A 57,671-nucleotide genomic window follows, 5' to 3' on the forward strand; every position below is an offset into this window, starting at 1 on the left:
CAGCAACCTGCGCGAAGACCGTTATGGCGGCAGTGCCCAAAACCGCGTGCGCTTCCCTGCCGAAGTGCTGGCAGCCATGGCCTCGGCCATCGGTTCCGGGCGTGTGGGGCTGCGCCTGTGCCCGGGCAACCCGTTCAATGACATCAGCGACGAAGACCCGCTGGTCACCGCCGAAGCCCTGTGCCGGGCGGCCGAGCCGTTGAATCTGGCGTATGTACACATCATGCGCTCGCCCCTGCCCGAGCTGGATGCCTTCGCCCTGGCGCAGCGTCATTGCAGCAGCGGGCTTATTTTGAACGACGGTTTTGACGGCGCCTCGGCCGAGGCGGCCTTGCAGGCCGGGCAGGGTGAGGCGGTATCGTTTGCCCGGCATTTTATTGCCAACCCGGACCTGGTCGAGCGTCTGCGCAAGGGGTTGCCACTGGCCCGCTTCGACCGCAAAACCCTGTATTCGCCGGGGCCTGAAGGCTACAGCGATTACCCGCAGTGCGAAACGGTGGCGCCATGAACGATATGTCGCGTTTCAGCACGCTCGGGGCAACCCGGCAACTGCCCGTGCCGCGGGAACAGACCCAGCAATTGCTGGACCTGCGCTCGGCCGCCAGCGCACAGATCAAGCCGGCAGACCTGTACACCCTGGCCGATCGTCTTGAGGCCCAGGCACAGCGTTTCCCGGATCAGCCTTTTTTGATCTACGGCACTGATGTGTATAGCTATGCCCAGGTCGACGCGCAGGCCAACCGCATGGCCCACGTGTTTTACGACAAGGGTCTGCGCCCCGGTGATGTGTGCGCGATTGCCATGGAAAACCGGCCGCAGTTTTTCTTCTGCTGGTTCGGTCTGGTCAAGCTTGGCGCCGTGGTGGCGTTTATCAACACCCAGGTCAATGGCAAGCCGCTGGTGCATGCGCTGCAGACCACTGATGCCAAGGCCGTGGTGGTGGGTGAGGAGTGTCTGGACAACCTGCTGGCTACAGACGGCTTGCCGGGTGTGCCCTGGTGGCTGATTGAAGACCTTGAGAATCCACACGATCGCGTGTTACCGGCCTGTGTCGACCAGAGCCTCAGCGAGCAGATTGCCCAAGCTGCGCCAACCCCTTTTCCCCGTGAAGTGCGCGCCGCGATTACGGCTGAAAGCACCACGTTGCTGATTTTTACCTCGGGCACCACCGGTTTGCCCAAGGCTGCGCGCTACAGCCATATGCGCTGGATGTCCTCGGGTGACGTGATGGAAGTCACCATGGGCGCCACCGCCGCCGACGTGTTCTATTGCTGCCTGCCGCTTTACCACGGTGCAGCGGCGACCTCGGTGACCTCTACCGCACTGCGCGTGGGTGCAAGCATCGTGGTCAGGCGCAAGTTCAGTGTGCGTGAGTTCTGGCAGGACGTGCGCCGCAACCACATCACGGTGTTCCAGTACATCGGCGAAATTTGCCGCTACTTGCTCAACCAGCCCGTGGTGGCCGGGGAGCGCGAACACAGTTTGCGCTACATGCTCGGTGCCGGTCTGACGGCTGAGTCATGGCAGCGCTGGCTTGAGCGCTTCGGCCCGATCCAGGTATTTGAAGGCTGGGGTGCCACTGAGGCCAACGCCAACCTGATCAACGTCGACAACTACGTGGGCTCGTGCGGCCGGGTGCCGGACTGGAGCCGGACCAATCTGCGGCTGGTGCGCTATGACGTCGAAAGCGATACCCATCCGCGGGACGAGCATGGCTTTTACCAGCTCTGCAAGCCGGGAGAAGTGGGCGAGGCGATGGGCTTTATTGTCGATCATCCGCAAATCGGCGGAGGGCGCTTCGAGGGTTATACCAGCGCCGCTGCCAGCGAAAGCAAGATCCGCCGCAATGTGTTCCAGGCCGGGGATGCCTACTGGAGTTCGGGGGATCTGTTGCGTTATGACGACGATGGTTATTTCTATTTTGTCGACCGGATTGGCGATACCTTCCGCTGGAAAAGTGAAAACGTCTCCACGCTGGAAGTCGCCGGCACCCTCAGTGACTTGCCGGGGCTTGAGTTGATCAACGTGTATGGCGTGCAAGTGCCGGAGCATGAAGGCCGGGCAGGCATGGCGGCGATCCTGATGCAGCCCGGGCATACCTTTGATCCCCAGGCGTTCTATGACCTGACCGAAGCGCGCTTGCCGCGTTACGCCGCGCCGATGTTTGTACGGGTGTCGGCAACCGCCGACATGACCAGCACCTTCAAGTTGCGCAAGGTTGATTTGCAGCGTCAGGGCTATGCGCCGGGGCTGTTTGCCGACCCGCTGTTTGTGCGTGACGAAAGTACCCGCACCTATCAGCCTTATTCGCTGCAAGTGCTGGCACGGGCTGGACTGGCACCTTTTGCTGGCCACAGCCATGAGTGATATCGACGGCCAGGGCCACGAATGGCGTGACGGCTTACGCTACCCGTGGCCGCAGGCACCGGCCAACGGGCAGGTACAGGAGGTGGCCGAGGGCGTGTTCTGGCTGCGCATGCCGCTGCCCTTTGGCCTGGACCATATCAACCTGTACCTGTTGCGCCATGGCGATGGCTGGGTGGCGGTCGATACCGGCCTGAACAGCGATCAATGCCGGGCGGTCTGGGAGCAGGTGTTTGTCGAGGTGCTCCAGGGCTTGGCGCTCAAGGCGGTGATCTGTACCCATTACCACAGCGATCACACCGGTGTGGTCGGCTGGCTGGCCGAGCGTTTTCGTTGCCCGGTACTGATGACCCATGGCGAGTTTGAAGCACTGCACCATGGCCCGCCGAGGGCGAAGACACCCGATTGGGCGTTTGTCGATTTTTATCAAAAGGCCGGTTTCAGTGCTGAGCGCACGGCTTCGTTGTTGCCGCTGATCCAGGGCGAACATTTTCGGCCGCAGTTGGTCGCCGGGTTCACCCGGTTGAGTCATGGCAGCGAGCTGACCATTGGCGGGCGGCGCTGGCAGGTAGTGGTCGGCAGTGGTCATTCGCCCGAGCACGCGTGCCTGTATGCCGCTGATGACGGCCTGCTGATTTCGGGCGATCAAGTGTTGCCGCGCATCACTTCGACCATTGCGGTGTATGTCATCGAGCCTGAGGCCAACCCGCTGCGTGACTGGCTGGAATCCATCGAACGGTTGCGGGTCATCCCCGACAGCGTGCTGGTGTTGCCGGCCCATGAACGGCCGTTTTTTAACCTGCATCTGCGCCTGGACCAACTGCGTGACCACCATCTGAACCACTTGCAGCAACTGCTCGACGCCTGTGCGCAACCGCTTACGGCGCTGGAGATGATGGGGGTGCTGTTTAAAAAGCTGTCAGGTCGTTTTGACGAGCTGATGGCAGTTGGGGAGACGTTGGCGCACGCCAATTACCTTATGGCCGAGGGGGCGCTCGTTCGTGAGGAACAGGGAGGGCTGCATCGCTATTCGCAGGCCCGGACAGGAGTCGTGAAGTTCGACCCGCTTCAGTTGTTATGAGCAGGGGCATAGGCGCCGCAAACGCAATGACGCTTGAACCCATCGACGCGACCACCGGGTCGCTAATCAGGAGAGGCAGAGTGATCAATAAAAATAACAATAAATGTCTTGGGCACAGTTTTCAGGTCACCGGCCTGGCGGTTGCCGTCGCGCTGGTCACCAGCCCGGTGTGGGCTGGGGACACTATTGAGTTTGAAGACGGCACGACCATCGACTGGTCGGTGACCACCAGTTATGGCATCGGCATGCGTCTGGGGGACCCCAGCAGCAGGTTGATGGGGATCAACGTCGATGACCCGAACCGTAACTTTGATCAGCACAGCCTCACCACCAACCGTGTGGGCGCACTGGGCGAGATGATCCTGCGCAAGGACAACTACGGTGCCGTAGTGCGCGCCAGTACGTTTTACGACGATGTGTATCACCGCTCCAACGACAACAACTCGCCGTCGACGGTCAACAAAACCGGGAGCAACGACGAATTCACCAGCGACACCAAGTATTACAGCGGTGGCCGCACGCGCTTGCTCGACGCTTATGTGTTCGGCGGCTGGCGTTTTGAAAACGACACCATGCTTGACGTCAAGGCCGGGCGGCATATCGAGTCGTGGGGCGAGAGCCTTTACTACCCGGGCGTGAACGGGGTGCAAAACCCCTCCGACGCAGTCAAGGCGGCGCAGCCAGGGGTTGAGGTCAAGGAAGTGCTGCTGCCGGTGGGGCAGTTCTCGGCGTCTTACCGGATAAACCCGAAAATCACTCTGGGCGGCTATGTGCAGTACGAGTGGAAGGGCACCGAATTGCCGCCAGTGGGCAGTTACCTGTCGACCTCTGACGTGATTGGTCCCGGACGCGAATTCATCCTCGGGGCCAACGGCTCGCGGATTAATTACCAGGGTACGGACGAGCCGCGCAACAGCGGCCAGTGGGGTGCTCAAATCCGCTTCCGTCCCACTACCGACCTTGAACTGTCGCTGTTCCATGTGGTGTATCACGACAAAAACCCGGCCACGGCTCTGGTTGGCTATCAACCCCTGGCCTTGGGCAACGGGCAGTACGCGTACACCACCAACGGCTACAAAGTTAAGTATTTTGAAGACATCAAACTGACGGGTATCAGTGCTACCACCAAGTTGGGTGAGTACCAGCTGGGTGCCGAATGGTCTTACCGTGACGGTGCCCCGGTGATGGTCAATACCGGCCTGGGGCCAGTGCCGACCCGGGGCAAGGGCCAGCAGATGCAGTTATCGGCCATGCGAATTCTGGGTGACAGGCCGTGGGCCAGCCAGACCACGCTGACCGGTGAAATCGTTACGGTGCGTGTGGATGATGTGGACGATGTATCAGGTGCCCCGAACCTGTTGGGCCTGCCAATTGCTCCAGCGTATGCAGGGGCGATTCAGCCGTCCAATGACTACACCTACAAAACCTCTTCAGCCTGGAAAACCCGTTCTTCCAGCGCTTACACCGTGGGTGCGTCGTTCAGTTATCCGGGGGTGTTCCAGGGCTGGGACCTTGAGGTGCCGTTTACCTTCTCTGACGTGTTCAGCGGTGCGGCGCCCATGTCCGGGACTATCGCCGGGGTCGCCGGTGACCGCCGCCTGAGTGCGGGTACCACCTTCAAGTACCTGAGCAACCTGGAAATGTCGTTCAAGTACATCGCGTATCTGGGCTCACCTGACCCGATTTACCGTCCGCTGGCAGACCGTGACTACGCCACGTTCTCGATGAAGTACACGTTCTAAAGGTAGTCGCTGCCGCAGGCTGCGATGGGTTGCGCAGCAGCCCCGCTAAAACGAAGGTCCTGCGGCCCTATCGCAGCCTTCGGCAGCGACTACAACGTTTGATGAACCGATAAAAGAGAGAAACCTATGGGTCTTAAAGGTCACGCGGCCATTGTCGGCAGCGCTCAGTACAAACCGGAAAAATACGCCACGGCGCCGCGCATGTTCCATCTGGAGCAAGTTGCAGATCTGGCCGCGCAAGCTTTGCGCGATGCCGGTTTGCAAGCCTCGGACCTCGACGGGCTGGTGATCAACGGCCCGCAATTTCATGAGGCCTCGGTGTTCGTGCCAGCCATGGCTGCCGAATACCTGGGTTTGCGCCTCAACTTTGCCGAAGTCGTCGACCTTGGCGGCTGCACCTCGGTGGGCATGGTCTGGCGCGCTGCAGCGGCGATCGAACTGGGGCTGTGCCAGGCGGTGCTTTGTGTCTTGCCTGCGCGCATGGCGCCAATGGGCCCGGATGAAGATCCGAGCTGGATGGCCCGGGCCATGCGCTTCGGCGGCCACAGCACGGCCTTTGGTGCGCCCGAAGCCGAGTTCGACTTGCCTTACGGGCACATGGGCCAGAACACCGGCTACGCCATGATTGCCCAGCGGTACGCCGCGCAATATGGCTACGACCCGCGAGCGCTGGCCAAAATCGCTGTCGATCAGCGCACTAACGCGCAGTACAACCCGCAAGCGATGTTTTACGGTCAACCGTTGACCATTGAGCAAGTGCTGGCAAGCAAGAAAGTGGCCGATCCGCTGCATGTACTGGAGATCGTGATGCCGGTGGCAGGCGGTGCGGCGCTGATTATCGCGTCAAAGGAAGTGGCTGCCCGCGCCCGCAAACGGCCGTCGTATATCACCGGTTTCGGTGAGCATCTGGCCTTCAAATCGCCGTCCTATGCCGCCGACATGGTGCAAACGCCAATCGGTCCTGCTTCGCGCCGGGCGTTCGACATGGCCGGGCTCAAGCCTGCGGATGTGGATGCCGTGCAAATCTACGATTGCTACACCATCACCGCCTTGCTGACGCTGGAGGACGCGGGTTTTTGCGCCAAGGGCGAAGGCATGAGTTTTGTCCGCGAGCACGACCTGACCTGGCGTGGCGATTTCCCGATGAACACCCACGGCGGCCAGCTCAGCTTTGGCCAGGCCGGTTCTGCCGGCGGTATGTCGCAAGTGATTGAAGCAGTTACCCAGATCGCCGGGGAAGCAGGCGAGCGTCAGCTTGCACAGTGCGACACGGTGTACGTGTCAGGCACCGGCGGGGTGATGAGTGAGCAGGGCGCATTGATACTTCAGGGAGCATGAATCCGATGTCGAACAACAAACCAATGCCGGTCCCGACCGAGATTTCTGCACCGTTCTGGGAAGGCCTGAAGGCCGAGCGCCTGTTGATTCAGCAATGCAATCAATGCAGCCACTGGGTGTTTTACCCGCGCAGGCATTGCCCGCAATGCCTGGCCCATGAATTGACCTGGCGTGAAGTTAACGGGGAGGCGACGTTGTACAGCTTTACCGTGACGCGCATCGCCACCCTGCCGGACTTTGCCGATGAAATGCCGCAAATGCTGGCGGTGATCGAGCTGGCTCAAGGGGTACGGATCAACAGCAATCTGGTGGGTCTGGACGAGTCTGAAGTCAAGATCGGCATGCGTCTGCAGCCGGTGTTCGCCGAGGTGGACGCCAAGGGGACGCGGCTGTTGCGCTTTACCGGGCTGGATAAAGACCCGCAGGCCCTGAAGACCTTGCCGGCGGCAGTCGAGCAGCCTGCGGTTGCAGCGCCGTCGGTACGCCACATTGCACTGGATGACGAAGCGGCGTTGCAAGCGCTGGTCAGCGATACGTTCAGCCCCTGGAGCAACCAGATTGTGGTTGATCAGGGTTTGATCGACGCCTTTGCCCTGCTGTCGGGGGATGACTACTGGATTCACACTGACCCGGAACGGGCCCGCAAGCAAAGCCCGTTTGGCGGCACCATTGCCCATGGAGCGCTGGTGCAGATATTGCAGTCGCGCATGCAATTGAAGCTGGATTATGAGATCACCGGTTTCAGCAATATGGTCAATTACGGCTCGGACCGTTTGCGCTTTCCGGCGCCGGTGCCGGCAGGCTCGATCATTCATTCACGGGCGCGGGTAAAGCGCGTGGAACGGGTTAAAAGCGGCACCCAACTGACCCTTGAACTCAACACCCACGTGCTGGGCAGCGAGCGGCCGTCAGTGATCAATGAACTGGTGATTCTGTATATGTAATCCCCGCGTTACCTGTGATGCCCTGTAGGAGCGAGCTTGCCTCGCGAGCTGTTAGCGGTAGAAAAGCTCGCGAGGCAAGCTCGCGCCTACAGATATGAGGTGTAGAGGCGTTGCGGTTATGCAGTGTCGCCAATGGCTTTAGTCTCAACGGACGATGAGCCCGGCAACCTTCCTTCCCATACTGCTCCAAGCCAACAAATACAGGCTTTGAGGAGCAGGCACATGATCGACATTCGTGGTTTGAGCTACTTCGTTGCAGAGTCCGCCGACCCGGTACAGTGGCAGCGTTATGCCGAAGATGTGCTCGGGATGATGGTCACTGCAGCACCCGCTGGCGGTTTGTACGTGAAGATGGACGAACGCCCGTTCCGGATGTTGATCGTGCCTGGCGGTGAGTCACGCTATCTGGCATCCGGCTGGGAGCTGGCCAATGAGAAGGCATTCAATGCCGCTATCGAAACCCTGGATCAGGCCGATGTCAGCTGGCGCCCGGGTACCCCCGAGCAATGCGATCAACGCGGTGTGCAAGCATTGCTGCACGTCACCGACCCTTCGGGCAACCGCCATGAACTGAGCTGGGGCCATCGCTCCGATTGCCAGACCTTTGTTTCCCCGCAAGGGGTTCCGGGGTTCATCACAGGTGATATGGGCCTGGGGCACACCGTTCTGCCTGCAACCAACTTCGATGCCACCCTGGCCTTTGCCAAGGACGTACTGGGCTTCGAGTTGTCGGACATTTTCAACTTCCGGCCCGACCCGTCGGCGCCGCCGATCCGTATCCACTTCCTGCATTGCAAAAACAGCCGTCACCACAGCCTGGCCCTGGCCGAGTACCCGGTGCCGTCCGGCTGCGTGCATGTGATGGTCGAGGTCGAGTCGATGACCGAGGTGGGCCGTGCCCATGACCGGCACCTGGCGCACAACGTGCCGCTGTCGGCCACGCTGGGCCAGCACCTGAACGACCGCATGACCTCGTTTTATATGAAAACCCCTTCAGGCTTTGACCTGGAGTACGGCTATGGCGGCTTGCTGGTGGATTGGCAAGACCACAGCGCTTTTGAATTCACCCGGGTCAGCCTGTGGGGCCACGATTTTTCAGTCGGCCAGCAGTAACAGACCGGTAAAGGAGTAACCCATGAACAAGCAAATGACAGCGGCAGACGTGGTCGGCCAAATGCGTGACGGCATGACCATCGGCTTTGGCGGCTGGGGGCCACGGCGCAAGCCGATGGCAATAGTGCGCGAGATCCTGCGCTCGGACGTCAAGGACCTGACCGTGGTCGCGTATGGCGGCCCTGAAGTGGGCATGCTCTGTGCGGCCGGCAAGGTCAAAAAGCTGGTGTTCGGTTTTGCCACCCTCGATGCAATCCCGCTGGAAGCCTACTTTCGCAAGGCGCGCGAGGCCGGTGAGCTGGAGTTGATGGAGCTGGATGAAGGCATGCTGCAGTGGGGCCTGCGGGCCGCCGGCATGCGTTTGCCGTTTTTGCCGACCCGTTGCGGCCTGGCCACCGATGTCAGCCGCCTGAACCCGGACATCAAGCAGGTGCAGTCACCCTATGACGACGGTGAAGTACTGCTGGCGATGCCCGCGCTGAACCTCGATATGGCCTTTTTGCACGTCAACGTCGCGGACCGCTTGGGCAACACCCTGATCACCGGGCCCGACCCGTATTTTGACCATCTGTTCGCCCGTGCCGCCAGGCAGTGCTTTGTGTCGTGCGAAAGGATCGAGGAGCGCTTGAGCCTGGATGCCGCCCAGGCCCGCTTCAATACCTTTGAACGCTATCTGGTCAGTGGTGTGGTGCATGCGCCGTTTGGCGCACACCCGACGTCGTGCCCGTCCGATTACGGCTGGGACATGAGTCATCTCAAGCGCTATAGCGCCAGTGCCGGTGAAGACGGCGGCTGGCAAGGCTATGTCGCAGAGTTTGTGACACCGGGCGAATCCGCCTACCAGGCCAGCAATGGCGGTGCCGACCGGCTGGGCGCTTTGCCGCTGCCAGTGTTTTGAGGAGTATGAACATGACTGCGACCTGCGAATTTACCCTTGCCGAACTGTTGATCGTGGCCGCCTGTGAAGCCTGGCGCGATAACGGCGAAGTGATTGCTTCCGGCCTCGGGGTGATCCCGCGTCTGGGCGCTAGCCTGGCCAAACTGAGCCACAGCCCGGAACTGTTGATGACCGACAGCGAGGCCTTTCTGGTGGAAGAGCCGGTTCCTTTGGGGCCGCGTGGTGATTATGTGCCGCGTTACTCGGGCTACCTGTCGTTTGAGCGGGTGTTTGAGTGCGTGTGGGGCGGACGGCGTCACGCCATGATCGGGCCGACCCAGATCGACCGCTGGGGCCAGACCAACCTGTCGTGCATTGGCGACTATCAAAAGCCCAAAGTGGCCATGCTGGGGGTGCGCGGCCTGCCGGGCAACAGCATCAACCACATCAACTCGTTCTTCGTGCCGAGCCATAACACTCGTGCATTTGTGTCCGGTGAAGTGGACATGGTGTCTGGCGTGGGGTTCAAGCCAGAGCGTTGGGAAGAAGGCATGCGCCGCGACCTGATGGACATCCGCCTGATCGTCACCGATCTGTGTGTGATGGACTTTGGCGGCCCGGACCACGCGGTTCAGGTGCGCTCGCTGCACCCGGGAGTGAGCTTTGAACAGGTGCAGGACAATACCGGCTTCCCGCTGCTCAAGGCGGCCGATATCAAGCAGACCGTGGCGCCTACCCCGGAACAATTGGCGCTGATCCGTCGACTGGACCCGCATGACTATCGCGCAGCCGCGCTCAAGGGTAATCCACCCGGCATTCGTCAGGCCTGAAGGCAAGGACTCCAGATGAACAGCGACAGCGAATTTGTGCAGCGGGCTGATACCGCTGTGTATGAGACTGAAGAACCGGTGCTGTATGGCGTGGCGGATGGGATTGCCACGCTGACCCTTAATCGGCCGACGGTGAACAACGCGCAAAACTCGCAGATGACCTACGCGCTGGACGATGCCTTTCGCCGGGCGGTGAATGACGATGCCGTGAAGGTCATCGTGCTGCGCGGCAACGGCAAGCATTTTTCGGCCGGGCATGACATCGGCACGCCGGGGCGCGACATCAACAAGCCGTTTGAGCGTGCGCACCTGTGGTGGGATCACACCAACAAGCCTGGTGGCGAGTACCTGTACGCCCGTGAGCAGGAGGTGTATCTGGGCATGTGCCGGCGCTGGCGCGAGGTGCCCAAGCCGACCATCGCGATGGTGCAGGGCGCGTGCATTGCCGGTGGGCTGATGCTGGCCTGGGTGTGTGATCTGATTGTGGCCAGCGACGATGCGTTTTTCCAGGACCCGGTGGTGCGCATGGGCATTCCGGGGGTGGAGTACTTCGCCCATCCCTACGAGCTGAACCCGCGCATTGCCAAGGAGTTTCTGTTTACCGGCGACCGCATGAGCGCCGAGCGCGCGTATCAGATGGGCATGGTCAATCGCCTGTTCAGTCGTGATGCGCTGGAGGCGGGCACTTATGCGCTGGCAGCGGCCATTGCCAAACAACCGCGCATGGGGCTGGCACTGACCAAACAAGCGATCAATCACGTCGAAGATTTGCAGGGCAAGCGCACGGCGATGGATGCGGTATTTGCCTGGCACCACTTCGCCCACAGCCACAACGAACTGCTATCGGGCGACAAGCTCGGTGGCTACGACGCCAAGGCCATGATCGAGGCGAACAAGACGGCTGCCGGAGAGCGTCGATGAGTGGGTATCTGCAAACGGCGCTGACCGACGCACTGGGCTGCCGCTACCCCATCGTGCAGACCGCGATGGGCTGGGTGTCGGACGCCAATCTGGTGATCGCCAGCACCCGCGCCGGGGCTTTCGGGTTTCTGGCGGGGGCGACCATCGCTGCCGATCAACTGGAGGCCGAAATCCAGCGCGTGATCGAGGCCACCGGTGGCAGTAATTTCGGCCTCAACTTTCATATGTTCCAGGAGAACGCGGCGCAGTGCGTGGACCTGGCGATCGAGTACCGCTTGCGTGCCGTCAGTTATGGGCGTGGGCCGGATCGCCACACTATTGAGCGCTTCAAGCAGGCCGGGGTGCTGTGCATTCCGACGGTGGGGGCACTCAAGCATGCGCTCAAGGCGGTTGAGTTGGGCGCGGACATGATCACGGTTCAGGGCGGTGAAGGCGGCGGGCATACCGGCGGGGTGCCGAGCACCATTTTGCTGCCCCAGGTACTGGATGCGGTACAGGTGCCGGTGATTGCCGCCGGAGGCTATTCCACCGGTCGCGGCCTGGCCGGTGCATTGGCCAGCGGGGCGGCCGGGATTGCCATGGGCACGCGGTTTTTGATGACCCGGGAGTCGCCTACCCCTTTGGCGACCCTGGAACGCTATGTGAAAGTCAAAGATGCGCAGCAGATTCGCGTGACTTTGGCGGTGGACGGGATGCGCCACCGGATGATCGAAAACGCCTTTATCAACCGTCTGGAAAAGGCCGGAGCTTTTGGCCGCTTGCGCATTGCGCTGGGCAGTGCCTGGCAATGGAAGCAACAGACCGGCATGAGCCTGGGGCATATGTTCAGTGTGTTTGCCCAGTCGGTAAAGGAAGACCCGGGCGCCTTGTCGCAGACCGTGATGGCGGCCAACCAGCCGGTGCTGTTGCAGCGCTCAATGGTGGACGGGGTGCCGGATGAAGGGATCTTGCCCAGCGGGCAAGTGGCGGCGGCGATTGGCGAGCTGAAAAGTTGCGATGAGGTGATTCAACAGATGGTGCTTGAGGCTGAGCGTTGTTTCAGTGCCTTGCGCCATGCCTGATGTACTGTAGGAGCGAGCTTGCTCGCGAGCTGTTGGCGGTTATAAGAGCTCGCGAGCAAGCTCGCTCCTACAGGTTTTGGGGGGTTAGAGGGTTACCCAGCGGTGTTGCAGTGCCGCTTCGCGAATGGCCGATGCCAGCCGTTCTACCTGCCAGGCTTCTTCAAAGTCGGGGCCCGGTGCGGGGTTGCCGGCGCAGGCCTGGATCAGTGCATGCACTTCCAGGGTTTTCAGTTCGTTGTATCCCAACTGGTGGCCTGGCGCAGGGCTGAACGCGGCATAGCCGGGTAATTGCGGCCCCGCCAGAAGCCGTTCAAAGCCTGCCTGGCCGGCTTTGCACAGGTGCAGTTCATTCAGGCGCTCCTGATCGAATTTAAGGGTGCCGCGGGTGCCGCTGATCTCGAAACTTAGGTGGTTCTTGTAACCGTGCTTTAGCCAGCTGCTGCTGAACGTGCCCCGCGCGCCATTGCAAAAGCGCAGCAGGGCGTGGGTCTGGTCGTCGATCAGGATGTCGCGCAGTTCGCGGCTGTCGCGGCTGGCCGGGCGTTGCGGGTGCACGGTCTGGCTGTCGGCGCACACAGCTTGAACATCCCCCACCAGGTAGCGCGCCATGGCCAGCAGATGGCTGCCCAAGTCGGCCAGGGCGCCGCCGGCATGACCCGGCTCGCAGCGCCATGACCAAGGCTGCGCCGGATCGGCCATGAAGTCTTCGCTGAACTCGCCCTGAAAACTGATGATGCGGCCCAGGTCGCCGCGCTCAATCATCTGTTTTGCCAGCACCAGCATCGGGTTGTGTTGATAGTTGTAACCCACTCGTGTGACCACGCCTGCGACTCTGGCGGCGAGGTGCATGTGCTCGGCCTGTTGCAGGCTGACCGCAAGGGGTTTTTCGCAATACACCGCTTTGCCTGCCGCGATGGCGGCCATGGCCATGGGGAAGTGCAGGTGGTTGGGGGTGGTGATGGCGACAATGTCCACGGCCGGGTCGGTGATCAGCTGTTGCCAGTCGCCATGGGCGCGGGCAAAGCCCCAGGCGTTTGCGCAATGTTGTGCGCGTTCGGCGTCTGCATCGGCCAGGGCTGCAAGGTGCAATTGCACCGGCAGTTCAAACGCCGCGCTGACATTACGAAACGCCAGCGCATGGGCCCGGCCCATAAAACCGGTGCCAATCAAACCAATACCAAGTGCACGCATAGCCTGGATCCTTTGAATTGTTATGTTCAGGGAGGGCTATTAATGGAATAAATATTCCGAAATATAAACTGGTGGAACTGGATTATTGCCTTGGGTCTGTAGGAGCGAGCTTGCTCGCGAGCTTTTGGGGGTTAAGAGCTCGCGAGCAAGCTCGCTCCTACAGGGGGGGGTTGGGTTATGAGAGGTAGCCGCCGTCTACGTTCAGCGACACGCCGGTGGTGTAACTCGAGGCGTCGCTGGCCAGATACAGCACTGCACCGGCCATTTCGCCGGGTTGTGCCACGCGTTTGAGCGGGATTTGTTGCAGTGCGGTCTTGAGGATGGCGTCATTGCTGACCAGGGCCGAGGCAAATTTGGTGTCGGTCAGGCCCGGGAGCAGGGCGTTACAGCGAATCCCGTACTGCGCGCACTCCTTGGCAAACACCTTGGTCATGTTGATGACTGCGGCTTTGGTCATTGAGTAGACCCCCTGGAACACGCCCGGCGATACGCCATTGATGGAGGCTACGTTGATGATGCTGCCGCCGCCGTGGTCGCGCATCAGCTTGCCGGCCTCAACCGACATAAAGAAATAACCGCGAATGTTGACGTCCACGGTTTTCTGGAACGCACTCAGGTCTGTGTCCAGGACGTTGGAGAATTGCGGATTGGTCGCCGCGTTGTTGACCAGAATATCGATGCGGCCAAATTCTTCGCGGATCCGGGTAAAGGTGCGGGTGATCTGTTCCATTTCGCCGATATGGCAGGCGATGGCCGTGGCTTTGCCGCCCTCGGCGATGATCGCATCAGCCACCGGCTGGCAGCTTTCGAGCCTGCGGCTGGAAACAATCACATGGGCGCCCTGTTGGGCCAGCAGTTTGGCGATGGCCTCACCGATGCCGCGACTGGCTCCGGAAACAAATGCAATTTTGCCATCAAGGTCGAACAGTTGAGTCCTGGACATGTTGATTCCCTGGTTGTCGCGGGGTTAGAGGCTGGATGAGTGGATGAGGTTGAGGCTCATTTGCTCAAGCAGCGCATTCATCTGCACAAAGGACGCGAAGCGCTTGTCCCGGGTCTGGCCTTGGTAATAGCGGTAATAGATTTGCTGAACGATACCTGCCAGACGGAACAGTCCGTAGGCGTAGTAAAAATCGTAGTTGTCTATCTGAATACCGGTGCGCTCGGCGTAGTAATCGACGAATTCGCGGCGGGTCAACATGCCCGGGGCGTTGCTGGGCTGGCGCCGCATCAGTTGAACCGGTGCCGGGTCGCCGGCTTCAATCCAGTAGGCGAGGGTGTTGCCCAGATCCATCAGCGGGTCGCCCAGGGTCGTCAGCTCCCAGTCCAGCACGCCGATGATTTGCATCGGGTTGGCGGGGTCGAGGATCACGTTGTCGAAGCGGTAGTCGTTATGAACGATGGCCGGGGTTGGGTGATCTGCCGGCATTTTGGCCTGCAGCCACTGCTTGACGGCTTCCCAGCGCGGGGCATCCGGGGTCAGGGCTTTTTCATAACGCTCGCTCCAGCCGCTGATCTGGCGCTGTACATAGCCTTCAGGTTTGCCCAGGTTGCCCAGCCCGCATGCGTTGTAGTCGACCTGGTGCAATTGCACCAGGGTGTCGATGAAGCTCTTGCACAGGGTCTGGGTGGCGTCGGCAGTCAGCGCCAGTTCATCGGGCAGGTCGCAGCGCAGGATGATGCCCCGGACCCGCTCCATGACGTAGAACTCGGAGCCGATCAGGGTTTGGTCCGTGCAGTAGGCAAAGGCTTTGGGGCAGTAAGCGAAGGCATCCTTGAGCTGGTTGAGAATGCGGTATTCGCGGCCCATGTCGTGGGCCGATCTGGCTTTTTGGCCAAAGGGCGGGCGACGCAGTACCAGCTCCTGATCGGGGTATTGAATCAAGTAAGTGAGGTTGGACGCGCCCCCCGGAAACTGGCTGACCACGGGTAGCCCCACAAGCCCCGGGACATGGGCCTTGAGGTAGGGGTCGATGCGGCTGATGTCGAGTTCTTCACCCGGGCGGATGCCGGTGGAGGAGTCAGTTAGCGCCATGTTTATCTCTTCTGCTTATATTTGTGGCTGGGTAACATTCGCTAATCTAATGGTCGGCCGGGCCCGGGACAAGCCGGGTACGGCCTTAATAGGTGCGGGTGTTGATGGGCGATCAGCGGGATTGATAAGCGTTGAGTAAAGCGGGGCGAAAAAAAACCGAAGCGCGTGGTCTTCGGTTTTTTGCTGTTGCGTGTGGCTTACGAAGGGAACAGTTCGCTCAGCTTCATGGCCAGCATCATGTCGCCTTCAGCGCGCAGTTTGCCGCCCATGAAGGCTTGCATGCCATCGGTTTCGCCGCTGACGATGCCGTCCAGGGTTTCACCGTCCATGACCAGTGTGACTTGGGCGTCCGGGTTCTCGCCTTCCTTGAGTTCGCAAGTGCTGTCTTTAACGATCAGCGAGAAGTTTTTGGTGTCATCAATGCGAAAACCGAATACCAGGTCCAGACCGGCAGCAGCGGCTGGGTTGAATTTGGCTTTCATTGCTTGAACGGCATCAGCTACAGAAGTCATGGTTCGATCCTTTTAGGTTGGGTTACTGCGACCCGCAGGTCGCGGTTGCCGACGCTCAACGATAGGTGATGAGTGACGGCGTCTTCAACAGTTGCAGGTGCACATGACTGTTGAAGGAAGCCAGTACGACCTCGCGGCCATGGAACTTGAGCTGGCTGAGCGAGGTGTTAGCAATTTGCCAGGTCAGCTTGAAGGCATCGCTGGCCGGAATTTGCGTCAGTATGTGCAGCAAAGCAGTGATGGTGCCACCTGAGGTGAACACGGCGATGGTCTGCTGGTTGCGGGCCAGGTCGAGAATCCGGTTCAGGCCTGCCTGAACCCGTTCTACAAAGCCCAGCCAGGTTTCAAGTTCGGGGGTGTCATAGGTGCCGCTGAGCCAGCGCGCGATGATCAGTTCAAAAATGCGCTGGAACTCTGCCGGGTTGTGGGCGGCATTGTTCATGGCCGTTATGGCGTCAGGTTCATCTGGCAACAGGCCAGGAAGCAGGGCGCCAAGCACCGCGAAAGCGTCAAATTCGTTGAATGCCGGGTCAATCTCATGGGCGGGAACGGGCAGTCCGGCAGCCGTGAACTGTGCCAGTGCATGACGCGCGGTGTCTTGCTGGCGCAGCAGATCGCCCGAGATGCAGCGATCAAAGCGCAGGTCCAGGTCAACCAGATGCTGGCCTACGACTTGTGCCTGGCGCACGCCCAGGGGCGACAGCCTGTCGTAGTCATCAGCACCGAAGGAGGCCTGGCCATGTCTTATCAAATAGATGCTGCCCACTTTCGCGTCATCCCGCTCAGTTGAAAGTGTGGCGAGGTTAGGAGGAAGGCAAGAACCTGTCAATGAAAAAACATACGCTCGTTTGAATCGCCTGTATGGGCTTCCCTTGGCCCTGTATCGCGGCTGGCAGGGCGAAGGTCACGCCGGTATGCTGGGCGTCATTACGCGGCCCTAACCCGAGGGTCGTACGCTAATTAAGGAGAGGCTGTGGAATTTTTTGCCGATTACGCCAGTTTTCTGGCCAAGACCGTGACGCTGGTGATTGCCATTGTGGTGGTGCTGGTGACGATTGCGGCATTGCGTGGCAAAGGTCGCCGTCGCTCTGCAGGGCAGTTGCAGGTCAGCAAGATGAACGAGTTTTATAAAGGCCTGCGCGACAAGCTGGAGCAGTCGTTGCTGCCCAAGGATCAACTCAAGTCACTGCGTAAACAGCAGGCTAAAACCGACAAGAAGTTGAAAAAACAACCGGAAGAAAAACCGCGTGTATTTGTGCTGGATTTCGACGGTGATATCAAGGCTTCGGCCACTGAAAGCCTGCGTCACGAAATCACGGCCTTGCTGACCTTGGCCACCCCGGCCGATGAGGTGGTGCTGCGTCTGGAAAGTGGCGGCGGCATGGTGCACAGCTATGGCCTGGCGTCGTCGCAACTGGCGCGTATCCGTCAGGCGGGGATTCCGCTGACCATCTGTATCGATAAGGTCGCGGCAAGCGGCGGCTACATGATGGCGTGTATCGGTCAGAAGATTATCAGCGCACCCTTTGCGATTCTGGGTTCGATCGGGGTTGTGGCGCAGTTGCCCAACGTCAATCGCCTGCTGAAAAAGCACGACATCGATTACGAAGTGCTGACCGCCGGTGAGTACAAGCGCACCCTGACGGTGTTCGGCGAAAACACGGAAAAAGGCCGGGAGAAGTTCCAGCAGGATCTGGACATCACCCATCAGTTGTTCAAGAACTTTGTCGCCAAGTACCGTCCGCAACTGGCGATCGATGAAGTGGCCACCGGCGAGGTCTGGCTGGGGGTTGCAGCGGTCGACAAGCTACTGGTGGATGAGCTGAAAACCAGTGACGAGTATTTGTCGGAGCGTGCCCGGGACGCTCATCTTTACCACTTGCACTATGCACAGCGTAAAAGCTTGCAGGAGCGCGTTGGCCTGGCAGCCAGCAGTTCGGCAGAGCGGGTGGTTGACTCTTTGTGGAGCCGTTTGACTCAGCAGCGGTTCTGGTAAGTCTGCTGTCTTTCGGGACTCTTTGAGCCACGTAAGGACTCAGGAGTTGCCCGTGTCACAGGCATGCCATGTGACACGGGCGCGTCAGGCGATCAACGACGACGGAACAGCGGCATCGGTTCATCGGTGGAAGACTGGTAGGTCACCGAAAAATCTTTCAGGCCTTGCAGTGCTTCATACGGGTCTTTGTCGGCACGAATGGCAAACGCATCGAAGCCGCAGCGGTGCAGGTAGAACAGCTGGTCGCGCAGGACATCGCCAATCGCCCGCAATTCGCCTTTGTAACCATAACGGTCACGCAGCAAGCGGGCGTTGGAGTAGCTGCGGCCATCGGTGAAGGCGGGGAAGTTCAGGGCAATGACCTGAAAGTTAGCCACGTCCTCGCCCAGTTCTTCGGCTTCTTCATCGCTGTCCAGCCATACACCGAGGCCGCCATCACGGGCCTTGAGTGCCGGGCCATGTTCGCGCCACAGCGCCAGCGGCACGATCAGGTCGTCGCAGTTGGAGATGTCATCAAAGCTGACGTCCTTTGGCAGCAAGTGCCAGGTTTCGTCGATCACTTCGTTGTTTTTAATTATTCGCTGCATAGACGCGCTCCTTGAAAGGGTCGATGCCGATACGTTGGTAGGTGTCGATGAAGCGCTCATCTTCGGTACGTCTTTCAACGTACACATCGATCAGCTTTTCGATCACGTCCGGCATGGCGTCCTGGGCGAACGAGGGGCCGAGAATTTTGCCCAGGCTGGCATCACGGCTGGCGCTACCACCCAGAGAGACCTGGTAGAACTCGGCGCCTTTTTTGTCTACGCCCAGAATCCCGATGTGACCGACGTGGTGGTGACCACAGGCGTTCATGCAGCCGGAGATGTTGAGGTCCAGTTCGCCGATGTCGAACAGGTAATCCAGGTTGTCAAAGCGACGCTGGATCGATTCGGCAATCGGGATCGACTTGGCATTGGCCAGCGAGCAGAAATCACCGCCAGGGCAGCAAATCATGTCGGTCAGCAGGCCGATGTTCGGCGTGGCGAAGCCTTGCTCGCGCAACTCGCCCCACATGGTGAACAACTGGTTTTGTTCGACGTCGGCCAGGATGATGTTCTGTTCGTGGGAGGTGCGCAGTTGACCGAAGCTGTAGCGATCGGCCATGTCTGCGATGCCGTCCCACTGTTTGTCTGTCACGTCACCCGGCGCTACACCCGTAGGTTTGAGCGACAGGGTAACGGCGACATAGCCCGGCTTTTTGTGGGCCAGGGTGTTGCGGCTGCGCCAGCGGGCGAAACCCGGGTGCTGCTGGTCGAGTTCAGCCAGTTCAGCGCTGAAGTCGGGCAGTACTGTGTAGTCAGGGTCGACGAAGTGCTTGGCGATGCGCTGGACTTCAGCCTCGGTCAGGGTGTTCGAACCACCGCGCAGGTGAACCATCTCGGCTTCAACGCGCTCGGCGAACACTTGCGGGGTCAGGGCTTTTACCAGGATCTTGATCCGGGCCTTGTACTTGTTGTCACGACGGCCGTAGCGGTTGTAAACCCGCAGGATGGCTTCGAGGTAGCTCAGCAAGTCTTGCCACGGCAGGAATTCGTTGATGAATGCGCCGATCACCGGAGTACGGCCAAGACCGCCGCCCACGAGTACGCGGAAGCCCAGTTCGCCGGCGTCGTTGAATACCGGCTCAAGGCCGATATCGTGCACTTCAATGGCGGCACGGTCAGAGGCAGAGCCATTGATGGCGATTTTGAATTTACGCGGCAAATAGGCGAATTCAGGGTGGAACGTGGTCCACTGACGAACAATCTCGCACCATGGGCGCGAATCGATCAGTTCATCGGCAGCCACACCGGCAAACTGGTCGGTGGTGACGTTACGCAGGCAGTTGCCGCTGGTTTGAATGGCGTGCATTTGCACAGTCGCCAGTTCTTCCAGGATGTCCGGCACGTCTTCCAGCGCCGGCCAGTTGAATTGCACGTTCTGGCGGGTACTGATGTGGGCGTAGCCCTTGTCATAGTCGCGGGCAATTTTGGCCATCATTCGCGCTTGACGCGAGGTCAACTGGCCATAAGGCACGGCAACCCGCAGCATCGGGGCAAAACGTTGAACATAAAGGCCATTTTGCAGGCGCAGGGGGCGGAACTCTTCTTCGCTCAGCTCACCTGCCAGATAGCGTCGGGTCTGATCCCGGAACTGCTTGACGCGGTCCTCGATGATCCGCTGATCGTACTCGTCATATACGTACATATAGGTCCTGTTCTCAGGCTGCTAACAGCTTATCTGCGCGCACGGCCGCGCACTCCCCACGGAGCGAGGCACGATACCAGTTTGTAGTTATGCGCAAAAGTGATGTTTAAGCATATGCAAAGAACCAAAACGACTATAAGAGTCTGATTCTCAATGCCTTACTTGTGAGAAGGACATTACTGAACTTAACTGAGCGCAAGTCTTCAAGCATTCACCCATAAAACCGAAAAAAGGCGATGCGATGAGTACTCCAGTCAAAGTGCGTAAAAGCGACAGCAAGGTCGATGCATGGGCCATTCTTTTTCTGATTATTCTGGTGGTCTCAACGGCCATTTTCTGGGTGAGTCACCAGTAGTCAAACCCCTGCCAGATACAGCACCAGCTTGACGATCCCGAACAGGGCGAGCGCGAAGCACAGGGTAAACAACAAGCCCAGTGTCAGAAACTGACCGGGCTTGCCGTGGGTGAAATCACGGGAGCGGTTTTTCGCGCTTTGCACGCCAAAAGCTGCAGCCATCACGCTGTGCAGCACTTGCCAGAAGGTAGGTGGCTTGTTGGCTGGATCGTCCATACATCCCTCCACTATTGAGTTGCTGTGAGCACAGCATAGTTCAAGGGATGCATACCACTTGACTGCAGGAGCGAGCTTTAACGGCTCGCGAGCAAGCTCGCTCCTGCAGAGGCAGGGGTTTTAGTTGTCGTAACCCAGATTCGGCGCCAGCCAGCGCTCCGTCACGCTCAGGTCCTGACCTTTACGGGCCGTGTAACTTTCAATCTGATCCTTGTCGACCTTGCCCACGGCAAAGTATTGCGCTTGCGGGTGAGCAAAGTACCACCCGCTGACCGCAGCAGCCGGGAACATGGCGTAGTGTTCGGTCAGGAAAACACCGCTCTGGCCTGCGCGCATCTCTTGTGCTTCAGGGTCCAGCAGGGCGAACAGGGTGCCTTTTTCCGTGTGGTCCGGGCAGGCCGGGTAGCCCGGGGCAGGGCGGATGCCGCTGTATTGCTCTTTGATCAGTTCGTCGTTGGCCAGTTGCTCATCCTTGGCATACCCCCAGTACTTGGTCCGCACTTGTTGATGCAACCATTCGGCGCAGGCTTCGGCCAGACGGTCTGCCAGCGCCTTGACCATGATCGAGTTGTAATCGTCGCCCGCTTCCTGATACGCCTTGGCCACTTCTTCGGCACCAATACCGGCGGTGGTAATAAACCCCCCTACGTAGTCGGTGACGCCGCTGTCTTTGGGCGCGACAAAATCGGCCAGCGAGAAGTTCGGCTTGCCGTCGGTCTTGATGATTTGCTGGCGCAGGTGGTGCAGTTTTGCCAATGGCTGGCCATCGTCGCCGTACAGCTCCAGATCATCATCGTTGACCTGGTTGGCCGGCCAGAAGCCAAATACCGCACGGGCGCTGATCAGCTTCTCGTCGATCAGCTTGGCGAGCATTTCCTGAGCATCGGCATACAGTGCGGTGGCAGCTTCGCCGACCACTTCGTCGGTCAGGATGCGCGGGAACTTGCCCGCCAGGTCCCAGGAGATGAAGAACGGCGTCCAGTCGATGTACTCGGCCAGCACTTTGAGGTCGATATTGTCCAGCACCTTGGCCCCGGTAAACGTCGGTTTGACCGGCTCGTAGGTGCTCCAGTCGAACTGTGGCTTTTTGGCAATTGCTGCTGGGTAGCTCAAACGCTCCGTACGGGCACTGCGGTTAGCGGTGCGTTCGCGCACTTCAATGTATTCAAGGCGGGTTTTCTCGACGAAACCGGGCTTCAGTTCCTTGGACAGCAACTGGGTGGCTACACCTACGGCGCGCGAGGCATCGGTGACATAGATCACGGCATCATTCTGATACTTGGGCTCGATCTTGACCGCCGTGTGAGCCTTGGACGTGGTTGCGCCACCGATCATCAGCGGCAGATGGAAATCCTGACGCTGCATCTCGCGGGCCACGTGGACCATTTCATCCAGTGACGGGGTAATCAGGCCGGACAGGCCGATAATGTCGCACTTCTGTTCCTTGGCCACCTGCAGGATTTTTTCTGCCGGCACCATCACGCCCAGGTCAACAATGTCGTAGCCGTTACAGCCCAGTACCACGCCGACAATGTTCTTGCCGATGTCGTGCACATCGCCTTTAACGGTAGCCATCAGGATCTTGCCCTTGGCTTCTGGCTTGTCGCCCTTTTCCAGTTCGATAAACGGGATCAGGTGCGCCACTGCCTGTTTCATCACGCGGGCGGATTTCACCACCTGAGGCAGGAACATTTTGCCCGCACCAAACAGATCGCCCACGATGTTCATGCCAGACATCAGTGGCCCTTCGATGACTTCGATCGGACGCTTGAACGACTGGCGCGACTCTTCGGTGTCTTCGACGATATGGGTGGTGATGCCCTTGACCAGCGCGTGCTCAAGGCGCTTGTTGACTTCCCAGCCACGCCACTCTTCGGTCTCGGCCTCTTTGACGCTGCCGTCACCTTTGTACTTGTCGGCGATTGCCAGCAGGTTATCGGTGCCGTCCGGGGTGCGGTTGAGCACCACGTCTTCCACGGCGTCGCGCAATTCAGCCGGGATCTGGTCGTAAATCTCCAACTGGCCGGCGTTGACGATGCCCATGGTCAGGCCATTGCGGATCGCGTGCAGCAAAAACACCGAGTGGATGGCTTCACGTACCGGGTTGTTGCCACGGAACGAGAAGGACACGTTGGACACGCCACCCGAAGTCAGAGCATACGGCAGCTCGTCGCGGATGTAGGCGCAGGCGTTGATGAAGTCCACGGCGTAGTTGTTGTGTTCTTCAATACCGGTGGCCACGGCAAAGATGTTCGGGTCGAAAATGATGTCTTGCGGCGGAAAGCCGACTTCATTGACCAGGATGTCGTAGGAGCGTTTGCAGATTTCTTTTTTGCGCGCTTCAGTATCGGCCTGGCCGGCTTCGTCAAACGCCATCACCACCACGGCAGCGCCATAGCGCTTGCACAGTTTGGCGTGATGAATGAACTGCTCAACGCCTTCCTTCATGCTGATCGAGTTAACGATGCCCTTGCCCTGAATGCACTTGAGGCCCGCTTCGATGACTTCCCACTTGGAGGAGTCGATCATGATCGGCACGCGGGAAATATCCGGTTCGCCGGCAATCAGGTTGAGGAAGGTGACCATCGCCTTCTTCGAGTCCAGCATGCCCTCGTCCATGTTGATGTCGATGATCTGCGCACCGGCTTCAACCTGTTGCAGCGCCACTTCCAGGGCTTCGGTGTAATTGTCTTCACGGATCAGCCGGGCGAAGCGGGCCGAACCGGTGATGTTGGTACGCTCGCCGACGTTTACGAACAGTGAGCTGCGATCGATGGTGAACGGCTCAAGACCGGACAGGCGGCAGGCTTTCGGGATATCCGGGATCTGGCGCGGGGCATAGCCGGCCACCGCCTTGGCGATGGCTTCGATATGGCCCGGGGTGGTGCCGCAGCAGCCGCCCACAATGTTGAGGAAGCCGCTTTGGGCGAACTCTTCAATGACCTTGGCAGTTTCAGCCGGCAGTTCGTCGTATTCACCGAACTCGTTGGGCAGCCCCGCGTTGGGGTGGGCCGAAACATAGGTATCGGCCTTGTTCGACAGCTCTTCGAGATACGGGCGCAATTCACGGGCACCCAGGGCGCAGTTCAAACCGACCGAAATCGGCTTGGCATGGCTGATGGAGTTCCAGAATGCTTCGGTGGTCTGACCCGACAGCGTACGCCCGGAAGCATCGGTGATGGTCCCGGAGATCATGATCGGCAATTCGACACCCAACGTCTCAAACACGCCCTGTACGGCAAAGATCGCGGCTTTGGCGTTGAGGGTGTCGAAAATGGTCTCGATCAGAATCAGGTCGGCGCCGCCTTCGATCAGGCCTTTGGTGGCTTCGGTGTAGTTTTCTACCAGCTCATCGAAGGTCACGTTGCGATAGCCGGGATTGTTCACATCCGGCGACAGCGAGCAGGTTCGGCTGGTCGGCCCGAGCACGCCAGCGACAAAACGCGGCTTGTCCGGGGTTTCGAGAGTTTTGGCGTCGGCCACCTTGCGGGCCAGGCGTGCGCCTTCTACGTTGAGTTCGTAGGCAAGCGCCTGCATGCCGTAGTCGGCCTGGGACACCTGAGTGGCGTTGAAGGTGTTGGTTTCGAGGATATCGGCCCCGGCATCCAAATACGCCTTCTCAATGGCCCCGATTACATCCGGGCGGCTGAGGATCAAAAGGTCGTTATTGCCTTTGACGTCACTCGGCCAGTCGGCGAAGCGTGTTCCACGATAGTCGTGTTCCTCTAGGCGGTAGCTTTGGATCATAGTGCCCATGCCGCCATCGAGAATCAGAATGCGCTCTTTGAGGGCTTGCTGAAGTGCTTGGAGACGAGCGCTGCGGTCAGACATAGGACTACCTGTTAGAGCCATGCAAAAGATGCGAAATCATAACAAACCTGCGTGGGATTTGAGCGTTCGCTAATTTACATGAATTTGATTCATGTTGAAGCGACGGCTCCATGGGTAGAATTGCTCTATATTTTGATATCAGGACAATGGCACATGTTTTTTCGCCTACTCACCGGCGTCGTGACGCTGGTGGTGTGCAGTACAGTGTTGGGACAAACCCCGCTGGTCAGTCCGGCTATTTCCTACACCCGGGACATACAGCCGATCCTCACTGAGAAATGCGTTGCCTGTCACGCCTGCAACGACGCCGCCTGCCAGCTCAACCTTGGCAGCGCAGAAGGTGCCACCCGTGGTGCCAGCAAAGTCCCTGTGTATAAGGGCGATCGAAGCACCGCAGTAACGCCAACGCGAATTTTCTATGACGCCAGTGGCCCCTCAGAATGGCGTAACAAAGGCTTTTACTCGGTTCTTGATGCCCAGGGCGCGCAAGCGGCGCTGATGGCACGGATGCTGGAGCTGGGCCACAGCGCACCGCTGACACCCAATGCCAAATTGCCTGAAGAGATTGTGCTGGGCCTCAATCGCGAGAACTCCTGCCCGGCGCCGGGTGAATTCAATGCTTATGCGCAAAATCATCCCAAGGAAGGGATGCCATTAGCCGTGACCGGGCTTACCGATCAGCAATATATGACCGTGCAAACCTGGCTCGCCCAGGGCGCGCCGGTGGATCAGAACGCAATCAAGCCAAGCGCCGGTGAGGCGGCACAGGTCGCGCAGTGGGAAGAGTTGCTCAATCGCCCGGGCTCCACTGAAGCCCTTGTCGCGCGCTGGTTGTATGAGCATTTGTTTTTGGCCCATGCCTATTTCGACAACGGTGTGCCGGGTCATTACTTTCAATGGGTGCGTTCGCGTACGCCCAGTGGCCAGCCGGTTGACCTGATTGCGACACGCCGTCCGAATGATGATCCGGGCACCGGTTTTTACTATCGGTTGATGCCGGTCCAGGGGGTGATCGTCCACAAGACCCACATCACTTATCCGATGGGCTCGCGCAAGCTGGAGCGGGTCAAACAATTGTTCTACAGCGGTGATTGGCACGCCACGTCATTGCCGGGCTACGGGCCGCGCGGGCGGGCCAACCCGTTTGAAACCTTCGAGGCGATTCCGGCGGTTGCGCGTTATCAGTTCATGCTCGATAACGCGGAATATTTCGTACGTACCTTTATCCGCGGCCCGGTATGCCGGGGGCAAATTGCGACAGATGTGATTCGCGATAACTTCTGGACCGTGTTCCAGGAGCCTGCCCGCGATCGCTATGTCACGGATGCAGTTTATCGCGGCAAGGCTACGCCGTTACTGGCCATGCCAGGGCAAATCGACGATGTGGGCAGTGTGATTTCGCTGTGGCACAACTATCGCGACAAGCGCAACGACTATGAGAAGTTGCGCCAGCAAGCTTACGCCGAGATGCCGCCGCCCAGCTGGTCGACCTTGTGGGCGGGTAACGACAACGCCTTGCTGACCATCTTTCGGCACTTTGACAGCGCGAGCGTCAGCAAGGGCCTGATCGGTGACGTGCCGCAAACCATGTGGCTGTTCGACTACCCCTTGCTGGAGCGCACCTATTATCAGCTGGCAGTCAACTTTGATGTGTTCGGCAATGTGTCGCATCAGGCGCAGACGCGTTTGTACTTTGACCTCATCCGTAATGGCGCCGAGGTCAACTTCCTGCGTTTGATGCCGGCTGATTCCCGCTCGGCCATCTTGAGCGACTGGTATCAGAACAGCGGCAAACTGAAGATGTGGATGGACTATCAGAAGATCGATACCGACACGCCGACGGGCATGAAGCTGGATTCGGTCGATCCCAAGCGGGACTTTGCGCTCAAATTGATTGAGCGCACAGGCACCCTGAATGCGCGGCCGGACCCGATCAACCGGTGCTCGGGGGCGTATTGCTCACGGCCCGATATCGCGCAGGAGTTCAAATATGTCGAGCAATCCCTCAGCCACCTGACCTCGCGTCCCGCTGCGGGCCTGGCAGTGATCAATCAGTTGCCCGAAGCCAGCATGCTGCGGATCGAGGGTGCCAACGGCAAACGCGAGATGTACAGCATGCTGCGCAATCGTGCGCACACCAACGTTGCGTTCATGCTCGGTGAGGAATACCGGCTGCAGCCGGGTCTGGACACCTTGACCATCTACCCGGGGGTGCTCAGCAGTTATCCGAACTTTATGTTCAATATTCCGGCAAGCGAGGTGCCAGAGTTTGTTCAGGCGATGGAGCAATGCAAGGACCAAGAGACCTTCGACACCATTGTCGAGCGCTGGGGGATTCGCCGCAGCAATCCGCAGTTCTGGCATTACTTCCATGATATTGGCCAGTACATCAATGAGACCGACCCGGTCGAAGCAGGTGTGCTGGATATGAACCGCTACGAAAACCTGTAGCCGTACCGATTATTCAGAACTGGACGGGGGCGCTTTCCTGACAAAAATACTAGGACTTTGTCAGGCGCGCCGATTGGCGTAAACTGCCCCACATGTCTGCGAGGAGATTCCATGAGCGCCATAACGATTACCGACGCCGCCCACGATTACCTGGCTGATCTGCTATCCAAGCAGAACACCCCGGGTATCGGCATCCGCGTCTTCATCACCCAGCCCGGCACCCAGTACGCTGAAACCTGCATTGCCTACTGCAAGCCAAATGAAGTGAAACCCGAAGATACCGCCCTGGGCCTGAAAACCTTCACGGCCTGGATTGACTCGGTCAGCGAGCCTTTCCTTGACGATGCCGTGGTGGACTACGCCACTGACCGCATGGGTGGTCAACTGACCATCAAGGCGCCAAACGCCAAGGTGCCGACGGTTACCGCCGACAGCCCGATCAACGAGCGTATCAACTACTACCTGCAGACCGAGATCAATCCCGGCCTGGCCAGTCACGGCGGTCAGGTCAGCCTGATTGAAGTGGTTGAAGACGGTATTGCTGTCCTCAAGTTCGGCGGTGGGTGCCAGGGCTGTGGCCAGGCTGACGTCACCCTGCGTGAAGGCATCGAGCGCACACTGCTCGAGCGTGTGCCGGAGCTCAAGGGCGTACGTGACGTGACCGACCACTCGCAGAAAGAAAACGCCTACTACTGAGTTATCGGTAACAGGGCGTCCGCTGCGAAGCTGATGAAAAAACGGTGCCCCGTGAGCACCGTTTTTTTATGCCCGCGATCCGCGACCGCTGTGGTTCCCGTAGCGGCTGACGAGGAACGAGGCTGCAATCGTTCCTATCATGGGCGATAGAGGTGAGCATGCCCGGCACGGTACAGCGATGAATCGGAGAAGTTGTCATTGGACAGCACCCGGCCCACCAGAATCAGTGCCGTGCGCTTGAAACCCTTGGCCTGAACCTTGGCCAGAATGTCTTCCAGGGTCCCTTGTACCCAGTCCTGATCCGGCCAGCTGGCGCGATGAATGACCGCAATCGGGCAGTCGCTGCCGTAATGCGGGCTCAATTCATCGATGATTCTCTGCAGATTCTTGACCCCCAGATGAATCGCCATGGTCGCTTTGTGTTGCGCCAGGCTGGCCAGCTCTTCGCCCGCAGGCATTACGGTCTTGTCCGCATAGCGGGTCAGAATCACCGTTTGTGAAATGTCCGGCAGGGTCAGTTCCGCACCTAAAATGGCCGCGCAGGCTGCGGTAGCGGTGACACCCGGAATGATTTCAAAGGCGATGCCAAGCTCCCGTAGACAACGGATTTGCTCGCCAATGGCGCCATACAGGCTCGGATCACCGGAGTGCACGCGGGCCACATCCTGGCCTTTGGCGTCTGCCGTCTTGATCAGGCTGATGATTTGCTCAAGGTGCAGTTCTGCACTGTTGACCACCTGCACCGCCTGATGGCCGTCAAGCACGGCGGCCGGCACCAGCGAGCCGGCGTAAATAATCACCGGGCAACTGCGGATCAAACGCTGGCCCTTGACGGTAATCAGCTCTGGGTCGCCGGGCCCGGCGCCGATGAAATAAACAGTCATGGCAGTCTCTTGAAAGGGTCTGGATAGAGCTGTTCGTGAACAACGCTCATAGTGAAGCGGGAGAGTATCGCGGTTTTTAACCGGTGCAGGCCAATGCAAAGGTGGCCGCAGAGGAGTTCTTGCGGGTGATCAGCAGTCTGGCCGTCGCGCCACTTAGCTGTTCGGCAAGCGCCAGTGCGGCACTTTCGGCGATGCCAAAACAGCCGGTGGCCGCAAACGCCCGGGCCGATTGCTGGCTCAGTTGCGACGCAAACGGGGCCAGTTGCCGGGCGCTGAACACCTCAAACTGAAGATTCAACTGCGTCGCCAGCTGGATTAACCCCGTTTCATCGCGCTTGAGATCAATGCTGGCCAGGGCGTGAATCGATTGCAGTGCGATCCCCGCCTGGCTCAGGGATTGTTCAATCAGGGCCAACAGCTCATCGACGCTGCAGCCCTGACGGCAGCCCAGGCCAATGACCAGAATTGGCGCTGTGCCGGCAGCAATCATGCCGAGTACTGGCCTTCAGACTTGCGGCGGAACAGCCAGGCGCTGATCACACCCAGTGCCAGCCAAAAGGCGAAGTTGGTCAGTTGCGAAGCGATCTTGAACTGCGATTCCAGTTCTTGCGGTGCCAGGCTGGAATGCACAAGCGGCTGCGGCGCACCAAAAATATGCGGCACCAGCACAATCGCAACGCCCAGCACTTTCAGTGCCCAGTGCTTGCCGAACACCAGCAGCGCGATGGCCACTGCAGTGGATGCAGCAGTAGTGACCCACCAGATTTGACGCTGCAGTAAATCGGCAGCGGCGGTACCCGGCAATTCAGGCGGCAGGCCAAGGGTAGGCGCCAGGCAAAACACGGCATAACCGGCCAGCCCCCACAGCAGACCCTGGGAGGTGCGGCTAGGGGTGCGCAAGGTATACAAGCCCGCCAGCATCAGGGCAAAACCGACCGCCACCACCAGATTGCCACCCGTTGTCGACAGTACGCGCTGCCACCCGTCTTCAGGCTCCCAGGCTTGTGCGTCGTGGGTGTGGCCAGCCATGCTGGCGGGTTCGTGCACTTCACTGGCAGCGGGTTTCTCGTAGGTCTCCGCCTGCAGGATCAGCGGTGCGACCCAAAAGCTTTGCAGCAGAGTGAGCAGCAAAGCGCCAAGCAATCCGGTGAAGCCTGCGGTTTGAGCAATACGCTTAATCATGGCAGGCAATCTCAATGGCACGGAAAGGCTGAACTGTGGCGGGTGTCATGGGCAGCATTGTGCACCGCTGCAATATGCGAGAAACCGGCGAAGTAAACCAATAAGGCACCCAGCACGGCAGCGCCGACAGCGACTACGATTCGTTGGCTTTGGGTGGAACTGGTAGCAGCGGAGTGTGTACGGCTGGTGCTGATGGACATGGCGCTTCCCTCTGGTCAGACAGCGGGCGTGCAAGCGCAAGAAAACCCCGCGAACGAAGCTCGCAGGGTTTAACAGCGCCCGCCCACCGCGGGTTTGTTTTTGAAATGATCAGGCCGGTCTCCGGGCTTGCGAGGGGCTCACGTGCCGTGGGCCTGCAAACATCTCCTTCCCATGCAGATGCACAGTGGTTGTGATGTTTCTCTCGCTTACCGTTGCGGGGGCAGCACCGGACTGGTCGGACAATTAATGCCTGACGCACCGGTTTCCCGTTTCACCCTGTGAAGGGCACCTGATACAAGATGTGTAGGAGAGCACAGCTGCGCGGGAGCCGTCAAATCAGCTGCTGGTGCAATGGGTAGCGGTTACAGATTTAACTTCAGACGACCAGGATGCTTTTGACCTTGTCGCGCAGTTGGTCGATGGAAAATGGTTTGCCGATCACAAGCATGCCGGCAGGCACATCGATATTCTCGGCATAGCCGCTGGCAAACAGCACGGGTAACTGTGGTCGCAGCTCCCGGGCTTTATTGGCAAGGGTCTTGCCATTCATCCCCGGCAGGCCCACATCGGTCATCAGCAAATCTATCGTGTTGCCCCGGTCTTCGAGCAGAGCCAGGGCGCTATCGCCATCCTCGGCTTCGAGCACGTTGAACTTCAACTCTTCCAGTACGTCAACGATCAACATACGAACAATGGCGTCGTCTTCGACTACCAGAATGGTAGAGGGTGTTGCAGACATAATGGTTATCCCGAATGAAAATTGAGCGCGGGTGGGGGCAAACCTGAATTTGCTTGCTCTATCAGTAAGCTGGAACCCCAACCAAGTTCCGCAGTTGTACAAAAAAATGGCTGTACAAGTTTTGCTAGGATAGTCGTTGCAAGCAGCTAAATCCTTTTTCACTGTAGGAATTGGCTATTACTTCATAAGAAAATAGAATTTTTACTCGAGAATCCGTCAGACTCTCGATTTTGACCACCGTACACGGGACTGAAATATGAATGCACCAGCATCGGTAGATGAGCAGAGCTTTCGCAAGCTCCTGAGTCGCAACGTCGGATTGCCCTTGGGGGTAGGTGTGCTCAGCGCCGTACTGTTTGTGGCAATGATCAGCTACCTGCTGTCGGTCATTCAGTGGGTTGAGCACACCGACCGGGTGATTAACAACGCCAACGAGGCTGTAAAGCTCACCGTGGATCTTGAAACCGGCATGCGGGGTTTCCTGATCACTGGTGATGAGCATTTTCTTGACCCGTATGAAGTGGCAAAACCACAAATCATGGCCCAGCTACAGGGTCTGGAACAGTTGGTCAGCGACAATCCGCAGCAAGTTGATCGGCTCAAGCGACTTGAAGCCCTGCAGTCGGACTGGAGTGCCTATGCCCAGTCGATGATCGATATGCGCCGCCAGAGCGGTGACTACAAAGGGGCGGTGCAATCCGGACGTGGCAAGCGCCTGACCGATGAAATCCGCAGAGAGTTCGATGAATTCATTGCCATGGAGCAGCAACTGCGGGTTGCCCGCAATGAAAGTGTGAGTAGAACCACGATCGTCAGCATCGGTCTTTATCTGGTTTTTGTACTCGGTTTGAGTGGTTTTCTGGCTTACAGAGGTCGTCGTGACTTACTAGATCTTTCAAAGAGTTACGGTGACAACCTCGAGTTGAAAATGCAGACCGCGCAGCGCCTGGAGCAACAGGCCTGGTTGCGCAACGGCCAGACTGAACTGGCGGAACAGGTTTTGGGTCGACTGACGCTCAATATGCTGGGGCGCAATATTCTGCAATTTTGCGCCCAGTATCTGGGTACTGTGGTTGCCGCCGTGTATGTGCGCGAAGACCACGGCGGCCTCAAGCGGGTGGCCAGTTACGGTTTTTCCCGCGAGGAAGAAGCCCGGCATCAACTGATCCATAATGAAGAAGGCCTTGTCGGGCAGGCCGCTCAGCAAGACAAGCTGATACGCCTGGATGATGTGCCCGAGGACTATTTCCTTAAAGTTAGCTCCGGCCTGGGGCAAGGCACTCCGCGCAGCGTGCTGGTGGTGCCGACCAGCGACGATGATCGGGTCAATGGCGTGATTGAACTTGGCTTCCTGCGCCCGCTCACTGAACGTGACGTAGAACTGTTTGAATTGATTGCCGACAATATCGGCATGTCGATTGAAGCCGCCCGTTATCGTCAGCGCCTGCAAGAAGTGCTGGCCGAGACCCAGCAACTCAATGAAGAGCTGCAAGTGCAGCAGGAAGAGTTGAAAACCGCGAACGAAGAACTCGAAGAGCAATCGCGGATTCTCAAGGAATCCCAGACCCATCTTGAAACTCAGCAGGCGGAGCTTGAGCAAACCAACGAGCAGTTGGCGGACCAGGCACTGGCGCTGGCCGGTCAACGTGACGCGATGGACCTCAAGAATACCGAACTCAATCACGCCCAGGTGCAACTTGAAGAACGGGCCCTCGAGCTGCAGCGTTCCAGCAAGTACAAGTCCGAATTCCTGGCCAACATGTCCCACGAACTAAGAACTCCACTCAACAGCTCGTTGATTCTGGCCAAGTTGCTGTCGGAAAACCCGCAAGAGAATCTCACCGCCGAGCAGGTCAAGTTCGCCGAGTCGATCTATTCGGCGGGTAATGACTTGCTCAACCTGATCAATGACATTCTGGACATCTCCAAAGTCGAAGCCGGCAAGCTAGAGGTGCGTCCGGAAAACACCAGCGTCATCCGTGTGGTCGAAGGTCTGCGGGGAATGTTCGAACCGTTGGCGGGGGACAAGTCCCTTCAGTTCCAAGTTGATGTACAGCCAGGTACACCGGCCATGATCTACACCGACAGCCAGCGTCTGGAGCAAGTCCTCAAGAACCTGTTGTCCAATGCGATCAAGTTCACTGCTAAGGGCCAGGTCAGCCTGAGCGTCTCCCGTGAGCCGGGGCAAGGGATAGCGTTTCGGGTCCAGGACTCCGGAATCGGAATCGCCCCCGAGGAGCAGCAAAGCATTTTCGAAGCGTTCCGCCAGGCCGACGGCACCACCAACCGGCGTTATGGCGGTACCGGGCTGGGCTTGTCGATCTCCCGTGATCTGGCGACCTTGCTCGGCGGCTCCATCACCGTCAGCAGCACGCCGGGGCAGGGCAGCGTATTCACCCTGGTCATGCCTGAACAATTTGTGGAGCACGCCGAACCTGAGGCTCCAGTGCCTGTCAGCGCCGCAGCCAGAGTGGTCCCGGTCGTAGTACAACCGCATGCACCGCCTGCAATCGTTACCCCTCTGGACATACCGCGGTTCATGGATGACCGGGAAAAGGGCCCTTTTACCGCCCGTTGTATCCTGGTGATTGAAGATGAGCCCAACTTTGCTGGCATCCTCTTCGATCTGGCGCATGAACTGGGTTATCACTGCCTGGTGGCCCATGGCGCTGATGAAGGCTTCAGCCTGGCGACACAGTTTATTCCCGATGCGATTTTGCTCGACATGCGCTTGCCGGACCATTCCGGGCTGACAGTGTTGCAGCGTCTGAAGGCGCTGGCCCCGACCCGGCACATCCCGGTTCACGTCATTTCCGTCGAAGACCGGGTCGAGGCGGCGATGCACATGGGCGCCGTGGGCTATGCGGTCAAGCCGACCTCCCGCGAGGAGCTCAAGAATGTCTTCGCACGCCTGGAAGGCAAGCTCACGCAGAAGGTCAAACGGGTGTTGCTGGTCGAGGATGATGATCTGCAGCGCGACAGCATTGCCCGCCTGATCGGCGACGATGATATAGAAATTACCGCCGTTGGCTTGGCCCAGGAGGCGCTGGACCTGCTGCGCAACCACATCTATGACTGCATGATCATCGACCTCAAGCTGCCTGACATGCTGGGCAACGAATTGCTCAAGCGCATGTCTACCGAGGATATCTGCTCGTTCCCGCCGGTCATTGTCTACACCGGGCGCAACCTGACCCGCGATGAAGAGGCAGAACTGCGCAAGTATTCACGCTCGATCATCATCAAGGGCGCGCGCTCACCCGAGCGCCTTCTGGATGAAGTGACATTATTTCTGCACAAAGTTGAATCCCGGTTGTCCCATGAGCGCCAGGCAATGCTCAAAACCGCCCGTAGCCGGGACAAGGTGTTTGAAGGGCGCAAGATCTTGCTGGTGGACGATGACGTACGAAACATCTTCGCCCTTACCAGTGCGCTTGAGCATAAAGGAGCTATCGTGGTTATTGGCCGTAACGGCCGGGAAGCCATCGAACGCCTGAACGAGGTGGAGGATATCGACCTGGTGTTGATGGACGTAATGATGCCGGAGATGGATGGCTATGAAGCCACTGTCGAAATTCGCAAAGACCCGCGTTGGCGCAAGCTGCCGATCATTGCGGTCACGGCCAAGGCAATGAAGGACGATCAGGAACGGTGCCTGCAGGCAGGCTCCAATGATTACCTGGCTAAACCGATTGATCTGGATCGACTCTTTTCGTTGATTCGTGTCTGGCTACCGAAAATGGAACGACTTTAAGTGCAGCGAAACACCGACATCGAGTTACGCCTTCTGATCGAAGCGATCTATCTCAAATACAGCTATGACTTTCGCGATTACTCCGGCGCGTCCATCAAGCGCCGGGTGCAGCATGCGCTGCGCCAGTTCGACTGCAATACCATTTCGGCCTTGCAGGAGCGGGTTCTGCATGACCCGACGATGTTCATGCAATTGCTGCAGTTTTTGACCATTCCCGTCAGCGAGATGTTTCGCGACCCGGAACACTTCCTGGCCATTCGCCAGGAAGTGGTGCCGATCCTCAAGACCTATCCCTCGCTGAAAATCTGGATTGCGGGTTGCAGCACCGGAGAAGAGGTTTACTCAATGGCCATCTTGCTGCGTGAAGAGGGCCTGCTGGACCGGACCATCATTTACGCGACCGATATCAATCCGCGGTCGCTGGAAAAGGCCAAGCAAGGGATATTTTCTCTTGAAAATATTCGTGCCTATACCCAGAACTATCAGCAATCCGGGGGGCAGCGTTCGTTTGCCGATTACTACACCGCGGCCTATGACTACGCGATTTTCGACAAGACGCTGCGTGAGAACGTGACCTTTGCCGATCACAGCCTGGCGACCGATAGCGTGTTCTCAGAAACACATTTAATTTCGTGTCGCAACGTGTTGATTTACTTCAATAAAAATCTTCAAAATAGGGCGTTTGGATTGTTTCATGAGTCATTGTGCCACCGAGGTTTCCTGATGTTGGGCAGCAAGGAAACCCTGGATTTTTCTGACTACAGCAAGCAATTCACACCCGTGCTCAAACATGAACGGATCTACCGAAAGCTATGAGTGTCTTAACCGAAGAGACTTCGCGCTTGAGACCTGTGGATGCCGTGGTAGTAGGGGCATCTGCCGGCGGAGTTGAAGCCTTGCTGGCTATCTTCAAGGACCTGCCCGGCGATTTCGGCCTGCCGATCATTGTGGTTCTGCATTTGCCCGATGAGCGCCGCAGCCAGCTGGCAGAGGTGTTCGACCGGCGCTTGTCGATAGCGGTCAAGGAAGCGGGCGACAAGGAACCGATCATCCCCGGCACCTTGTACTTCGCAGCCCCCGGCTATCATTTGTCGGTGGAGGACGATTACAGCTTTTCCTTCAGTCAGGAGGCCCGGGTGCATTATTCACGGCCCTCGATTGACTATTTGTTTGAATCAGCGGCCGATGCGTATCAACAGCGCCTGGCCGCCATATTACTGACTGGCGCCAATCAGGACGGTGCTCAGGGCCTGGAAACGATCAAGCTGCGTGGCGGTTTGACCATAGTTCAGGACCCTGAAGAAGCGTTGGTTGCAACCATGCCGCAAGCGGCACTGGATCGCATCCAGCCGGACTACATCCTCCCTTTGTGCGGCATCGGCCGTCTGCTTTGCGAGCTGGAAAGAATCGAATGCTGATAAGTGATATTCAAACCAAGTTGCTGATCGTCGATGATCTGCCGGAAAACTTGCTGGCGCTGGAAGCGTTGATCAAACGCGAGGACCGCACTGTCTACAAAGCGTTGTCTGCGGACGAAGCATTGTCATTGTTGCTGCAGCATGAATTCGCCATGGCCATTCTTGATGTGCAAATGCCCGGCATGAACGGTTTTGAACTGGCCGAGTTGATGCGCGGTACCGAAAAAACCAAAAGTATCCCGATCGTGTTTGTCAGCGCCGCCGGGCGCGAGATGAACTACGCCTTCAAGGGCTATGAAAGCGGGGCCGTGGACTTCTTGCACAAGCCGCTGGATATCCATGCGGTGAAGAGCAAGGTCAACGTGTTTGTTGACCTTTATCGCCAGCGCAAGGAGGTCAGGCAACAGGTCGAGGCCCTCGAGCACAGCCGGCGCGAACAGGAAGTGCTGCTGGCGCAACTGCAAGTCACCCAGGTCGAGCTTGAGCATGCGGTACGCATGCGGGACGACTTCATGTCGATTGTCTCCCATGAGGTGCGCACGCCGCTCAACGGCCTGATCCTGGAAACCCAGCTGCGCAAGATGCACCTGGCCCGCGATAACGCGGCTGCCTTCACGCTGGACAAGATGAAGGCCATGGTCGAGCGCGATGAACGTCAGATCCAGAGCCTGATCCGGCTCATAGAAGACATGCTTGATGTGTCGCGGATACGCACCGGCAAGCTGTCGATCCGGCCTTCAAGGTTTGACTTATCGGTTGCTGTAGGCAATTTGCTGGAGAGCTTTGCGGCCCAGGTCAGCGCAGCGCAATCGAGCGTCAACTACCGGGCAGGGCAACCGGTGATCGGGCAATGGGACGAGTTCAGAATTGAACAAGTGGTGTCCAACTTACTGACCAATGCCTTGCGTTATGGGGCAAAAAAGCCGATTGATGTGTCTGTGTATGCGCAGGGTGATCAGGCAGTTATAGAAGTCACTGACCAGGGCATAGGCATCAGTGAAAAAAACCAGCAACGAATTTTTCAACAGTTTGAGCGTGTTGCTGGCAGCCATGTGGTCACCGGGCTGGGCTTGGGGCTGTTCATCTCGGAGCAGATCGTGGCCGCCCACAACGGGCAAATCACGGTTCGCAGTACATTGGGCGAAGGCGCCATGTTCAGGGTATGTCTGCCCCTTGAACAAAAGACTTGAATTTGTCGCAACCTATGGCCCGTCCGGAGGTCGTAATTGCAGCTATTGTCCGGATTAAGGTTTCCCATGAGTGAAGATGCGCAAGATGTTGTTCTGATTGTCGAAGACGATCCCTCGATCCTGATGGTTCTGAGCGCCTATCTATCCGGTGAAGGATATAGAGTGCTGCAGGCAGAAAACGGCGAGCAGGCATTCGAAATTTTGGCGAGCAAACCGCATCTGGACCTGATGGTTACTGACTTTCGCCTGCCCGGCGGGATTTCGGGGGTGCAAATTGCCGAACCGGCACTCAAGTTGCGTCCCGACCTGAAGGTTATCTTCATCAGTGGTTACCCGGCAGAAATACGCGAAACCGGAAGCCCTATTACCCTGACGGCGCCGATCCTGGCCAAACCGTTCGACCTCGACACCCTTCAAGAACAAATCCAGAAACTGCTGGCCTGACAAGCCCACTCCGACTGTAGGAGCGAGCTTGCCTCGCGAGCTTTTAACCGCTCGCGAGGCAAGCTCGCTCCTACAGGTACAGACGGGAAGAGGGGGGGTCAAAGCCCTTGCTGCAGTGCCGGATCATCCGGGTTCAACTGCTCCATCTGCGCCAGCAGCACCTGCACATTCTGGATCTGCCCCGACTCTTTCCAGTAGCGAATCAACATCACGCGCGCCTTGCGATTGGCGGGCTGGCGCTGTAACAGCTCTTCGAGCTGACGTTGCGCGGCTTCCAGTTGATCGAGATCGTGCAGGGCTATCGCGAGTCTGTAGCGGTACTCACTGTTGTCAGGCTCAAGTTCCACGGCTTTGGCCAGGCCGAGCAGGGCGTATTCCGTCTGCCCGTGGTTAAGCAGCCAAATGCCAAGCGCATGCTGCAGATATGCAGACTCGGGATGGGCTTCGAGCTGTCTGGCCAGCAGTTGACGTGCGGTGTCGGTCTGGCCGCGTTTATCCAGCAACTCTATCTGAGCCACCACGGCCTTGAGATTCTGCGGGTCCAGTGCCGTGACTTTTTCCAGTGCAGCCCGGGCCTCATCCAGTTGACCTTCATGCAGATAAAGCCGGGCGAGCTGGCCCTGGGCCTGCGGGTCGTCGGGACGGGTTTTGAGTTCGCGTTCGAATTCGTCGATGACCTGCTGCAACGGCCCGAAGTAAAGGCCCTGCTCATCAGGAGACAGGCCCAGCAGTGCATTGGCGGCGGCAAAACGTACGCTTTGCTCCGGATCATCGAGCAACGGGCCAAGCAATAGTGTGCGCTGAGCACCCGGCACCAGGCCGACAATGCTCTGGATGGCCGCCTGGCGTACCTGCGGTGAAGGGTGCTGCAAGTCCGCGTCTGCCAGTTTCAACGCCTGGGGGCTGGGATAGTTGGGCAATTCTGCATGCAGGCTCACGCGCCGGGTATCGGACAGGTCAGTGCGGGCCAACTGCTGATAAAGCACTCGGGCGGCTCCGGGTTGACCGTTATGTGCCTGAGCAAGGGCAGCCGAATAACTGCTGCTTGCAGCGGGGATTTTTGCGCTGGGTGCGGGGCGCATCCAATACCAAAGACCGGCTGCGATAAGCGCTGACAGAAGGCTGATAGCGAGGTAACGGCGAGGCTGGGTCATGCAATATCCAGAAACAGGCGTGCGGATGAGGGACAAGATTGGGACAGTAGCCGGTTGGAGTCAAACCCTGATCCGGCAAAGCCGTGCTGGGGCTACTCGCCAGATCACAGCCTTTGGCAGCAACTACAGGGTTGCGAACAGTAAAAACCAGAAGCAAAAAAAAGCCCCGTGACCGAATGAACACGGGGCTAAAAATGGCTGGATGCGACCAACCAAAGGAGCTCTTGAACCTGCTGTTAAATCAATGGGCGCTGGCGACGGTCTCTGCCTGCCAACCGCCGCCCAGGGCTTTGTAAATAGCCACTACGCCGCGATACAACTCAACCTCGGCTTGCGCCTGGCTGTCTTCGGCCGCCAGTCGCTCGCGCTGGGCATCGAGCAACACCAGAAAATCCACCGTCCCTTCGCGGTAGCGAATCGCCGCCAGGTCCGCTGCCGTGCGGCTGGACTCGCTTTGACGAATCAGCGAAACCAGGCGCTGCTGACGTTTGCCGTAGTCGCTGAAGGCATTCTCTGACTCCTCCAGCGCCAGCAGAACTTGCTGCTCGTAACTGGCCAGTGCGCCATCGGCCTCGGCGTCCGCACCGCGCAAACGTGCCCGCACGCTACCCAGATCAAACGCCGGCCAGGTGATGCGCGGGCCCAGTGCCCAGGCATTGGCCGCGGCCGAGCCGATCTGCGATCCACGCCCGGCAGTAAAACCGAGGAAGCCGCTGAGGCTGACCCGAGGGAACAAATCAGCCTTGGCTACCCCGATCCGGGCAGTGGCTGCCGCCAGCTTGCGCTCGGCGCCCATGATGTCCGGCCGACGCTGCAGCAGGTCGCCGGGGTTACCGATATTCAGCGCCTTGGCAATGGCCGGGAGCTGTTTAGGGCTCAAGTCCACGCTCAATTGCTCGGGCCTCTGGCCCAGCAAAGTGGCGATCCGATTGCGCTCGCGCACTTGTTCGGCCTGCAGTTGCGGCACGCTGGCCTCAACTGCGGCCAGGCGCGCATCAGCCCGCATCACGTCCAGTTCATCACCGACCCCGGCATCGCGCAGGCTTTCGGTGATGGCTTTGGAGTCTTGCTGGTTTTTCAGGTTGTCCAGGGCGATCCGCTCACGCAGTTGTGCGCCGCGCAGTTCTCCATAGGCATCCACCAGTTCGGCAATCATGGTCACTTGCAATTGATACAGGTCGGCAGCTGCAGCTTGCTCGTCGGCGTCGCTGGCTTCCAGCTCGCGCTGGATACGGCCAAACAGGTCGATCTCCCAGGCCATGTCCAGCCCCAGGTCATAACGCTCACTGTTGACCCGCTTTTCAGTCTGGCCAGGTACCTGGCCTTTGCCCAGATCGCTGCTGGCACGGCTGGTAATGGTCGGCATGGCGTCGTTACTGACGTCATCACGAATGGCCCGGGCCGCGCGCAGGCGGGCAAAAGCCACGCGCAGCTCGCGGTTACCGTTGAGCGACTGAGTCACCAACTGGTTGAGAGTGGGGTCGTCGAATTGCTGCCACCAGATGCCTTCATAATGGGCCCGGTCAAAACCCTTGAGGTAGTCGGCACTGATCTGTGCCGGCGCCGTTGCCGGTGTCTTGTAGTCCGGGCCAACGGCGCAGGCACTCAAGGCCAGCACCAACAGACTTGGCATAAAGACTTTCAGGCTCATTGTTGCGACTCCAGCTTGAGATGCCTGGCCGCCTTGCGCGCTTCACTGCGCTCCACATAGCGGCGGATCAATACATAAAACACCGGCGTCAGCAGCAGACCGAAGAAGGTCACCCCCAACATCCCGGAGAACACCGCGACACCCATGGCGTGGCGCATTTCAGCACCGGCACCGCTGGAGAACACCAGTGGCACCACACCCATGATGAACGCGAAGGAGGTCATCAGGATCGGCCGCAACCGCAGGCGGCAGGCTTCCAGCACCGCATCCAGCGGGCTCATGCCTTCTTCTTGCTTGTCCTTGGCAAACTCGACAATCAGAATCGCGTTCTTGCATGCCAGCCCCACCAGTACGATCAATCCGATCTGGGTGAAAATGTTGTTGTCACCCCCCGTAGCGATCACCCCGGTAATGGCCGACAGCAGGGTCATGGGGACGATCAGGATCACCGCCAGCGGCAAGCTCCAGCTTTCGTACTGGGCCGCGAGGACCAGGAACGCCAGCAATACGCAGAGCGGGAACACCAGCAGCGCAGTATTGCCGGACAGAATCTGCTGGTAGGTCAGGTCGGTCCATTCATAGGTCATGCCGTTGGGCAGTTCTTCCTTGAGCAGTTTTTCGATGGCTTTTTCGGCCTGGCCAGAGCTGTAGCCGGGGGCCGCGGCACCGTTGATCTCAGCGGTGATAAAGCCGTTGTAGTGCATCACCCGGTCCGGGCCCGAGGTGTCGCTGACCTTGATAAAGGTGGCCAGCGGGATCATCTCGCCCTTGTTGTTTCGCACTTTTAACTGGCCGATCTGATCCGGTTCCAGGCGGAACTGCTGCTCGGCCTGAACGTTGACCTGGTAAGTACGGCCGAAGCGGTTGAAGTCGTTGGCATACAGCGAACCCAGGTAGATCTGCAGGGTATCGAAGATGTCGCTGACGGCCACGCCGTGGGTCTTGGCTTTTTCCCGGTCGATGGCAGCATCGACCTGTGGCACGTTCACCGTGTAGCTGGTGAACAGCCCGGCCAGTTCCGGCACGTTGTGGCTTTTGTTGATGATGTTCATGGTTTCTTTGTACAGCTCGTCATAGCCCAGGTTGCCCCGGTCTTCGAGTTGCAGGCGGAAACCACCGATGGTCCCCAGGCCCTGTACCGGCGGCGGCGGGAAGATCGCCATATAGGCTTCTTCAATGCCGCTGAACTTGCCGTTCAGGGCGCCGGCAATGGCCCCGGCAGACATGCTCGGGTCTTTGCGTTCGTCGAACGGTTTAAGCGTCACGAACACGATGCCGGCGTTAGGGCTGTTGGTGAAGCCATTGATCGACAGACCCGGGAACGCTACCGCACTTTCAACGCCGGGCTGTTTCAGGGCCAGGTCGGACATGCGTTTGATCACGTCTTCGGTACGGTCCAGGCTGGCCGCATCCGGCAATTGCGCGAAGGCCACCAGGTATTGCTTGTCCTGGCCGGGGACGAAACCGGTCGGGGTATTGGCGAAGCCGAAGAAGGTCAGCACCATCAACCCTGCGTACAGGATCAGGGCAATGCCACTGCTGCGGATCACCCGCGCTACGGTGCCGACATACGTATGGCTGGCACGATCGAAGAAGCGGTTGAACGGGCGGAACAGCCAGCCGCCGAACAGCTTGTCGAGCACTTTGGAGAAGCGGTCTTTCGGCGCGTCGTGGCTCTTGAGCAATACCGCTGCAAGGGCTGGCGACAGGGTCAGCGAGTTGAAGGCCGAGATCACCGTCGAAATCGCGATGGTCAGGGCGAACTGCTTGTAGAACTGCCCGGTCAGCCCGGAGATGAACGCGGCCGGGATAAACACCGCACACAGCACCAGTGCCGTGGCAATGATGGGGCCGGTCACTTCACGCATGGCGCGCTTGGTCGCTTCGACCGGAGTCAGGCCCAGTCCGATATTTCGTTCGACGTTTTCCACCACCACAATCGCATCGTCGACCACGATCCCGATCGCCAGCACCAGCCCGAACAGCGACAGGGCGTTGAGCGAGAAGCCGAACATGTGCATCACGGCAAAGGTACCAATCAGCGATACCGGCACCGCCACCAGCGGAATGATTGAGGCACGCCAGGTCTGCAGGAACAGGATCACCACCAGCACCACGAGGATCAGTGCTTCAAACAGGGTGTGAACCACCGCCTCGATAGAGCCGCGAACAAAGATAGTCGGGTCATAAACGATGCTGAAGTCCATGCCCTGCGGGAAGCTCTTCTTCAGTTCAGCCATCTTGGCGCGAACTTCATTGGAGATATCGATGGCGTTCGAACCCGGGCGCTGGAAAATCGGGATCGCCACCGCAGGCTGGTTGTTCAGCAAGGAACGCAGCGCGTACTGGCTGGAACCCAGTTCAACCCGGGCAATGTCTTTGAGGCGAGTGATTTCACCGTCATCGCCTGCGCGAATAATGATGTTCTCGAACTCTTCTTCGGACACCAGGCGGCCCTGGGTATTAACCGAGAGCTGGAAGCTGGTGGCATTCGGGGCAGGGGGCGCGCCCAGGGCACCGGCAGCCACCTGACGGTTCTGCTCGCGGATCGCGTTCACCACATCAGTGGCTGTCAGATTGCGCGAAGCGGTCTTGTTCGGATCGAGCCACACCCGCAACGAGTAATCGCCCATGCCGAACAACTGCACATCACCAACCCCGCCCAGGCGGGCCAGCTCATCCTTGATGTTGAGAATGGCGTAGTTGGACAGGTACAGCATGTCGTAGCGCTGGTCGGGCGAGGTCAAGTGCACAACCATGGTCAGGTCGGGCGACGCCTTGTCCACCGTGATCCCGATGCGCGTCACTTCTTCTGGAAGCTTGGGCTCGGTACGGGTCACACGGTTCTGCACCTGCACCTGAGCGTTGTCCAGATCGGTGCCCAGGGCAAAGGTGATGGTCAGGGTGATCTTGCCGTCAGCGGTGGACTGAGAAGACATGTACAGCATGTTCTCGACACCGGTAATCGCCTGTTCCAGCGGCGCGGCGACGGTTTCGCCGATCACTTTGGGGTTGGCCCCCGGGAAGTTGGCCCGGACCACAACGGTCGGCGGCACCACTTCGGGGTATTCACTGATGGGCAACTGGAACAGCGAAATGCTGCCCGCAATCAGAATCAGCAAGGAGAGTACGGCGGCGAAAATCGGCCGCTGAATGAAGAACTGAGAAAAATTCATCGGAGTTATCGTCCCTTAACCGCGAGGAGTCGCGACACTGGCCAGCTTCGGCGCGCCATTGGCGGGCTTGGCAGGGGACAGGTTGCTGGCTTCCAGGGCTTGTCGTTGTTGTGCCAGTGCGGCGAGGGTCTGTTCGCTGGCCATCGGAATCACTTCAGGGGTGACTGAAGAACCGGGGCGTACCCGTTGCAGTCCCTTGACGATGATGGTGTCGTCTTTGTTCAGGCCGCTGCGAACAATGCGCAGGCCTTCGATTTTCGGTCCCAGGTCAACGGAGCGGTAAGCGGTGTTATTGGCGCCGTCCATTACCAGCACGAACTTCTTGCCCAGGTCGGTGCCGACCGCTTCGTCATTGATCAACACCGCGTCGTAGGTGCCGCTGCCGACCAGCTTGAGACGCGCATACAGGCCCGGGGTGAAGCTGCCGTTGGCGTTATCGAACACGGCACGGCCGCGGATGGTGCCGGTCTTGGGGTTGACCTGGTTGTCGACGAAGTTCATCTGGCCCAGGTGCGGGTTGCCGTCTTCGTTGGACAGGCCGAGGTAAACCGGGGTGCTCTGACCGCGCTGGCCCTGGCGGGCGAGCTGGGCGTATTTGAGGAACACGCGCTCGTCAGCATCGAAATAGGCGTACACCTTGTCGGTAGAGACCACACTGGTCAGGGGCGTGACATCAGCGGTGACGATGTTGCCTGCGGTGATTTCGGCACGGCTGACCCGGCCACTGATTGGTGATGTGACGCGGGTAAAGCTGAGGTTGAGCCTGGCCAGGTCAAGTTGTGCCTGAATGGCCGAGACACCGGCGCGGGCGGCTTGGGAGGCGGTGGTGCGCGAGTCGGCCAGTTCTGCGGAAATCGCATTGCTCTGGCGCAGGCGTTCGCCACGCTGGGCTTCGTTGTCGGTGCGGGTAGCGGTGGCGCGGGCCTGTTGCACCTCGGCTTCAAGACGTCGCACTTCGGCCTGGAACGGGCGCGGATCGATCTGGAACAACAGGTCGCCCTTTTTCACCAGGGCGCCCTCAGTAAAGGCGACCTGATCAATCTGGCCCGACACGCGCGGACGAATTTCAACGGTTTCAGGTGCTTCAAGCCGCCCGGTGAACTCGTCCCATTCATTGACCGGCTGTTCAAGCACTTTGGCCACACTGACTTTGGCAGCGGGAGCAGGAGCAGTCGCTTGTGGAGTTTTGCCGCATGCGCTCATCACCACGATGGCCAGGGCCGCGAGTGGGAAGCGCAAATGTTTAAGTGACTGTTCCATGGGGGGAGTCCGCCAATCTATTGAGATGGGCGGATAATGCTGGCGCGAGGGCTGATGGACGAATCGAACCCAGCGAAGATCAATATCATTCGGAATGATACAAAGCGCGAGCAAGCCCTCTAGCCTGCGCCTTTTGTTAGGGTGCTATCAATTAAATTCTTCGTCATGCGCACGAACGACCTGTAGGAGCGAGCTGTTAAAAAGCTCGCTCCTACAGTCAGGGCTTCTGTCAGATATTGATCGAAGCACTCAAGCGTGCAGTCAGCGGCGCGCCCTGGAACAGGTAGTTGTCGCCCATGTACTCACCCACATCGCGCCAGTAGCGCTTGTCGAACAGGTTGTCGACAGTCAGCCGGAACACGGTGTCATAACCCTCGATACGGGTGCTGTAACGGCTGCCGATATTGAAGATGGCGTAACTGGCGGCCTGCACACCGCCCTGTTGGCTGGCGTATTTTTTGCCGCTGTATTGCACGCCGCCGAGCACGGCCAGGCCATCGACCCAGGGCAGGGCGTAATCACCATAAAGGCTGGCACGCAGGGTAGGCACATTGATGGTTTGATGGCCTTCATACTCCGCTGTGCCACTACCCGTGACCCGCGAACGGATCGCCGCCACACTGGCTGAAATCTGCAAGCGCTCGCTGGCCCAACCGTTGGCCGCCAGTTCCAGGCCGGTGTTTTTCTGTTCGCCTTGCTGCACGTAGGTGAACGTGCCGTCGTCATTGGGGCGCGAGTATTGGTAGGCCTGACGGATCTGGTACAGCGTGGCGCTCAGGCTGATACGTCGCCAGTCGTACTTGATACCTGCTTCAATTTGCCGTGACACAGTGGGCGCAAGGATTTCAAAAGCATTGCTGGCAAACCACGGAGCCGTACCACCCAGCGACAAACCCTTGCTGTAGCGGGTGTATAGCGACAGGTTCGATACCGGCTTGTAGATCAGGGCAGCCTGGGGCAGGAATTCATAGCGCCGGGTGTGGCGGTTGGTGTCGCCCTGATCGTCGAAGGTGCGTTCGTCCAGACGCACTTCACGACCACCGAGCACGGTCTGCCATTGCTCGTTGAAGCTGATCCGGTCATTGAAAAACAGCCCGTACTGGCGGCTGTCGAGGCGGCGATGGCTGTCGTTGAGCGGGCCATCATAGCGGGCAAAATTGTCAGGCTCGCTGTCGATGTTGCCGCTGCCGATCCATTCATTGATAGCGGTGCGGTTATGCACCACGCGGCGAAATGCGCTGGTGCCTACTGTCAGTTCATGCCCGATTGCGCCCGTATCAAACAGACCGCTGAGTGCTGCCTGCACCTCATCATTACGCCGTGTGTCGTCGGGGCTGCGGAAGTCATATATGTCGTAGTTGCCCTCTGGGCTGAAGTAGTTGCCGACATCAGGCTTTACGCAGCCGACCGTGCAGCCGCCCCAGGCAAACGAGCTGTAATCATCGATCACCACTTTGCTGCGCGAGGCGCTCAGGCTGCCTTTCCAGTTGTCCGTGAAGCGGTATTCAAAGTTGCCGTTGATGTTCAGCGAATCAATGGTCACCGGTTTGGAGCCGCTCTGGTGGGCCAGCAGTTTCTTTGGCGAGGCGTGGTGCGGCAACTCGGTACCGCCGAGCAATTGATAGCCCGGTACCGAACGCTGCTCCTTGTTCTGATACTCCACATCCAGTTGCAGCAGGGCATCGGGGCTGATGTTCCAGTCGAAGGCCACAGAGGCGAAATCACGCTGGCCATTGGCATGTTCGACGTAGGAGTGCAGGTCTTCGTGGGCGAAGTTGGCGCGCAGTCCGAACTGCTGTTCGCTGCCGAACCAGGCCCCTACATCGGTGGCCAGGTATCCGCTGCCGCGGTCATCGGTGGAGACTGTGACCGAGCGTACATCCGCCGCGCGCTTGGTCACGTAATTGACCACGCCGCCGGGTTCGGAGACGCCGCTTTGCAGGCCGGAAAGGCCCTTGAGCAATTCCACCTGCTGTTTGTTTTCCAGGCCAACGTTTTGCTCACCGGCGATGGTGCGGCCATTGATCTTGTAGCTGCTGGCCGAATTCAACGAGAACCCTCGCACCACGAAGTTTTCGTAGTAGCCAACCGGCGCATAGCTTTCACCCACCGACGCGTCGTTATTCAACACATCGCTGAGCAGGCGGGCTTGCTGATCCTTGATCAGTGCATCGGTAAACACTGAAATGGCTGCCGGGGTATCGAGCAGGGGCGCCGCCTCAAAGCCGCCAACCCAGGCACTGTCGGCCTGGTAGCCGGTGTTGTCTTCGGCGGTCACTGACGTCGCCGGCAGTTCGGTGTTGGCCGCTTGTGCCACCGGTATTGCGCTGGACAGCAACAGGCCAAGGGTCAGCAAGTTGAGCGTGAACCGCGGTGCGGACTCTCCCTCGTTGAAAGTCCGGTGAAGCATGTTCATGCAAAGCTCCTGAATGATGGGCGGGCTCGAGACCAAGGCCTTTTCTCAAGCGCGCCATCATACAGACGCTACTTAACCATGGGTTAATAGTGCAATGTGAGGCTCCCGACTTTTGAGGAACTGCGCATGCCCTTTTTTCGACGCTCATGCCTGGCTCTGGCCTGCAGCTTGCCGTTGCTGGCGATGGCGGCGCCTTCCGCTCCCGGCCCGGTTTACGGCGAGCAACTGCAAGGCTTCGAGTACCCGTACCCGCTGCATCACTTCAACTTTGAGTCCCAGGGTCAGGCCCTGCAGATGGGCTACATGGACGTCGCCCCAACGGGTCCTGCCAATGGCCATACGGCGGTGCTGTTGCACGGCAAAAATTTTTGCGCGGCGACCTGGGGTGACAGCATCAAGGCCCTGAGCGAGGCGGGCTACCGGGTAGTAGCGCCGGACCAGATCGGTTTTTGCACGTCGAGCAAACCGGCCAGTTATCAATACAGCTTTCAGCAGTTGTCGGCCAATACCCATGCCTTGCTCGATAGCCTTGGGGTGGACAAGGCCAGCATCATCGGGCACTCCACCGGTGGCATGCTCGGCACTCGCTATGCATTGCAGTACGCGCCTCAAACGGAAAAACTGGTACTGGTCAACCCGATCGGCCTGGAGGACTGGAAAGCCCTCGGCGTGCCATGGCGCAGCGTTGACCAATGGTACGAGCGCGAGCTGAAACTCAGCGCCGAAGGTATTCGCCAGTACGAGCAAAGCACCTATTACGCCGGGCACTGGAAGCCTGAGTACGACCGTTGGGTGGACATGCTGGCGGGGCTGAACAAGGGCCCGGGGCACAAACGGGTGGCGTGGAACTCGGCGTTGATCTACGACATGATTTTCACCCAGCCGGTATTTTACGAACTGCCGGATCTCAAGGTCCCTACCGTATTGTTGATCGGCGATGCCGACACCACGGCCATCGGCAGCGATATTGCTTCGCCGCAGGTGAAGGCCAGAATCGGTCACTACAAAGTGCTGGGCAAGCAGGCCGCCGGGCGGATTCCCGGGGCGACGTTGATCGAGTTTCCGGGCTTGGGCCACGCCCCGCAAATGGAAGATCCGGCGGCTTTCAACAAGGTGCTGATAGAACAGTTGACCCTTGGCCGCCCCGTGTAGTCGCTGACGAGGAACGAAGGCTGCGATAAGGTCCGCAGGACCTTGCTTGACGATACCAGGACCTTGCTTGACGGTCCCAGGCCCTTGCCTGACGGTCCATAGCCCAAACCCAGCGCTGTCCCAACGGCTCGCAGCCTTCGTGCCTCGTCAGCGACTACGCATGATCAAACCAAGCGCAAATCAGGCGCAAACCAGGATCAAACCTTGATTTAGAGCCTCCAAGTACGTTATAGCTAAAAGGGTATCCAATCGTATTACAGGAAATTACAGCTCCCTATGGATGGAATCACACGTATCAATCGCCAGTCCGGCTCACATTACGCATCCCTGATTGCGCAGTGTGGGCCTCACGTCAAAGGCTGCAGCATTGCAGCGACAGGGTTTGTCTCCCGCCTCTTTGCACGCTTCGTTCCACCCCGTTGTTTGCCAGCCAGCTGCGCCGACTGGCGCCACTGCTACGTCCCCCCTCCAGATTTTTTCTGATCGCCAGCCGTCCAGGCGCGTTCGCATCCGTTTTAACGGCATGTGCTGTTGCCCGGCTTTTTTATCTGATCCCCTCATTTTCTGACCCGACACCCCTGGCGCCAGCCAGCTGCAGGTCACGACAGCGTTTAGTCAGCCATGACCGGACGCCTGCGCTACAAGGACTCACGACCAATGATTTATTTCCAGGGTAAAAGAATTTTCAGTGCCATCTTCGATATGGACGGCACGATGTTTGACACCGAACGCCTGCGTTTCAAGACCCTCAAACAGGCAGCTCTCGAGATTTACGGCACACCGCTCAGTGAAGAAACCCTGATCGGGTCATTGGGCCTGAGTGCCCGAAAAGCCGAAGCGCTGGCCAAGGCCAATCATGGTGAGGATTTCCCTTACGCTGCAGTCCGCCAACGGGCCGATGAACTGGAACTGGCCCATGTGCGCAATCATGGCGTACCGATCAAGGACGGCTTGCTCGAAGTGCTTGAGCGCTTGCGCAAGTATGGCCTGACCATGGCCGTGGCCACCTCGAGCCGCCGTCCCATCGCCGAGGAATATCTGATCAATGCCAACGTGCTCAAGTACTTCGACGTCACTGTCTGCGGTGATGAAGTGGAGCAGGGCAAGCCTCACCCCGAGATTTTCCTCAAGGCGGCCAGCGCGCTCAATTGCCTGCCGGATCATTGCCTGATGCTCGAAGACTCCGAGAACGGCCTGTTGTCGGCGATTCGTGCCGAAGGCCAGCCGATCCTGATCGAAGACATCAAGCCGCCAGCAGCCGAAGTCAAAGCCGGTGCGCTGAAGGCGTATCAGAACATGCATGAGTTTTTGGGCGACCTGAACGAATGCATGCCGGACCTGGGCACCCCCGAACTGAACGAAAGCTTCCCCCAGGCGCTCAATCAATTCAGTGTCGGTATCCACGGTTTCGGGGCCATGGGCGGTGGCTACCTGACACAGATTTTCTCCCACTGGGATGGCTACACCCGGCCCTGCGAGATCATCGCGGCCACCCGTTCGCGGATGCTGCGCGACACCATCCAGGCCTTTGGCCGCTTCAGCGTGCGCTATGGTGCGACCTCGTTCGACCAGACCATTGAAAACCTCAGAATGATCGACATGGATGACGCCGAAGAGGTGATCCGCATGTACGACGTGGCTGAAATTGTCGGGCTGAGCCTTCCGGAAACCGCGATTCGCAAACAGGCAGACGTGATTGCCAAGGGCTTGATCCGGCGCTTTGAGCGGCGCGGGCGTGAACTGACGATTCTCATCGTGTTGAACAAGGTCGGTGGCGCGGACTTTGTGCGCCGCCATGTGCAAGCCCAGCTTGAACGACTGGTTGCACCGCACATGTGTCAGAAAATTCTGGATAACACCCACTTTGCAGAAACCGTGGTCAGTCGCATTGTCTCCAAGCTGTCCAACGAATCGCTGGTGCGCCAGTTGCGCATCAAATCGAAGATTTTCCAGAACAGTCTGACGGACGAGACCGCCGCCCCCACGGCCAACCCGAAAACCCCGGTGCCCGAATACGAGCGGCTGATCAGCCGTTTCCGGCCATTCGCCCAGTCCAGCAATGCACTCAGCCAGTTGCACCTGATCCTGTTCAATAGTGAGTCGGACATGCCGTTGTATGCCGAGCGCTGCAGCAACCTGCTGGAGCGTCTGCGCCAGGTCAAGACCGTCGACGACATCACCCAGACCCAGGTGATGAAAAACCTGTTGTGGAACGGCCCTCACGCCATCATTGCCTGGTACGCGAGCCGCCTGGGCTATTCGTGGCTGGGGCAGGCCATGGGCGATCCGCGGGTCAGCGCACTGGCCGAGCGATTGATTCGCCAGGAAGTCGGCCCGGCACTGGTGGCCGAATACCCGCACATGGCTGAAGCGGTCGAGAGCTTCTCGAAAACATTTCTGGAGCGCTGCAACACCTCGTTCAAGGATCCCTGTACCCGCGTGGGCCGTGACCCGCTGCGTAAACTGCAGCGCAATGAGCGGATTTTTCGCAGTATCGATCTGGCCAAAAAACATGGCATCAACTGCAGCGCCCTGGAGTTTGGCAGCGCCCTGGCCCTGCACTACGCGCTGCGATCCACGGACAGCAAGGATCAGGAAAGCCAGTTGATGCGCAACCTGTATCAAGACAACGGCAGTGTCGAAGCGGTGCTGACCTACAGCGCAAGCTACAACGGCCGGCCGTATCCGGGCCTGGACCCAGTCACCGATGGTGCGTTGATCGAGGCCATCTCCGGGCATTTCCGGGACCTGGCGGCGATGGAGCCGGACTGTGCCGAATTCGTCATGACCGGAGCCTAAAGCAATCAAGCCCGCAGCACCTTGAATGGGCCAGTCTGGACGGTCTGTTCAAGGAGCTGATCATGGTCCGACTGTCCATGGCTCAAGCCTGAGAGCTGGCCGAATCCATCCTGTTGCATAACGGTTTCAACCCGTCTCATGCCCCTGCGGTGAGCGACACCGTGCTTGCCGGGGAGCGCGATGGTTGTGCTTCCCACGGCCTGTATCGGCTGTTGGGCTGTGTCAATTTTGTCTTCGACTTTGCCACCAGCGCCATCGCCCGTGGCGATATCGAGTTGCACCGGAGCACGGGTAAAGCGATTCCCCAGGGCTCGGCGCTGGCGGCGATGGGGGAACTGATTGCCGGGCCCTTGATCGGTGATCTGACCAGTGCCGAGTCGCTGGCGTAGGACGCGGGCAGCAAGTCGTCGCCGTACCATGGTGAACTGATCACAGCGCTGGATCCGCAGCGTTTTCTGGCGTCTGCTACCTAGTAACACCTGGCCAGGGCCCAAATGCTGTTTGCGAGCATCGAAGGGCAGGGGGCGCGTTTGCCGTCGCAACGTCGTTATGAACCGCGGGGGCGAAGCCTGGTGGAAGGGTACAGATACCGCAAGCCCTGTACCGCGACCTGCTGGCGCTTGAATCCTGATCCATCAACCCCAATCCGTGCAGGAGCGGGCTTATCTGTAGGAGCGAGCTTGTCTCGCGAGCTTTTTGTCATTGCGATAAAAAGCTCGCGAGACAAGCGCGCTCCTTATCTGATGCAGATATGTCAGATTAGGTGCCGAGAGTCGACGTGGACGATCGCTCGCTCCTAGATTTCACCGATCGTACTGTAGCAAGGTCTCCACGCCGATCTCTCCTCAACCACGCCCGTACAGTTGCCCGAGTAGACACTCGTAGATAAGGCTGGGCTGACGAGGAGAACTCTCGACGTCTATAGACTAAAGGAGATTCCCATGAGCTGCATAGGTGCCGGTATCGACGTGAGCAAGGACACGCTGGACGTGGGGGGGCATGGCCATAAGTTGCAGTTGCATGCTCCCAATAATCCAGCAGGCTGGCAGCAGGTCATTGAATGGCTGGCGCCCTTTGCACCGGAGCAGATCGTTCTGGAGGCTACGGGAGGTTATGAGATCAAGGCGCTGCAGTCTCTCTATCGCGAAGGCCTGCCCATGGTGCGGGTTAATCCTCGCCAGGCACGAGACTTCGCCAGATCTACCGGGCAGTTAGCCAAAACTGATCGTCTGGATGCCCGCACACTGGCGCATATGGCAAGTGTCCTGGATCTGAACCGTTATCAGCCGCGGGATGAAAAAGCCGAGTTGCTTCACGAATATCATCGCCGCCGCCAGCATGTCGTCCAGATGTCGACGGCAGAGAAACAACGGCGACGCCTGACACAATCACCTGTGATGCGTCAGATGCTTGAACGCCATATCGAGCAGCTGGCTGCAGATCGCAAAGCACTTGATACGTTGATAGCCGAACAACTTGAGGGCACGCTGCAGGCTGAGGTCGCAGCAACGATCAAGGGCGTGGGGCCGGTGATGATCTCAACACTGGTCTGCGAAATGCCGGAGCTGGGCCACTTGAATCGCAAGGCAATCGCCAAGCTGTAGGGTGTGGCGCCTCTGGCCAAGGACAGTGGTAAATCCTACGGCAAGCGCACTACCTGGGGAGGTAGAGCCTCGCCTAGAGCCGCCCTATACATGTCAGACCTGAGTGCTGTACGTCACGACCCTGCCCTCAAGGCGTTTTACGATGGACTGGTGAGCCGTGGTAAACCGAAGAAATTGGCCTTGGTAGCGGCAATGAGAAAGCTGGTTATCACCCTGAACGCAAGAATGCGCGAAGCCTTACAGGCCTGCGCGCAATTTGCATGAAGAACACAGTTGCTACAGTTCAACGTTTCATAGGTTTCAAAGCAGTACTTCAGGCCAGCCAGTCGCCACGCCGGGGCGTGGTGCAAGCAGCGCCGTCCAGCGCGGACAGGCGCGCTTGCGATTCAGCATCCACCTGATGCAGCGACTTGCCCCGGGTTTCACGGGTCAGTCCTACGGCCACAATCGAGATCAGTGCCGCCCCCACCCAGTACACCGGTTTACGCCCCATCAGGTCAGACAGGTACCCCATCAGCGGGATCATGAAGACGTGCAGCAAGTGGGCACCCAACATCAAAAGCAGAATCTCGGTCGTATCCTTGTGCGCCACCCGTTTCAGATAGGTGATCGAGAAGGTGATATCGGTGTAGTACAGAGTGTTTTCTGCAAACCGTGCACCGATGCCCACCAGCACCGAGCGCCAGTGGTGACGCAGAACGTCCGAACACCAGTCCCCCCCAGGGGGCGGGCAATCACTCAAAGTCCGACGTCAGGCAGATGCGGACGGTTGGCCAGGGCCTTGGCCATGATCTGTTCCACATACTCACGATCAGCCTGAGGCAGGGCCAGGAGTGGCGGACGGGTCAGGGCGCTACCGCGACCGGCAATGGCTTCGCACAACTTGATGCATTGCACCAGATCGGCACGGGCGTCCAGGTGCAGGATCGGCATGGCTTCGGCAAAACGACCGGCCTTGGCCAGGCGCAAAATGGTCTCGCCTTCCTTGGGGAATACGTTGGACATGCCCGAGACCCAGCCTTTAACACCCACGGCCAGGTTTTCCAGCACCACGTCGTCGAGGCCGGCGAACAACACAAAGCGGTCGCCGACCTGATTGCGGATGTCGATAAAGCGGCGGGTGTCTGCGGATGAATCCTTGAAGCACACCACGTTGTCGCAGTCAGACGGGGTGATGAGGATTTTAAGATTTCGTATACGATTTTTTGCAATTGATGTGACGGTTTTTTGCGTGCCCTTAATTAATGGCACGCCTCGGTATTTGAAAGGCTTGTAGGGGGTGGTCGGGCAGGCTGTGGGGGCGAGGTGGGTGTTACAGAGGGAGCATTGACCTTGCCCCATAAGGAAACACTTGCTCCTTTATGGGGGCGGGCGTTAGCCCAGGACATTGAAAAGCAAAAAAAGTCGTTGATACCGGCCAATGCCAGTCACCCAGCAAACTGACAATCCCGTGCGCGAGCCCGGTTAGCCAGTTGTGCCAATACCAACGACTTTTTTATTTTCTGTTACCGGACCCAGATGGGTCCGGATCGGCATCAGTCCTGTTCAAGGGAGTGAGTGCGGGCAGTGCATATAGTTTTAATCCAGTCGTATCGAGCGCAGGGCTGTTTCCCACTCGCGTAGTTGTGCCTGAGTGTTTCTGGAGTGGATGAGACTGCGGTAGGCATTGTCTGCCTGTATGTCTGCAACAGTCGCATATCCATACCCGTCTGTTATGTTCGCAACAAAGGTGGTTCTGGCAGGTGAGATACCTGCCTGGGGAATTTGCTCCGGTAAAACACCGTTAGTATTTCCCAGCCACGTCTGTTGTACATAGTTGACATAGGCCCGGTTTGCTTCCTGGTGTGTCTGGTGCAATGTTGGCAACTGGTTAAAGACAGGTTGCGTATTGCCACGCACCATGCGGCTCATTTCACTGGATGTTTGCGACAGCGAGACCAGGTCCGAACCGGGTAGCTGGCGCACAATATTTTGCATCACCACGTCCGGCATTTCGTTCAGGCGTCGATTAAGTAAGGGTGCAGGCATCGGAAAGTTCTGGCGAGCGTGCTGCAAGTCATTCACTGGCAACGCGTGGCGAGCCATCTGATCCAGTCGAGGTTCTCGTCTGATCCCCTCATAAAATGCCTGACCTCTGCCCGGCACCCCCCCGGCATTCTGTAGTTTGTGCTGCCAGGCACCGACAAACTTGCCTACTTTTTTCACCCCCTTGGCCGCCGCCCCGGCGATTGACGGCGCCGCTGATGCCAGACCTGTGGCCATACCGACAAAACCCAGAATCCGACCCGCGTTTTCATTGCCGGTGGCCAGCAAGGCTATCGAGGCCACGTCTGCGGCCAGTGACACCACGCTTAAGGTCGCGGTGGTCACTGCGGTGATGTAACTGGCGGTCAACGCCGCAGCGGGGGCCGCCAGGGCACCGAATGAGGCCACCGCGCCCATCACCCCGAACGCAATCCCTACCGCTGGCAGCAACCAGTCCAGCCATGAATGGCCCGACGGGTCGATGCGATTGACCGGGTCGCCGGCGCAGTAGGCGTAGCCATTAAGACCGCCTTCACCGAAGGGGCTGAGGCTGTCGCGGCTGTGAAAACGCATCAGCGCCGGGTTGTAGATGCGGTAGTCGCCCAGGAAATACCAGCCGGTGACGTCCTCGCGCAGGCTCCCGGCATAGCCCAGTCGGCTGGTCCCGGCCACGCTTGAACCATAGGCGCCATAGACCGGGTGGTTGATCCCGTCCTGGGCTTCAGTGGTGACCGAGCCCTGGGCATCGGTGCCCAGCAGCATGACTTCACGCACTGCCGACGCCAGCCGGCTTTCGGCTACCGGCACATTTCCGGCACGGACCCAGCGGGTTTGAGTGTCTTCACCCGTCTCGCAGCTGAGCTGGCCGCCGGTGTGGTAACGCCAGCGCGGCCCGCGAGCATCCTCGGTCTTGATGATGTTGCCACCGGGGCCGTAGTGCCAACGACGCTCGCCTGTAGGCAGGGTTACCCCGATCAGTCGGCCGAGGGCGTCGTAGTGCAGTGGATTACCGCGTTCGTCGCGTTTGAGATTGCCGAGGGCGTCGTACTCCAGGGTTACCGGCGCCGGGTAATCGCTTCGGCTGTGGCTGATGTTTATCAGCTGGGTGAGGTCAGAGGGGCTGTAGGTAAAAGTGGTGACATTGTTTGCGCTGCCGTCGGCCAATACGGTTTCCAGACGGCGCACATTGTCCAGCGCATCGTATTCGAAGTGCTGCTCGCGGTAGGTTTGGCCGTGGGCGTCTTCGGGTAATTCCTCGCCCACGAGCCGCTGGGCGACCATGCGGCCACGTATGTCGTAGTCGAAGGTTTCACGACGTATCAGAACACCGTCACGGGTCAGTTCGCGCTGGGTCAGCTTGCCGTCTTTGCGCCACTGTTGGGTTTGCACTTCTACCTGTTGCCCAGTCGGGGTGCGGGTATCGGTAGTGCGCCGAGCCGGGCGACCGAGGCTGTCGTAGCCCAGGGTCACGGTCATGTCCCGCGAGCCATCTTTTGATTGGGTGCGCTGCTGGTGAATGCGCGACGCGGCATCGTAGGTGACGGTAACCGTGACGTCGGGACCTTGCTGCTGGCTCAAGCGACCCAAGGCATCGTACTGGCAGCGCTGCTCGGCGCCGTCGGCATCGGTCAGGCGCGTGAGCTTGCCCGCAGGGGTGGTGGTTTGTTGTTGCGAGCGCGGCTGATCGCCTTGCCAGGCGTAATCGGCTTGGGTCAGCAAACCCGACGGCGACCAATGATCTTTTTGCAGCCCCAGATTGCCCTGTGATTCCAGCAACCGGCCACTCAGAGGATCGTACGTGTTGAACACGCTGATACCGGGGGCTTCTAGTGACAGCAGCGCGCCGCCCAGTTCCGGCTGGCGCTCGGTCTGCACCTGGGTGCCATCGGGAAGCGTCTGAGTATGGGCGTGGATTTGCCCTTCGGCGTATTGCCATTCAGAGATACTCTGGCCGACCTTTTCCCACACCAGACGGCCCAGGCCATCGTATTTGCGCTCGCCCAGCAGCACTTCATTGCTACCTAGCGAAGGATGGGTGATCGACACCGTAGCCGGTAGTTCACCGTCATGGCCTTCGGCGTAGGTGCGCTTGATCACACTGCCGTCGGGTAGCGTGGTCGACACCAGCCGATCGCGCACATCCCACTCCTGCAAGGTTTCCCGGCCCATGGCATCGCGCTGGCTGATGCAACGTCCAAGCCCGTCGTAGCTCCAGCTCAGGGTGTGCTGCAGCTCCCCTTGCGCACAAAACAACTGCTCGGTCAGCGGCTTGCCATCCAGCGTATGGGTGGTCACGGTTTTGGGCCCGGCCACGCCATTGGCGTCGGTTTGCCAGCCGGAGCCGGTCAGGGCTACCGGGTCGGCAACAGTGTGTTGGGTGACGCCGTCAGCACCGGTTTCGGTCAGCACATTGCCCCAATCGTCAAAGGTGCGTTCGGTGCTCAGGCTCAGGGCCGGGGTGTCTTCGTTACCAGGGTCATAGCCGGTTTCCCGAAATACCCGGCCCAACACGTCATATTCGCCAGTCCAGGCGGTATAGGTCTCACCGCTGTCGGACTGTTTCTCACGTCGTACTTCCCGACCCATACCGTCAAGCCAGACGGTTTCCTTACGCCCGGAAGCGCCGGTTCGGGTCTGGCAACGCTCGTTCGCTGACAAGGAATAGGTCCAGTTGACCTCGGCTGCGAACGCCGAATCCGGGGCGGCAACTTCCTGCACCATGCGGCCCAATACATCGTGGGCAAAGGCGATGTGCATCTGTTCATCGGTCTGCTCGGTCACCATCAGGCCCGAGTACAGATCCTGTGAGGACTGGGTGCTGGATTCATGCCCGTCGTGC

Annotated in this window: 41 protein-coding genes, 4 pseudogenes and 1 riboswitch (2 of these 46 cut by a window edge); of the genes and pseudogenes, 23 read left to right on the forward strand and 22 right to left on the reverse strand. The window is 58.9% G+C overall.

Features of this window, described 5'->3' with window-relative positions:
* The 11 genes from AOC04_RS07995 to AOC04_RS08045 all read left to right on the forward strand — a co-directional run.
* Positions 1–508 carry the 3' end of an alkene reductase gene (locus AOC04_RS07995; RefSeq protein WP_060692208.1) on the forward strand. The gene continues 566 nt to the left of window position 1, outside the view, so only the last 508 of its 1,074 coding nucleotides appear in the window; its start codon lies beyond the left edge, outside the window; its stop codon occupies positions 506–508.
* A complete protein-coding gene (locus AOC04_RS08000) occupies positions 505–2,367 on the forward strand; it encodes a long-chain-acyl-CoA synthetase (RefSeq protein WP_060692210.1) in 1,863 nt (620 codons plus the stop codon). Before AOC04_RS07995 ends, AOC04_RS08000 begins: the two co-directional genes overlap by 4 nt.
* Positions 2,360–3,445 carry an MBL fold metallo-hydrolase gene (locus AOC04_RS08005; protein WP_060692212.1) on the forward strand — a complete coding sequence of 362 codons (1,086 nt, stop codon included), beginning with the start codon at positions 2,360–2,362 and terminating at the stop codon, positions 3,443–3,445. The genes AOC04_RS08000 and AOC04_RS08005 overlap by 8 nt, the downstream gene beginning before the upstream one ends.
* An 80-nt stretch (positions 3,446–3,525) precedes the next feature.
* Positions 3,526–5,187: a DUF1302 domain-containing protein gene (locus tag AOC04_RS08010; RefSeq protein WP_060692214.1), complete on the forward strand. Its 1,662-nt coding sequence runs from the start codon at positions 3,526–3,528 to the stop codon at positions 5,185–5,187.
* A gap of 126 nt (positions 5,188–5,313) precedes the next feature.
* Positions 5,314–6,525, forward strand: a complete 1,212-nt coding sequence (locus tag AOC04_RS08015; RefSeq protein ID WP_060692216.1) for a thiolase family protein — start codon at positions 5,314–5,316, stop codon at positions 6,523–6,525.
* Between the two features lie 5 nt (positions 6,526–6,530).
* Positions 6,531–7,469: a bifunctional OB-fold nucleic acid binding domain-containing protein/MaoC family dehydratase gene (locus tag AOC04_RS08020; protein ID WP_060696903.1), complete on the forward strand. Its 939-nt coding sequence runs from the start codon at positions 6,531–6,533 to the stop codon at positions 7,467–7,469.
* A gap of 222 nt (positions 7,470–7,691) precedes the next feature.
* Positions 7,692–8,582, forward strand: a complete 891-nt coding sequence (locus AOC04_RS08025) for a VOC family protein (protein ID WP_060692218.1) — start codon at positions 7,692–7,694, stop codon at positions 8,580–8,582.
* 22 nt (positions 8,583–8,604) lie between these two features.
* A complete protein-coding gene (locus AOC04_RS08030; RefSeq protein WP_060692220.1) occupies positions 8,605–9,480 on the forward strand; it encodes a CoA transferase subunit A in 876 nt (291 codons plus the stop codon).
* Positions 9,481–9,491: 11 nt separating this feature from the next.
* Positions 9,492–10,289, forward strand: coding sequence for a CoA-transferase subunit beta (locus tag AOC04_RS08035; RefSeq protein WP_060692222.1), 798 nt, complete (start codon positions 9,492–9,494; stop codon positions 10,287–10,289).
* Between the two features lie 15 nt (positions 10,290–10,304).
* Complete coding sequence (locus AOC04_RS08040; protein WP_060692224.1) at positions 10,305–11,210, forward strand: enoyl-CoA hydratase; 906 nt, start codon at positions 10,305–10,307, stop codon at positions 11,208–11,210.
* Positions 11,207–12,271, forward strand: a complete 1,065-nt coding sequence (locus AOC04_RS08045) for an NAD(P)H-dependent flavin oxidoreductase (RefSeq protein ID WP_060692226.1) — start codon at positions 11,207–11,209, stop codon at positions 12,269–12,271. Before AOC04_RS08040 ends, AOC04_RS08045 begins: the two co-directional genes overlap by 4 nt.
* 84 nt (positions 12,272–12,355) lie before the next feature.
* Here the strand turns inward: AOC04_RS08045 and AOC04_RS08050 are convergent, their stop codons facing one another.
* The 5 genes from AOC04_RS08050 to AOC04_RS08070 form a co-directional block, all read right to left on the reverse strand.
* Complete coding sequence (locus tag AOC04_RS08050) at positions 12,356–13,462, reverse strand: Gfo/Idh/MocA family protein (protein WP_060692228.1); 1,107 nt, start codon at positions 13,460–13,462, stop codon at positions 12,356–12,358.
* 175 nt (positions 13,463–13,637) lie between these two features.
* Positions 13,638–14,405, reverse strand: a complete 768-nt coding sequence (locus AOC04_RS08055) for an SDR family oxidoreductase (RefSeq protein WP_060692230.1) — start codon at positions 14,403–14,405, stop codon at positions 13,638–13,640.
* 24 nt (positions 14,406–14,429) lie between these two features.
* Positions 14,430–15,497: a phosphotransferase family protein gene (locus tag AOC04_RS08060; protein WP_060692232.1), complete on the reverse strand. Its 1,068-nt coding sequence runs from the start codon at positions 15,495–15,497 to the stop codon at positions 14,430–14,432.
* A 197-nt stretch (positions 15,498–15,694) separates the two neighbouring features.
* Positions 15,695–16,009 (reverse strand): SCP2 sterol-binding domain-containing protein, encoded by a 315-nt coding sequence (locus AOC04_RS08065; RefSeq protein ID WP_060692234.1) that lies wholly within the window; start codon positions 16,007–16,009, stop codon positions 15,695–15,697.
* A gap of 55 nt (positions 16,010–16,064) precedes the next feature.
* Positions 16,065–16,775, reverse strand: coding sequence for a histidine phosphatase family protein (locus AOC04_RS08070; protein ID WP_060692236.1), 711 nt, complete (start codon positions 16,773–16,775; stop codon positions 16,065–16,067).
* Between the two features lie 207 nt (positions 16,776–16,982).
* Here AOC04_RS08070 and sohB point away from each other — a divergent pair, with 207 nt between their 5' ends.
* A complete protein-coding gene (gene sohB, locus AOC04_RS08075; protein ID WP_060692238.1) occupies positions 16,983–18,005 on the forward strand; it encodes a protease SohB in 1,023 nt (340 codons plus the stop codon).
* Between the two features lie 92 nt (positions 18,006–18,097).
* On the opposite strand, the gene AOC04_RS08080 is transcribed toward sohB, so the two are convergent.
* From AOC04_RS08080 to metH, 4 genes are all read right to left on the reverse strand, one after another.
* Positions 18,098–18,592, reverse strand: coding sequence for a DUF934 domain-containing protein (locus AOC04_RS08080; RefSeq protein WP_060692240.1), 495 nt, complete (start codon positions 18,590–18,592; stop codon positions 18,098–18,100).
* Positions 18,576–20,234 (reverse strand): nitrite/sulfite reductase, encoded by a 1,659-nt coding sequence (locus AOC04_RS08085; protein ID WP_060692242.1) that lies wholly within the window; start codon positions 20,232–20,234, stop codon positions 18,576–18,578. Before AOC04_RS08085 ends, AOC04_RS08080 begins: the two co-directional genes overlap by 17 nt.
* A 355-nt stretch (positions 20,235–20,589) precedes the next feature.
* The gene (locus AOC04_RS08090) at positions 20,590–20,805 is read right to left on the reverse strand and encodes a DUF2970 domain-containing protein (RefSeq protein ID WP_060692244.1); all 216 of its coding nucleotides are present in this window, start codon (positions 20,803–20,805) and stop codon (positions 20,590–20,592) included.
* A gap of 120 nt (positions 20,806–20,925) precedes the next feature.
* Positions 20,926–24,636, reverse strand: coding sequence for a methionine synthase (gene metH / locus AOC04_RS08095; protein WP_060692246.1), 3,711 nt, complete (start codon positions 24,634–24,636; stop codon positions 20,926–20,928).
* Positions 24,637–24,789: 153 nt separating this feature from the next.
* Here metH and AOC04_RS08100 point away from each other — a divergent pair, with 153 nt between their 5' ends.
* A complete protein-coding gene (locus tag AOC04_RS08100; RefSeq protein ID WP_060692249.1) occupies positions 24,790–27,087 on the forward strand; it encodes a fatty acid cis/trans isomerase in 2,298 nt (765 codons plus the stop codon).
* A gap of 111 nt (positions 27,088–27,198) precedes the next feature.
* The gene (gene nfuA / locus AOC04_RS08105; protein WP_060692252.1) at positions 27,199–27,783 is read left to right on the forward strand and encodes a Fe-S biogenesis protein NfuA; all 585 of its coding nucleotides are present in this window, start codon (positions 27,199–27,201) and stop codon (positions 27,781–27,783) included.
* Positions 27,784–27,920: 137 nt separating this feature from the next.
* Here the strand turns inward: nfuA and cobM are convergent, their stop codons facing one another.
* The 5 genes from cobM to AOC04_RS08130 all read right to left on the reverse strand — a co-directional run bounded on the left by cobM (position 27,921) and on the right by AOC04_RS08130 (position 30,789).
* A complete protein-coding gene (gene cobM, locus AOC04_RS08110) occupies positions 27,921–28,667 on the reverse strand; it encodes a precorrin-4 C(11)-methyltransferase (RefSeq protein ID WP_060692254.1) in 747 nt (248 codons plus the stop codon).
* A 76-nt stretch (positions 28,668–28,743) separates the two neighbouring features.
* The gene (locus tag AOC04_RS08115; protein ID WP_060692256.1) at positions 28,744–29,157 is read right to left on the reverse strand and encodes a cobalamin biosynthesis protein; all 414 of its coding nucleotides are present in this window, start codon (positions 29,155–29,157) and stop codon (positions 28,744–28,746) included.
* Positions 29,154–29,849 carry a CbtA family protein gene (locus AOC04_RS08120; RefSeq protein WP_060692259.1) on the reverse strand — a complete coding sequence of 232 codons (696 nt, stop codon included), beginning with the start codon at positions 29,847–29,849 and terminating at the stop codon, positions 29,154–29,156. The genes AOC04_RS08115 and AOC04_RS08120 overlap by 4 nt, the downstream gene beginning before the upstream one ends.
* Before the next feature lie 11 nt (positions 29,850–29,860).
* Positions 29,861–30,049: a CbtB domain-containing protein gene (locus tag AOC04_RS08125; RefSeq protein ID WP_060692261.1), complete on the reverse strand. Its 189-nt coding sequence runs from the start codon at positions 30,047–30,049 to the stop codon at positions 29,861–29,863.
* Between the two features lie 95 nt (positions 30,050–30,144).
* Positions 30,145–30,358, reverse strand: a riboswitch (cobalamin riboswitch).
* 68 nt (positions 30,359–30,426) lie between these two features.
* The gene (locus AOC04_RS08130; RefSeq protein WP_060692263.1) at positions 30,427–30,789 is read right to left on the reverse strand and encodes a response regulator; all 363 of its coding nucleotides are present in this window, start codon (positions 30,787–30,789) and stop codon (positions 30,427–30,429) included.
* Positions 30,790–31,045: 256 nt separating this feature from the next.
* Here AOC04_RS08130 and AOC04_RS08135 point away from each other — a divergent pair, with 256 nt between their 5' ends.
* From AOC04_RS08135 to AOC04_RS08155, 5 genes are all read left to right on the forward strand, one after another.
* Positions 31,046–34,543 carry a response regulator gene (locus AOC04_RS08135; protein WP_060692266.1) on the forward strand — a complete coding sequence of 1,166 codons (3,498 nt, stop codon included), beginning with the start codon at positions 31,046–31,048 and terminating at the stop codon, positions 34,541–34,543.
* Positions 34,544–35,359 carry a CheR family methyltransferase gene (locus tag AOC04_RS08140; RefSeq protein ID WP_060692268.1) on the forward strand — a complete coding sequence of 272 codons (816 nt, stop codon included), beginning with the start codon at positions 34,544–34,546 and terminating at the stop codon, positions 35,357–35,359.
* Complete coding sequence (locus AOC04_RS08145) at positions 35,356–35,961, forward strand: chemotaxis protein CheB (protein ID WP_060692271.1); 606 nt, start codon at positions 35,356–35,358, stop codon at positions 35,959–35,961. Before AOC04_RS08140 ends, AOC04_RS08145 begins: the two co-directional genes overlap by 4 nt.
* Positions 35,958–37,151 (forward strand): hybrid sensor histidine kinase/response regulator, encoded by a 1,194-nt coding sequence (locus tag AOC04_RS08150; RefSeq protein WP_060696904.1) that lies wholly within the window; start codon positions 35,958–35,960, stop codon positions 37,149–37,151. Before AOC04_RS08145 ends, AOC04_RS08150 begins: the two co-directional genes overlap by 4 nt.
* Positions 37,152–37,217: 66 nt before the next feature.
* The gene (locus AOC04_RS08155) at positions 37,218–37,595 is read left to right on the forward strand and encodes a response regulator (RefSeq protein ID WP_060692274.1); all 378 of its coding nucleotides are present in this window, start codon (positions 37,218–37,220) and stop codon (positions 37,593–37,595) included.
* 98 nt (positions 37,596–37,693) lie between these two features.
* Here the strand turns inward: AOC04_RS08155 and AOC04_RS08160 are convergent, their stop codons facing one another.
* The 5 genes from AOC04_RS08160 to AOC04_RS08180 all read right to left on the reverse strand — a co-directional run bounded on the left by AOC04_RS08160 (position 37,694) and on the right by AOC04_RS08180 (position 47,252).
* On the reverse strand, positions 37,694–38,749 hold the full coding sequence (locus AOC04_RS08160; RefSeq protein WP_060692277.1) for a tetratricopeptide repeat protein: 1,056 nt from the start codon (positions 38,747–38,749) through the stop codon (positions 37,694–37,696).
* A gap of 241 nt (positions 38,750–38,990) precedes the next feature.
* The gene (locus AOC04_RS08165) at positions 38,991–40,400 is read right to left on the reverse strand and encodes an efflux transporter outer membrane subunit (RefSeq protein ID WP_060692279.1); all 1,410 of its coding nucleotides are present in this window, start codon (positions 40,398–40,400) and stop codon (positions 38,991–38,993) included.
* Positions 40,397–43,576, reverse strand: a complete 3,180-nt coding sequence (locus tag AOC04_RS08170; RefSeq protein WP_060692281.1) for an efflux RND transporter permease subunit — start codon at positions 43,574–43,576, stop codon at positions 40,397–40,399. The genes AOC04_RS08165 and AOC04_RS08170 overlap by 4 nt, the downstream gene beginning before the upstream one ends.
* A 15-nt stretch (positions 43,577–43,591) precedes the next feature.
* On the reverse strand, positions 43,592–44,836 hold the full coding sequence (mexE, locus tag AOC04_RS08175; RefSeq protein ID WP_060692283.1) for a multidrug efflux RND transporter periplasmic adaptor subunit MexE: 1,245 nt from the start codon (positions 44,834–44,836) through the stop codon (positions 43,592–43,594).
* Positions 44,837–45,065: 229 nt separating this feature from the next.
* Complete coding sequence (locus AOC04_RS08180; RefSeq protein WP_060692285.1) at positions 45,066–47,252, reverse strand: TonB-dependent siderophore receptor; 2,187 nt, start codon at positions 47,250–47,252, stop codon at positions 45,066–45,068.
* A gap of 183 nt (positions 47,253–47,435) precedes the next feature.
* Here AOC04_RS08180 and AOC04_RS08185 point away from each other — a divergent pair, with 183 nt between their 5' ends.
* From AOC04_RS08185 to AOC04_RS08200, 4 genes and pseudogenes are all read left to right on the forward strand, one after another.
* On the forward strand, positions 47,436–48,404 hold the full coding sequence (locus AOC04_RS08185) for an alpha/beta fold hydrolase (RefSeq protein WP_237178933.1): 969 nt from the start codon (positions 47,436–47,438) through the stop codon (positions 48,402–48,404).
* A gap of 657 nt (positions 48,405–49,061) precedes the next feature.
* On the forward strand, positions 49,062–51,203 hold the full coding sequence (gene mtlD, locus AOC04_RS08190; RefSeq protein ID WP_060692288.1) for a bifunctional mannitol-1-phosphate dehydrogenase/phosphatase: 2,142 nt from the start codon (positions 49,062–49,064) through the stop codon (positions 51,201–51,203).
* A gap of 95 nt (positions 51,204–51,298) precedes the next feature.
* Positions 51,299–51,834: pseudogene (locus tag AOC04_RS23395) on the forward strand (hypothetical protein).
* Positions 51,835–52,144: 310 nt separating this feature from the next.
* Positions 52,145–53,071: pseudogene (locus AOC04_RS08200) on the forward strand (IS110 family RNA-guided transposase).
* 49 nt (positions 53,072–53,120) lie between these two features.
* Here the strand turns inward: AOC04_RS08200 and AOC04_RS08205 are convergent.
* The 3 genes and pseudogenes from AOC04_RS08205 to AOC04_RS08215 all read right to left on the reverse strand — a co-directional run.
* A pseudogene (locus AOC04_RS08205) lies at positions 53,121–53,510 on the reverse strand (fosfomycin efflux MFS transporter AbaF); the annotation flags it as partial.
* Between the two features lie 35 nt (positions 53,511–53,545).
* A pseudogene (locus tag AOC04_RS08210) lies at positions 53,546–53,971 on the reverse strand (dihydrodipicolinate synthase family protein); the annotation flags it as partial.
* Positions 53,972–54,385: 414 nt separating this feature from the next.
* Positions 54,386–57,671, reverse strand: the 3' portion of a protein-coding gene (locus AOC04_RS08215) for an RHS repeat domain-containing protein (protein ID WP_060692294.1). 1,778 nt of this gene lie beyond the right edge of the window; only the last 3,286 of its 5,064 coding nucleotides appear in the window; the start codon falls outside the window, past its right edge; it ends in the stop codon at positions 54,386–54,388.

It is taken from the genome of Pseudomonas versuta, from assembly GCF_001294575.1.
Taxonomy (GTDB): Bacteria; Pseudomonadota; Gammaproteobacteria; order Pseudomonadales; family Pseudomonadaceae; genus Aquipseudomonas; species Aquipseudomonas versuta.

Coding starts and splice junctions, on each gene's coding strand:
- AOC04_RS08000 (WP_060692210.1), top strand. CDS start 505: ATGAACGATATGTCGCGTTTCAGCACGCTCGGGGCAACCCGGCAACTG.
- AOC04_RS08005 (WP_060692212.1), top strand. CDS start 2,360: ATGAGTGATATCGACGGCCAGGGCCACGAATGGCGTGACGGCTTACGC.
- AOC04_RS08015 (WP_060692216.1), top strand. CDS start 5,314: ATGGGTCTTAAAGGTCACGCGGCCATTGTCGGCAGCGCTCAGTACAAA.
- AOC04_RS08020 (WP_060696903.1), top strand. CDS start 6,531: ATGTCGAACAACAAACCAATGCCGGTCCCGACCGAGATTTCTGCACCG.
- AOC04_RS08025 (WP_060692218.1), top strand. CDS start 7,692: ATGATCGACATTCGTGGTTTGAGCTACTTCGTTGCAGAGTCCGCCGAC.
- AOC04_RS08030 (WP_060692220.1), top strand. CDS start 8,605: ATGAACAAGCAAATGACAGCGGCAGACGTGGTCGGCCAAATGCGTGAC.
- AOC04_RS08035 (WP_060692222.1), top strand. CDS start 9,492: ATGACTGCGACCTGCGAATTTACCCTTGCCGAACTGTTGATCGTGGCC.
- AOC04_RS08040 (WP_060692224.1), top strand. CDS start 10,305: ATGAACAGCGACAGCGAATTTGTGCAGCGGGCTGATACCGCTGTGTAT.
- AOC04_RS08045 (WP_060692226.1), top strand. CDS start 11,207: ATGAGTGGGTATCTGCAAACGGCGCTGACCGACGCACTGGGCTGCCGC.
- AOC04_RS08050 (WP_060692228.1), bottom strand. CDS start 13,462: ATGCGTGCACTTGGTATTGGTTTGATTGGCACCGGTTTTATGGGCCGG.
- AOC04_RS08055 (WP_060692230.1), bottom strand. CDS start 14,405: ATGTCCAGGACTCAACTGTTCGACCTTGATGGCAAAATTGCATTTGTT.
- AOC04_RS08060 (WP_060692232.1), bottom strand. CDS start 15,497: ATGGCGCTAACTGACTCCTCCACCGGCATCCGCCCGGGTGAAGAACTC.
- AOC04_RS08065 (WP_060692234.1), bottom strand. CDS start 16,009: ATGACTTCTGTAGCTGATGCCGTTCAAGCAATGAAAGCCAAATTCAAC.
- AOC04_RS08080 (WP_060692240.1), bottom strand. CDS start 18,592: ATGCAGCGAATAATTAAAAACAACGAAGTGATCGACGAAACCTGGCAC.
- AOC04_RS08085 (WP_060692242.1), bottom strand. CDS start 20,234: ATGTACGTATATGACGAGTACGATCAGCGGATCATCGAGGACCGCGTC.
- AOC04_RS08090 (WP_060692244.1), bottom strand. CDS start 20,805: ATGGACGATCCAGCCAACAAGCCACCTACCTTCTGGCAAGTGCTGCAC.
- metH (WP_060692246.1), bottom strand. CDS start 24,636: ATGTCTGACCGCAGCGCTCGTCTCCAAGCACTTCAGCAAGCCCTCAAA.
- AOC04_RS08100 (WP_060692249.1), top strand. CDS start 24,790: ATGTTTTTTCGCCTACTCACCGGCGTCGTGACGCTGGTGGTGTGCAGT.
- nfuA (WP_060692252.1), top strand. CDS start 27,199: ATGAGCGCCATAACGATTACCGACGCCGCCCACGATTACCTGGCTGAT.
- cobM (WP_060692254.1), bottom strand. CDS start 28,667: ATGACTGTTTATTTCATCGGCGCCGGGCCCGGCGACCCAGAGCTGATT.
- AOC04_RS08115 (WP_060692256.1), bottom strand. CDS start 29,157: ATGATTGCTGCCGGCACAGCGCCAATTCTGGTCATTGGCCTGGGCTGC.
- AOC04_RS08120 (WP_060692259.1), bottom strand. CDS start 29,849: ATGATTAAGCGTATTGCTCAAACCGCAGGCTTCACCGGATTGCTTGGC.
- AOC04_RS08125 (WP_060692261.1), bottom strand. CDS start 30,049: ATGTCCATCAGCACCAGCCGTACACACTCCGCTGCTACCAGTTCCACC.
- AOC04_RS08130 (WP_060692263.1), bottom strand. CDS start 30,789: ATGTCTGCAACACCCTCTACCATTCTGGTAGTCGAAGACGACGCCATT.
- AOC04_RS08135 (WP_060692266.1), top strand. CDS start 31,046: ATGAATGCACCAGCATCGGTAGATGAGCAGAGCTTTCGCAAGCTCCTG.
- AOC04_RS08145 (WP_060692271.1), top strand. CDS start 35,356: ATGAGTGTCTTAACCGAAGAGACTTCGCGCTTGAGACCTGTGGATGCC.
- AOC04_RS08155 (WP_060692274.1), top strand. CDS start 37,218: ATGAGTGAAGATGCGCAAGATGTTGTTCTGATTGTCGAAGACGATCCC.
- AOC04_RS08160 (WP_060692277.1), bottom strand. CDS start 38,749: ATGACCCAGCCTCGCCGTTACCTCGCTATCAGCCTTCTGTCAGCGCTT.
- AOC04_RS08165 (WP_060692279.1), bottom strand. CDS start 40,400: ATGAGCCTGAAAGTCTTTATGCCAAGTCTGTTGGTGCTGGCCTTGAGT.
- AOC04_RS08170 (WP_060692281.1), bottom strand. CDS start 43,576: ATGAATTTTTCTCAGTTCTTCATTCAGCGGCCGATTTTCGCCGCCGTA.
- mexE (WP_060692283.1), bottom strand. CDS start 44,836: ATGGAACAGTCACTTAAACATTTGCGCTTCCCACTCGCGGCCCTGGCC.
- AOC04_RS08180 (WP_060692285.1), bottom strand. CDS start 47,252: ATGAACATGCTTCACCGGACTTTCAACGAGGGAGAGTCCGCACCGCGG.
- AOC04_RS08185 (WP_237178933.1), top strand. CDS start 47,436: ATGGCGGCGCCTTCCGCTCCCGGCCCGGTTTACGGCGAGCAACTGCAA.
- mtlD (WP_060692288.1), top strand. CDS start 49,062: ATGATTTATTTCCAGGGTAAAAGAATTTTCAGTGCCATCTTCGATATG.